This window comes from Streptomyces sp. NPDC060064, assembly GCF_042736455.1.
Lineage (GTDB): Bacteria > Actinomycetota > Actinomycetes > Streptomycetales > Streptomycetaceae > Streptomyces.
The window spans coordinates 112,383-166,934 of record NZ_JBHWWF010000014.1; the positions used below are offsets into that span (position 1 = coordinate 112,383).

A 54,552-nucleotide genomic window follows, 5' to 3' on the forward strand; every position below is an offset into this window, starting at 1 on the left:
TGGAGCGAGCCGCGGCGGCTCAGAGCAAGCCCAGTCCGGCGACCACCCCCAAGGGCAGCTGAGCAGGGGCCATCCCGCGTCGTGGTACGGTTGCAACACAACGACGCGGGGTGGAGCAGCTCGGTAGCTCGCTGGGCTCATAACCCAGAGGTCGCAGGTTCAAATCCTGTCCCCGCTACTGAAGAAGAACAGGGCCCGAATCCTTTGAGGATTCGGGCCCTGTTCGTGCGTATGTGCTGCCGGTGAGAAGTGTGTGCCGCGCGGGGCGAGTTGGGCTTGAGCGTGTTTGACTTGTCCATCTGTGGGCATGTCGACAAAACGCTGAAGTGACCTCACTGGCTGCGGTATACCAGGTGTACGCGGGTTGCGGGTGGTGCGACGATGGAATTTATGGGGGACAGGGCAACTCTGTTGAAGACAGGGCGGTTTGTGCAGCGGCATGCCGGAGACGTGGCGGACGCGATCGGCGCGGGCGACGCTGTTGACAACGTTGATACTGCCGGTGGCGGTGAAGGCGTCGACTCCGTTTCCGTGGAGACTGCGGGAAGCGAGGCGCGCCACCGGCGTGCCGCCGACGGCGGCGACACCGCGTCGATGAGCGTGCTCGGCGCGCTGCTGCTGCGCCGCGGCGACCTCGACGGCGCCGAGCCCTACCTGCGTGGCGCGACCGCCGACGGCGACCGCGCGGCCGCCAACAATCTCGGTGTCCTCCTCCACCAGCGTGGGTACGCCGACGAGGCGGCCGGGTGGTGGCGTATCGCGGCCGTCGCAGGTTCCGCGGCGGCCGCGCACGCCCTGGGGCGTCACTTCCGCGAGCGCGGCGACGAGCCCGCCGCGGAGTACTGGCTGCGCCAGTCCGCCGAACAGGGCCACGCGCTGGGCGCGTACGCCCTTGCCGATCTTCTGGAGCACCGCAGCGACGCGGGCGCCGAGCACTGGCTGCGCGCGGCGGCCGAGCAGGGGCACCGCGAGGCGGCGTACCGGCTGGCCCGCGTGCTGGAGCGGCTGGCGGCGGAGGAGGCTCGCGAGGGCGGGGACGTGAGCCTGCGGATGGGGCGTGCGGGGGAGGCCGGCTCGGTTGGTCAGGGCGTCGTGAAGCCTGTCGGTACGGGCGCGGGGCGTGCGGGGCGTGCGGGGGAGGCCGGCTCGGTTGGTCAGGGCGTCGTGAAGCCTGTCGGTACGGGCGCGGGGCGTGCAGGGCGTGCGGGGGAGGCCGGCTCGGTCGGGCAGGACGACGTGAAGGACGACGGCCTGGCCGCGGGCGGCGGCGATGACGTCGAGCTGTCCGTGCTCGACGAGGCCGTGCAGTGGTACCGGCAGGCCGCCGCTCGCGGGCACCGGCGGGCCGCGCTGCACCTCGGCGCGATCCTCGAGAAGCGTGGCGAGTTCAAGGAGGCCGGTCGCTGGTACCTCACGTCCGCCAAGGACGGAGAGGCCCGCGCAGCCTGCGCGCTCGGGTTCCTGCTCCGGGACGCGGGCGACGAGGAGAGCGCCGCCGTCTGGTGGCTGCGTGCCGCGCAGGACGGTGACGGCAACGCCGCCAACGCCCTCGGCGCGCTGCATGCCGCCCGCGGGGAGCAGCAGACCGCCGAGCGCTGGTACCGCGCCGCCATGGACGCGGGTGACGTCAACGGTGCGTACAACCTCGGGCTGCTCTGCGCCGCCCAGGACCGTACGCCGCAGGCCGAGCAGTGGTACCGCCGTGCCGCCTACGCAGGGCACCGTGAGGCCGCCAACGCGCTCGCCGTACTGCTTCTGCAGGCCGGCGACGCGACCGGTGCCGAGCCCTGGTTCTCCAAGGCAGCCGAGGCCGGCAGCGTCGACGCGGCGTTCAATCTGGGCATCCTCTACGTCGGCCGTGACGACGACCGTACGGCTCTGACCTGGTACGAGAGGGCAGCCGCAGCCGGTCACACCGAGGCCGCGCTGCAGGTGGGCATCGCGCTGCTCAGGGACGGTGACGAGCAGGCCGCCGAGCGCCATCTGCGCTGTGCGGCGGGCGGCGGCAGCGCCGAGGCCGCCTTCCGTCTCGCCACCGTGCTCGATTCCCGCCAGCCGCCGCCCGGGCCCCCCGCGCTCGGCGAGGCGACGGCGGAGAAGAGCGAGTGCGAGGAGTGGTACGAGCGGGCCGCCGAGCAGGGGCACCGCCGTGCCCAGGTGCGGGTCGGCATGCTGGCCGCCGCCCGTGGCGACATGGTGGATGCCGCGCGCTGGTACCGGGAGGCGGCCGAGGCAGGCAGCCGTAACGGTGCCTTCAACCTCGGGCTGCTTCTCGCCCGCGAGGGCAATGAGCGCGAGGCGGCCCTGTGGTGGGGCCGCGCGGCCCGTGCGGGGCACGGCCGGGCCGCGCTGCGCCTGGCGCTGCTCGCCGCCCGCAGGGGTGAGCTGACCGAGGGCCAGCGGTGGTGCGCACGAGCCGTCGAGCTGGGTCCCGCCGAGGTGGCGGAGAGGGCCGCACGGCTGCGCGAGGCGCTGCACCAGGAGCTCACGGCGTAGCGCTGCGGGCTCATGGCGTACCGACGACTATCGATTTGCGCTGGTCGGCGGGGTGACGTAATGTTGTGTTCACCGACGCGGGGTGGAGCAGCTCGGTAGCTCGCTGGGCTCATAACCCAGAGGTCGCAGGTTCAAATCCTGTCCCCGCTACTGACAGACGAAGGCCCGGATCCATCAGGATCCGGGCCTTCGTCGTAGCCGCATGCCGGTCGGGTGGCCGGGCCGGCCCCGCAGACCACGACGAAGGGCCCGGCACCTCTCGGGTGCCGGGCCCTTCGTGAAGGTATGTGTGTCAGGCGGCCGCGCAGTTCGGGCACGTGCCCCGGTACGTCACCTCGACGCCCGAGATCGTGAAGCCGAAGCGCTCCGCGTCCGGGAGGTCGGCCAGCGGGTTCCCCACGGGGTGTACGTCGCGGATGGCGCCGCACTGGGCGCAGACCAGGTGCTGGTGCGGCCGGTGCGCGTTCGGGTCGTACCGCTTGGCGCGGCGGTCGGTCGACACCTCGATGACTTCACCGAGGCTCACCAGCTCACCCAGCGTGTTGTAGACGGTCGCCCGGGAGATCTCGGGCAGCCTCGTCACGGCACGCGCGTGCACCTCGTCGGCCGTCAGGTGGACGTGGTCGCCGTCGAGGACCTCTGCCACGACACGCCGCTGTGCCGTCATGCGCCAGCCGCGTCCGCGAAGTCGTTCCAACAGGTCACTCATAAGGACAAGCCTAACAGTGAAGGGAACCAGGTTCCGAACAGGTGTGACTTTGGATGCCTCCTTGACTTAGACAAAGTCCATTGTAGGATCGGGACCGGCATACGCCAAGGGACAGGACTGTCAGGTATGACGCAGGAGGCGCACGTGACGCAGGGACCGCTCACCACGGAGGCCGGCGCACCGGTCGCCGACAATCAGAACAGCGAGACCGCGGGCGTCGGCGGACCGGTTCTGGTTCAGGACCAGGTGCTGCTCGAGAAGCTCGCGCACTTCAACCGTGAGCGCATCCCGGAGCGCATCGTGCACGCGCGCGGCGCCGGCGCGTACGGCACCTTCACACTGACCCGAGACGTCTCGCAGTGGACGCGCGCGAAGTTCCTCTCCGAGGTCGGCAAGCAGACCGAGACGTTCCTGCGCTTCTCCACGGTCGCGGGCAACCTCGGCTCCGCGGACGCGGTGCGTGACCCCCGCGGTTTCGCGCTGAAGTTCTACACCGAAGAGGGCAACTACGACCTCGTCGGCAACAACACCCCGGTGTTCTTCATCAAGGACGCCATCAAGTTCCCGGACTTCATCCACACCCAGAAGCGCGACCCGTACACCGGCTCGCAGGAAGCCGACAACGTGTGGGACTTCTGGGGCCTCAGCCCGGAGTCGACGCACCAGGTGACCTGGCTCTTCGGTGACCGAGGTATCCCGGCGACGCTGCGTCACATGAACGGCTACGGCTCGCACACATACCAGTGGAACAACGAGGTCGGCGAGGTCTTCTGGGTCAAGTACCACTTCAAGACCGACCAGGGCATCAATAACCTCACCACGGACGAGGCCAACCGCCTCTCCGGTGTGGACCCGGACTCCCACCAGCGCGACCTGCGTGAGTCCATCGAGCGCGGCGACTTCCCGTCCTGGACCGTGCAGGTGCAGATCATGCCGGCGGCCGAGGCGGCGAACTACCGCTTCAACCCGTTCGACCTGACCAAGGTCTGGCCGCACGAGGACTACCCGCCGATCGAGATCGGCAAGCTGGAGCTCAACCGCAACCCGGAGAACATCTTCGCCGAGGTCGAGCAGTCGATCTTCAGCCCCGCGCACTTCGTGCCGGGCATCGGTCCGTCCCCGGACAAGATGCTCCAGGGCCGTCTCTTCGCGTACGGCGACGCCCACCGCTACCGCGTCGGCATCAACGCCGACCACCTGCCGGTGAACCGCCCGCACGCCACCGAGGCGCGCACCAACAGCCGTGACGGCTTCCTGTACGACGGCCGCCACAAGGGCGCCAAGAACTACGAGCCGAACAGCTTCGGCGGCCCCTTCCAGACGGACAAGCCGCTGTGGCAGTCGACCGCCGTCGCCGGTGGCACCGGCACCCACGAGGCCCCCAGCCACGCCGAGGACAGCGACTTCGTGCAGGCGGGCAACCTCTACCGGCTGATGTCCGAGGACGAGAAGGGCCGTCTGATCGAGAACCTCGCGGGGTTCATCTCGAAGGTGTCGCGCGACGACATCGCCGAGCGCGCGGTCAACAACTTCCGCCAGGCGGACGGTGACTTCGGCAAGCGGCTCGAAGCCGCGGTCCAGGCCCTTCGCGGCTGACGGACGCTTGTCGTAGTGCAGAGGGCCGGATCCCTGTCCAGGGGGTCCGGCCCTCTCGTATGCGCTGATCCGTCGTGTGCCCTAACCCGTCAGGATCGCCGGGTGCCGCCTGGCCGGGGCCCAGCAGCGGATGATGTCGCGTACCGAGACGATGCCTACAGGCCCGTCCTTGTCGAGCACGATCAGATGCCGGAAGCCGCCGTGCGTCATGGCCTCAGCGGCCTCCTCCAGGGTCCAGGACGGCGCGGCGAAGACGACGTCGGTGGTGGTGTGGGTACTGGCGGTCTCCAGATCGGGGTCCTGCCCCGCGCCCACCGAGTTCAGAATGTCGCGCTCGGTCAGAATGCCCAGGCCGCCGGCGTCGGTGTCCAGGACTACGGCGGCGCCGATACGGCGCGCGGCCATCAGGCCGGCCGCCTGGCGGAGTGTGTGTGTGGGTCCGATGGTGAGGACCACCGTGCTCATGGCGTCACGGACGAGCATGGATGGAGCCACCTCCTTGGTGGATCGGTTGTTCGGGAACCGATTCACAAGTTCACAAGTGGGGGGACTCCTAGAGTCGCAGTCCTGCGGGGCGGCAGCAAGGGGGCGCGCACCGCAGCCTGGGCGGCGCGCGGAAGCTCATGGAAAAGGTGTATGTACCCGTCAGTACCGCTGGTTGAGATAGCCCAGCAGTTCCTCGTGGAGCAGGCCGTTGGACGCGGCTGCGTTGCCGCTGTGCGGGCCCGGGCGCCCGTCGAGGCCGGTGAAGGATCCGCCCGCCTCCTGCACGACGATCGCCGTCGCCGCCATGTCCCACAGTGAGAGCTCCGGCTCGGCGCAGATGTCCACCGAACCCTCGGCGACCATCATGTACGGCCAGAAGTCGCCGTAACCACGGGTGCGCCAGCAGGCCCGGGTCAGATCCATGAACCCGTCGAGCCGCCCCTGCTCCTCCCAGCCGGTGATCGAGGAGAACGCGAACGAGGCGTCCGCGATCCGGCCGACCTTGGAGACCTGCAGCCGGCTCGCGGAGGTCAGACTGCGCCCGGTGTAGGCGCCGCGGCCCTGAGCGGCCCACCAGCGGCGGCCCAGCGCCGGGGCCGACACCACGCCCACGACGGGCTGGTAGCCGCCCTCGCCCTGCACCATCAGCGAGATCAGCGTTGCCCAGACCGGCACACCGCGTACGTAGTTCTTGGTGCCGTCGATCGGGTCGATGACCCAGCGGCGCGGGCCCGTGCCCTCGATGCCGTACTCCTCGCCGAGGATCGCGTCACGCGGCCGTGCCCGCTGGAGCTGTCCGCGGATCAGCTCCTCCGCCGCCTTGTCGGCCTCGCTCACCGGCGTCATGTCCGGCTTGGTCTCCACCTTGAGGTCCATGGCCTTGAACCGGTCCATGGTGGCGGCGTCGGCGGCGTCCGCGAGGACATGGGCGAGACGCAGATCATCGTGGTAGTCGGGCATGGTCGTCACTCTATCGGGGCTTCCCAGGCCCCTCCCGGGTCCCTGTCTGCCGGGGCTATTGACAGTGGGGGGCCGCACGTCAACCCTGAGCCCAGTGCCGCTTGGCCTGGGAGGCGACGATGCCTACAGCGCGAGAGTCCCTACTGAACGCCGCTCTCGCGGCGCTCGCAGACCTGCCCTGGGCAGCGGTACGGATGGTGGACGTCGCATCCGCCGCCGGGGTCTCGCGGCAGACCCTCTACAACGAGTTCGGCAGCAAGGACGGCCTCGCCCGCGCACTGGTGCGGCGCGAGGCCGACCAGTACCTCCATGGAGTGGAACGGATGCTGGCCGAGTGGACCGGGGCTGCGGACCGGCTGGTGGCGGTCGCCGAGTGGACCGTCGGCGAGGCCCGGGCGAGACCGCTGCTGAGGGCCCTGCTCACCGGCTGCTGGGGCGAACGGCTGCCGGTGCCGAAGCCTGCCCGACGCGACGCCGCGATGTCCGGAGTGCCGGCCCAGCGGCGTGCGGACGCGGGGCTGCCGGCCCCGGCCGAGCTGGTCGCTTCGGTACGGGACCGCTCGCTCGCCGCACTGGGCAGGGGCCGGCAGGACACCCGTACGAGGGAGGAGTCGGCCCATCTGGCGCACCGCTGCGAGCTGACGGTGCGGCTCGCGCTCTCGTATGTGATCGCGCCGGTCGGTGAGGGGGTCGGTCCGCTGGTGCGTACGGCCGTCGGCGGGGCCGTCAGTGGGCCGAGCCCGAGAGCTGCAGGCCGATGACGCCGATGATCACCAGCGTGATGGAGATGATCTTGAGGGTGGAGACCACATCGTCGAGGAAGACCATTCCGTAGATCGCGGTGCCTGCCGCGCCGATGCCCGTCCACACCGCGTAGGCGGGACCCACATCGAGCTTCTTCAAGGCGAGCGTCAGCAGGCCGAAGCTGCCGAGCGCGAAACTGGCGAAGGCGACCGTCGGCCAGAGCCTGGTGAAACCGTGCGAGAGCTTGAGGCAGACCGCGAAGCCCGTTTCCAGGAATCCGGCGACCACCACCAGCAGCCACGCCATGGCTGTGCCTCCCGCGTCGGTCGGTGACTGCTTAGTCGCACTCGGTGCGATTATGCACTTACCGGCATCGACAGCTCGCAAACGTGCGCGCGTCAGTCGCCTTCGCGTCGTTCCCGCGTGGCGAGCAGCCGCCGCAGCGAGTAGAGCCGCGCCGGATCGGCGTGCCCCTCGGCCACCCACTCGTCCAGCGCGCACTCCGGCTCGTCATGACTGCAGGCGCGCGGACAGCCCTCCGTACCCGGTACGAGATCGGGGAAGGCGAGGATCACCCGGGACGGATCGACATGGTGCAGACCGAAGGAGCGCACGCCCGGGGTGTCGATCACCCAGCCGCCGTCCGCGTCCGCGAGCGGGAGGGCGAGCGCGGAGGTGGTGGTGTGCCGGCCGCGTCCGGTGACCGCGTTGACAAGGCCGGTGCTCCGTCGGCGTTCCTTCGGTACGAGGGCGTTGACCAGGGTGGTCTTGCCGACGCCGGAGTGGCCGACGAAGGCGGTGGTCCGGCCTTTGAGGTGCTCATGGACCCGCTCGGCTGCGACGCCGTCCACGAACTCGTCGCGGGTGGTGACCACATGGGGAACGCCGAGCGCTCCGTACATCTCCAGCAGCTCGTCCGGCGAGGCCAGATCCGATTTGGTCAGTACGAGCAGCGGGGTCAGCCCGCCGTCGTACGCGGCGACGAGGCAGCGGTCGATCAGCCGGGGGCGCGGCTCGGGGTCGGCCAGCGCCGTCACGATCGCCAGCTGGTCGGCGTTGGCGACGACCACGCGCTCGAAGGGATCATCGTCGTCCGCCGTGCGCCGCAGCACCGACTTGCGCGGCTCGATACGCACGATGCGCGCGAGGGTGTCCTTCTCGCCGGAGAGGTCGCCGACGATGCCGACCCGGTCGCCGACCACCGCGGCCTTGCGGCCCAGTTCGCGGGCCTTCATCGCCATGACGACCCGGTCGTCGACGAGGCAGGTGAGCCGGCCCCGGTCCACGGTGAGGACCATGCCCTCGATCGCGTCCTCGTGCTTGGGGCGGATATTGGTCCGCGGGCGATTGCCCTTGCGGTTGGGGCGGACGCGGATGTCGTCCTCGTCGGGGTTCTTGCCGTAGCGGCGCATGTCCTCAGGCCCCGAGCATTCCGGCCCACATCTGCGGGAAGTCGGGGAGTGTCTTGGCGGTTGTCGCGACGTTCTCGATCTGTACGCCGTCGACCGCGAGGCCGATGATCGCGCCGGCCGTGGCCATCCGGTGGTCCTCGTACGTATGGAAGACGCCGCCGTGCAGCGGGCGCGGGCGGATATGGAGGCCGTCCTCGGTCTCGGTGACGTCGCCGCCGAGTTCGTTGATCTCCTTGGTGAGGGCCGCGAGGCGGTCCGTCTCATGGAGGCGCAGATGGGCGACGCCGCGCAGCGTGGAGGGGGAGTCGGCGAGCGCCGCGACCGCCGCGATGCCCGGGGTCAGCTCACCGACCTCACCGAGGTCGACGTCGATGCCGTGGATACGGCCGCTGCCGGTGAAGACCAGACCGCCGTCGGTCAGCTCGCAGGAGCCGCCCATCTCGGTGAAGATCTCGCGCAGCGCGTCACCTGGCTGGGTGGTGCGCTCGGGCCAGTCGGGGATGGTGACCCGGCCGCCGGTGACCAGCGCGGCCGCCAGGAACGGCTGGGCGTTGGAGAGGTCGGGCTCGACGGTGAGATCACGGCCGAGCAGGGCGGACGGGGAGACCCGCCAGACATTGGGCTCGCCGCCGGTCTCCGGCTCGTCGACCTGGGCGCCGACGGCGCGGAGCATGTCGACGGTCATCCGGATGTGCGGCATGGAAGGGAGCTTGCCGCCGATGTGCCGTACCTCCACGCCCTGGTTGAAGCGCGGGGCGGAGAGCAGCAGTGCGGAGACGAACTGGGAGGACGAGGAGGCGTCGATCTCCACCGGGCCGCCGTCCAGCGCGCCGCCGCCGTACACGGTCATGGGGAGTGCGCCCCGGCCGTCGTCGTCGATACGGGCGCCGAGGACGCGGAGCGCGTCGATCACGCCGCCGAGCGGGCGTTCGTAGGAACGGGGGTCGCCGTCGAAGCGGACCGGGCCGTCGGCGAGCGCGGCGACGGGAGGCAGGAAGCGCATCACCGTACCGGCGTTTCCGACGTCGACCGTGGCAGGGCCGTGCAGGCCGGACGGGATGACGCGCCAGGTCTCACCCCCGCCGTCGGGGCCCACGCCCTCCTCGATGCCGACGCCGAGAGCGCGCAGTGCCTCGGCCATCAGGAAGCTGTCGCGGGAGCGGAGCGGGCGGCGCAGCCAGCCGGGTTCGGCGGCGAGCGCGGCAAGCACCATGGCCCGGTTGGTGACCGATTTCGATCCGGGCACGGTGACCGTCGCTTCGACGGCTCCGGTCGCGTAGGGGGCGGGCCAGAGGGCAGGGTGCACGGAGCTTTCGGTCATGGCCATCACTTTAGTGGCTCGGCGGAGAGTCGGATCTTGATCAAATGCTCCGAAATCGGGGCGTAATCATGGGGTGATAGAGGGCTCTCCGGGGGCTTTGGCCGACGGTCAGAGGCCCAGCAGCCAGCGGCCGCCGCCGATCAGCGAACAGATCGACACCGCGTGGAAGAGGAACAGCCACATCGCGGCCGGCACATGGGTCAGCCGGGAGAGTTGGTCGGCGTCCGAGTCCGGGGCCCCGCCGTGGCGGCGCTTGGACTGGAGCTCGAAGGCCGGCCGTACGCCACCGAGCAGCAGGAACCAGACGGCGAGATAGGCGAAGACGGACTGAACGCCGGGTTCTGTCAGCCAGGAGATGAGCAGGAAGGCGGCACCCGTGAGGATTACGGTGAGTGCGCCGTACGCATTGCGGATCATCACCAGCATCGCGATGAGCAGGGCGGTGGCCAGCCAGAGGAGCAGCGTGATGTGGTGCGCGGCGAGCAGGTAGGCACCGCCGAGGCCGAGCAGCGGCGGAGCGGTGTAGCCGGCGGCGGCGGTAAGGATCATGCCGATCCCGGTCGGCTTGCCGGCGCTGACGGTGAGGCCGCTGGTGTCGGAGTGCAGCCGGATGCCGTCGAGGCGGCGGCCGGTGAGCAGGGCGACGAGGCCGTGGCCGCCTTCGTGGGCGATGGTGATCGCGTTGCGGGAGAGCCGCCAGAGGGAGTGGGGCACGACGGCGGCGAGGGCGACCAGGCCGGTGACGATGACGAGCCACTCGGCGGGGACGGGCTGGGTGCCAAAGACGCGGTCCCAGAGGTCGCCTATCGCGGCGCTGCTGAGGCTGGTGGCGGGATCGGTGCTGGCCATTTCTCGGGCGGCTCCTCGGGAGGCGGGCGGGAGTGGCAGTGTGGCACTCATGTGCGGACGGTATGCAGCGAGTCGTAGGCCCGAGGATCTCGCAGGACTCTTCGAGGTCGAGAAGTGGGAGCCGGAGGAGACGCTGGCGCCCGATTGGAACGTGGCCCCCACGAAGGAGGTCTACGCGATTCTCGAACGCCCTGTTAAGGACGCTGAAGACCGTCGTCCGGTTCGCCAGCTGCGGGGCCTGAAGTGGGGGCTCGTGCCGTCGTGGGCGAAGTCGCCGGAGGGCGGCGCGCGGATGATCAACGCGCGGGCGGAGACGGTGCACGAGAAGCCGTCGTTCCGCAGGTCGTTCGTGTCCCGGCGCTGCATTCTGCCGGCGGACGGCTATTACGAGTGGGTGACCGGGGCGGGGGAGCGGGAGCTGGAGGTCGAGGGGAAGAAGAAGCGGCCGCGGAAGCAGCCGTACTTCGTGACGCCGTCGGACGGGTCGGTGTTCGCGATGGCCGGCCTGTACGAGTTCTGGCGTGATCGCACGCTGCCGGACGATCATCCGCAGGCGTGGTGGGTGACGTGCTCGGTGATCACGACGGAGGCGGAGACGGGACCGTTGGGGGTGGCCCCGGCGGAGGGCCCGCGGTCGCTCTCGGACATCCACCCGCGCATGCCGCTGATGCTGACGCCGGACCGGTGGGACGCGTGGCTGGACCCGTCCAGGACGGATGTGGAGGAGCTGCGTGGGCTGCTGGAGCCGCCGCCGGGTGGGTTGATGAGGGCGTATCCGGTGACGACGGCGGTCAGCAATGTCCGGAACAACGGGCCGGAGCTGCTGGAGGAGCTGTCGGGGCCGGAAGTGGGCACGCTGTTCTGACCGGGGGTGGTTCTCCCCGGCCCCGCCCCTTCCCGACACCTGAGGCAAACCCCCGGACCCCCGGACCCCCGGACCCCCGGGGCGCGGGACGGCGGGGCCCGGGACCCCGCACCTCGGCGAGCGGCAGCCGCGCGCCGCGGGGCCTGGCGGCGGGTGATGTCCTGCGGACGCCAGGGACCGGCGTCTTCGTGTCGCGAGTCCGGCGGCAGGTCGTCGACCCGGCCCCGGGCTCGTACGCCGCAGAGTTCGCGGTCGCGGCAGCAGCGCGCCCGGACGGCCGCCGGGCGGTGTCCGCTTTTGACCATGGCCGGCAGGCGTGCGGCGCGCTACGACACCACCCTCGCTCCCCCCGCAGCGCGGAGCTGCTGCCGTTCGAGGGAGCCGCAGCGGTACCCGTACCCCCACCACACAACCCTCGCGCCCCGACAGCGGCAGGATGGGGCTTGTGAGTCGGATCGAGATCATTGAGACAGCCGCCGGGGACGCCCGCATCACCTGGTACGCGGCCGAGCGGGCGCGGCTTGTGCTGGCGCTCAGTCATGGTGCCGGGGGTGGCATCGAGGCGCGGGATCTGCAGGGGATTGCCGGTGTCCTGCCCCAGGAGCGGGTCACGGTCGCGCTCGTCGAGCAGCCGTGGCGGGTGGCGGGGAAGAAGCTCGCGCCCGCGCCCAAGACGCTCGACGTCGGGTGGCGCGGGGTCTGGCCCGCGCTGCAGAAGCCCGGGCTGCCCGTCGTCGCCGGTGGGCGCAGTGCCGGGGCTCGGGTCGCCTGCCGGACCGCCCAGGAGCTCGGCGCCGTCGGCGTGCTCGCGTTGAGTTTTCCGCTGCATCCGCCCGGCAGGCCCGAGAAGTCCCGCGCCGACGAGCTCCTCGGCGCCGGGGTGCCGACCCTCGTCGTACAGGGCGGGAATGATCCCTTCGGCAAGCCCGGAGAGTTCCCCGAGGGGGCGTACGAACTTGTGGAAGTCCCGTACGGGGATCACGGGTTCGGCGTGCCCAAGCGGGCGGGGATGGCCGAGGCCGAGGTGGTGAGCATCATCACGGATGCGGTCGCCGGCTGGGCCCGCGGACTCCGGGAATGCTGAGCGTACGAGCACTGTTGTGGCGGGTGTCGGAGAAACAGAGCATGGTGCATTGAGTAGGGAGTCCGTCGCATGGGTTCGACCATCTGCCCGAGCCGCTCGCACGCCGCTGACCTGGAGTGGACGGTGCTTTCCGCGGCGAAGACCGCCCCTGTTCGGGCGGCGGACGGAGCGGATCGTCGTCTATCCTCCGATTCGAGCGGGTCGGCATTCGGCCTCGCCACATCGTTGGAGGAGGTGGGTCCGGTCACTGGGACCGACGCAGGGACCGACGACGGCCAGGCGGAGCAGTCCGAGGAGACGACCGCCGAGCGCAATTCCCGCTTCGAGCGGGACGCCCTCGGGTACCTCGACCAGATGTACTCGGCCGCGCTGCGCATGACGCGCAATCCGGCCGATGCCGAAGACCTGGTGCAGGAGACGTTTGCCAAGGCGTACGGATCCTTCCACCAGTTCCGTGAGGGCACGAACCTCAAGGCGTGGCTGTACCGGATTCTCACGAACACCTTCATCAACTCCTACCGCAAGAAGCAGCGCGAGCCCCAGCGCAGCGCCGCGGAGGAGATCGAGGACTGGCAGCTCGCGCGCGCCGAGTCGCACATGTCGACCGGGCTGCGTTCCGCCGAGTCGCAGGCCCTCGACCATCTGCCGGACTCGGACGTCAAGGCGGCTCTCCAGGCGATCCCCGAAGAGTTCCGCATGGCGGTCTATCTCGCCGACGTAGAGGGCTTTGCGTACAAGGAGATCGCGGACATCATGGGAACACCCATCGGCACAGTGATGTCCAGGCTGCACCGTGGCCGCCGTCAACTGCGCGGCATGCTGGAGGACTACGCCCGCGAGCGCGGGCTCGTCCCGGCCGGTGCAGGAGAGTCGAACGAAGCGAAAGGCTCAGGCTCATGAGCTGCGGAGAGCCGCACGAGACGGACTGCTCAGAGGTCCTGGACCATCTCTATGAGTTTCTCGACCACGAAATGCCCGACAGCGACTGCACCAAGTTCGAGGTGCACTTCGAGGAGTGCTCCCCCTGCCTGGAGAAGTACGGGCTCGAGCAGGCCGTGAAGAAGCTGGTGAAGCGTTGCTGCGGACATGACGACGTGCCCAGCGATCTGCGGGCCAAGGTCATGGGACGCATCGATCTGATCCGGTCCGGGCAGGCCGTGCCCGACCACGATGTGACGGTCTCCGGCGCCGAGCTGCCGAGCGTCGCGCAGGAGTAGGCGCACTCGTACATACGAACAGGGTGTGTCGCGGTTGTCGCGACGCACCCTGTTCGTATGTCACCCGTAGGTGCGAATCGCAGGCTTCCGGCCGCCGTACACCCCTCAACTCGCTAGCCTAGGCGCTCGATTTGAGGGGGGTGCAGGCAGTGAAGGCCATACCGACGGCGGCACGCGCGTACATTCTGTGCGCCGTACTGAGCGCTGTGGCGTGTGCGCTGCCCGTACTGCCTGCACTGCCTGCACTGCCTGTACCGCCCGTACTGCCCGCGCCGCGGCCTGGCGCCGAGGCCCCCTGGAGCGCCGTACTGATGCTCGCCGGGCTGTACGCCGTGTGCGAGCTGCCCGCCCGCTGCCGCTACCTCGGCGACTCCGTGCCGGTGGCTGCCGGATCGTTCTTCCCCGTACTCCTCGCCGCCGCCTTTCTGCTGCCGCCCGCCGCGGCCGCGCTCGTCGCCGTGCCCGGCGCGCTGCTGGGGCGGGTCGACCGGCGCCCGGCCGGAGTACGCCGGATCTGGCGCGCCGCGCAGCTCGCGCTCGCGACCTGGGGCGCGGCACATGCGTATCTGCTGCTGAACGGTGAGCGGACACTGCGGGCACCGGACTTTCCGTACGCGCTGCTGCCGGCGGCCGCCGGTGCGCTCGCCTTCTGCCTGGTGCTGACCGCGCTCGACGTCGGCATCCTGGCCACCGCGGAACGCCTGTCCGTACGGACCGCCTGGCGCGGGATGCTGGTGCGCTCGGCGGCGCCGCACTGTGCGCACGGGCTCGCCGGACTGATGATGGCGGTGCTGTGGCGCAGTCCGTACGGGCCGCTCTCCGCGCTCTTCGTCCTGCTGCCGATGTACATCTCCTGCTGGATCTTCGCCCAGTACCACCGTGAGCGCGCCGCCCATCAGGCGACCATCCGGGCGCTGGTGCAGGCCGTCGACATCAAGGACAAGTACACCCGCGGGCACAGCGAGCGGGTGGGGCGGGCGTCGGTGCTGATCGCGCGCGAACTGAGCATGGAGGAGGAGCGGCTCGAGGTGCTCCGGTTCGCCGGGATACTCCACGACGTCGGCAAGCTCGGGGTGCCGACGCGGGTGCTGCGCAAGGACGGTCCGCTGACGCCGGACGAGCGGCGGGTGATCGAGCTGCATCCGGAGTACGGGCACGAGATGGTGCGCGGCATCGGGTTCCTGGGGGAGGCGCGGGCGGCGATCCTGCACCATCACGAGCGGCTGGACGGGAGCGGTTACCCGTACGGGCTGGCCGGGGGCCAGATCCCGGAGTTCGCGCGGGTGGTGGCTGTGGCGGACGCGTTCGACGCGATGACCTCGACCCGGTCGTACCGGCGGGCCCGGCCGGTGGCGGTGGCGCTGGAGGAGCTGCGGCGGTGCGCGGGGACGCAGTTCGACCCGGAGATGGTGCGGGCGCTGGCCAAGGCGCTGGAGCGGCACGGCTGGGAGACGGCGGTGACGTCGGACGAGCCGGCGGGGGTGATGTCGGACCAGCCGGCGGCGGTGACATCGGACCAGCCGGCGGCGGTGGCGCGCGAGTCGGCGGGGGCGGCGCGCGGGCCGGACCTGCGAGGAAACGTGCCGCCTCAGCCGGAGCCGCCGCGCGTGGCAGTGCCCGGGCGTGACGACGGTGCGGCGGGTGGCCCGGGGTGAGAGCGGGCGTGGCGTGATACGGCGGCCCGGCGTCATCGTTGGCGCCCTGTACACCGCCGCCGCCCTGCTCATCGGGGCCGGGCTGGCGTGGACCGCGTGGCAGGGAGTGGACGAGCCCGGGAACGCCCTCGCCTTCGGTGCCCTCATCCTCGTCGGCGAGCTCGTCCGGTGGGGGGCCCTGCCCGGCGAGCGGGAGCCCGCGCCACTCGCGGCCGCCGGGGCGCTCGCGTATGCGCTGCTCGGCGAGTGCGCGGGGGAGCCCACCACCCATGGCGTCCTCCAGGTCGTCGCCGTCGTCGTCGCAGCCGCGCTCGTCGGCGCCGTACCGCATGTGGCGCGCGGGAGCGGGCCCGCGCTCGATCATGTGGCGCGGCGGGTGCTGACCGTCGGGTTCGCCGCCGTGTGCTTCCAGCCGCTGTACAACTCGGGCGAGTTGGGAAAAGTCATCGGGCACGGGGCATACCATGCGGTCTTCCTCCTCGTCCTGCTCGGACTGACCGCCCTGTGCGACGCGGTCATAGCCGCCGCGATGCTGCGCGCCCGCACCCTCTCCCACAGCGCCAAGCGCATGGGAGGTACCCCCGTTCCGTACGGGCCGCTGCTGCGCGACGAGCTGAGGGCCCTCCTCGGAATCGGCTCCGCCGTCTGCGCCACCGGAGCCGTGATGGCGCTCGCCGTCGCCGTCGCCGGACTGTGGGCGCTTCCTGTGTTCTGCGTACCTCTCCTGCTCACCCAGCTGTCCTTCCGGCGCTACACCGCGGTCAGGACCACCAACCGGCAGACCATCGCCTCCCTCGCCCGCTCCACCGAAATCGCCGGCTACACCCAGTCCGGCCACGCCCGCCGAGTCGCCGCGCTCAGCACCGCCGTCGGGCGCGAGCTGGGGCTCTCCGGGCCCGATCTGACCGTTCTGGAGTACGCGGCGCTGATGCACGACATCGGCCAGCTCTCTCTCGTCGACCCCGTACCGGAGGGCGCCACCGCTCTGCTGCCCGCCGCCGAGCAGCGACGTATCGCGCTCCTCGGCGGAGCGGTCGTCCGGCAGACCGGCGTGCCCGTGGCCGTCGCCGTCGTCGTGGAGCGCCAGGCAGATCCGTACCGGGAACAGCCGCTGCCCGCCAGGATCGTCCGGACCGTCAACGCATACGACGATCTCACCGGGGGAAGCGGAGGAACAGCGGGCGGGGCGCTCACGGCACTCGAACGGCTGCGGCTCGGCACCGCCCACGACTACCAGCCCGAGGTTGTCGAATCGCTTGCCAGAGTCCTCGCACGAGGCGGTCTGGCCCCGGTCCCACCTGGGTAACCCATGGGTAATGAGCGAGCCTGTGACCGGGCATGGTTGGATGCGAAGAAGAGGGTGTCCGGGGGCACTGACCCGAGCGACCGGCAGGCGGGAATCGTGAGGATCTTCGGGAAGGTACGGCATCGGCCCTCCGCCTCTTGGCGGCAGGCCACCGACCGCGCGTTCACGCTGATCGGCGACGGGCGGTACGAGGACGCGGGAGCGCTGCTGACACGGGCCGCGGACCTTGAGCCCTGGCTCTCCGAGTCCTGGTTCAACCTGGCGCTGCTGCACAAGTTCCGGCACGACTGGGAGCAGGCGCGCGCCGCGGGACTGCGTGCCGTCGCCCTGCTGGACAAGGAGACCGGCGCCCCCGACTGGTGGAACGTCGGAATCGCCGCCACCGCCCTGCAGGACTGGCCGCTGGCCCGTCGCTCCTGGCAGGCCTACGGACTCAAGGTGCCGGGTGCGGCCGCCGCGAACGGCGAGCCGGTCGGCATGGAGCTGGGAAGTGCGGCCGTCCGCCTCTCGCCCGAGGGCGAGGCCGAAGTGGTGTGGGGCCGCAGGCTCGACCCGGCACGGATAGAAGTGCTCTCCATCCCGCTGCCGTCCTCCGGGCGCCGCTGGGGCGAGGTCGTCCTGCACGACGGAGTGCCCCACGGCGAGCGGACCACCACCGCGGGACCGTCCTACCCCGTCTTCGACGAGATCGAGCTCTGGGCCCCCTCGCCCGTACCCACCTGGGTGGTCCTGCTCGAGGCCGCGACCGAGGCCGACCGGGACGCACTGGAGCAGCTCGCCGCCGACGCCGGATTCGCAGCCGAGGACTGGTCCTCGTCGGTGCGGCTGCTGTGCCGGGCCTGTTCCGAGAGCCGTATGCCCAGTGCCGAGGGCGAGGGTGAGCACCTCGACCCGCACGACCACAGCGAGCCGGGACACCCGGGGCCGCTGGGCCACCGCACGGCCGGCGATCTGTGGTCCCCGGAGCGCGAGTGCGGCATCGCGGCGCCCGCCGGGCTCGTACGCGGCCTGCTGGACAGCTGGGTCGCGGACAGCCCGGACTCCCGTGAGTGGCGGGATCTCGAGGAAGTCTGCTGACCCCTGGCCGTAGGCTGTACGGGCACAGAGTGAGCAAGCATCGGGTACTGAGAAGGGCGTACGGCTGACATGGCGTCGCAGCAGGAGACGGACCAGCAGGTCAACGATGGTTTCGTCGTGGACACGGAAGACTGCGAGGAGCGCGAGCTGGCGTACCGCGAGCGTGGCACCTCGCGCCTGATCACGGTCGTCGGCAATCCGGTGCTCCACAAGGAGTGCAAGGACGTCACCGAGTTCGACGACAAGCTCGCCGCTCTCATCGACGACATGTTCGCCAGCCAGCGGACGGCGGAGGGTGTGGGCCTGGCCGCCAACCAGATCGGCGTGGACCTGAAGGTCTTCGTCTACGACTGCATGGACGACGAAGGCGTACGTCACGTCGGCGTCGTCTGCAACCCGGTGCTCGAGGAGCTGCCGGCCGAGCGCCGTGTCCTGGACGAGGCCAACGAGGGCTGCCTGTCCGTCCCGACGGCGTACGCGGCGCTGGCGCGTCCCGACTACGCGGTGGTGCGCGGGCAGGACGCCGAGGGCAAGCCGATCAAGGTGCGTGGCACGGGGTACTTCGCCCGCTGCCTGCAGCACGAGACGGACCACCTGTACGGATACCTGTACATCGACCGGCTCTCGAAGCGGGACCGCAAGGACGCACTGCGGCAGATGGAAGAGGGCACGCCGCGCTACGAGACCGTCCCGAACGCCTGATCCTTCTGCGTTCGCCCGAGGGCCCCGCTCACAGCGAGCGGGGCCCTCGGGCGTTTACGCGACGTCGCGCACCGGGCCTCGGAAGGTCCGGCGGTACGCGTTCGGTGTGGTGCCGAGCGTACGGAGGAAGTGGTGGCGCAGCCCGGCCGCGTTCCCGAAGCCGGCGCGGCCAGCGATCGCATCCACCGTCTCGTCCGTCGACTCCAGCAACTGCTGTGACAGCAGCACCCGTTGGCGCAGCAGCCAGCGGTACGGAGTGGTCCCCGTCTCCTGCTGGAAGCGGCGGGCGAAGGTGCGCGGTGACATATGGGCGCGGGCCGCGAGCTGCTCGACGGTCATCTCGCGGTCCAGATGCCGTTCCATCCAGGACAGCACGTCGCCGACGGTGTCGCAGGGGGTGCGTGGCAGTGGGCGCTCGATGTACTGCGCCTGCCCGCCGTCGCGGTGCGGCGGGATCACCATCCGCCGGGCGACTTTGTTGGCGACCTCGGGGCCGTGCTCCTGGCGTACGACATGAAGGCAGGCGTCGATCGCTGCAGCGGTGCCGGCCGAGGTGATCACCGGCCCCTCGTCGACGTACAGCACATCGGGGTCCACGAGGGCCCGCGGATGGCGGCGGGCCAGCGCCTGCACATGCCGCCAGTGGGTGGTGCAGCGGCGGCCGTCGAGCAGTCCCGCGGCACCGAGGACGAACGCGCCGGAGCAGACGCTGAGCACACGGGCGCCACGGTCCACGGCGCGGCGCAGTGACTCGAGGAGCTCGTCGGGATAGCCGCGGGTGGGGTACGAGCCGCCGGTGGTGACGGCGATCAGGTCGGCCTCGTCCAGCCGTTCGAGGCCGTACGGAGTGCTGATGGTGAACCCGGCATGGGTGTGCAGGGTGGGGCCCTCGGCGGAGACCGCGGCGAAGTCGTAGACGGGCAGTCCTTCGTCGCTGCGGTCGAGGCCGAACACCTCGCAGAGGACGCCGAGTTCGAAGGGGTGCACCTCGTCCAGCAGGACGGCAGCCACATTTTTCAGCATGGAATCAGTGTGGCAGCAATTCGATGGTTGATGACAGTCCTGCCACTGACTTCTTCGGCGCGGAAGGACGACAGTGGACGTCATGAACACCTTCCTGAACTACCTCTTCGTACTCGTCCTGTTCGGGCTGATCACGCTTCCCGCCTTTGTCGGGCACGCCAGGGAGCGCGCCATCGACCGCCAGCTGCGCCGGGCCGAGCAGCTCGTCGAGGAAGGACCCCATCAGCTCGTCGAGCGGCAACTCGAGGTCCGGTCCCGGGTCACGCGGCGTCCGTCGGCGCGAGTGGGCTCGGTCGGTAGTCGGGCAGGGCTGCGACGCTGCTGACCTTCTCTCCCAGTTTGAGCATGCCGTTCATGAGCAGGGGCCGGGACAACAGGCTGTTGCGCACGCGTATGCCGGTCCTGGTGCCGGGGGCGAGGAACTTTCCGGTGCGGTCGCCGCCCTTCTGGCAGCCCGTGACGTACCGCCGAAGTCTGCTCTCGTAGCGGGTGAAGGCCACCCGGTGGTCGCCCTTGGCCCGCGCGAGTTCGCCGGCCAGCACGTAGGCGGCGACCACCGCGGCCCCCGTTCCCATGCCGCCGATGGTGGCCCCGAACGCGGCGTCTCCGACGAGACCGATCCGGCCCGTGGACCAGGTGTCCACGTCCGCCCGGCTGATTGAGTCGAAGTACAGGTCCGGCGCCTGCTGCAGGGATTCGAGGAGTCGCGGCACTTCCCAGCCGAGGCCGGTGAAGGCCTTGGTGATCAGCGCCTTCTGCTGATCGAGGTCGTGACGGTCGTACGACACCTGAGGCGCGGCGAAGACGAAAAAGGCCCCTGCCCGCTCGGGGTCCCGGTGGTCGGCGCCGAAGGAGGCGAGTCGGCCCGGAGCGTTGTAGCAGACCGAGCCCTTCGCCAGGCCCGGGTAGTTGGAGAGCTGCCAGGTGGCCGCGTAGTGGCCGAGGTGGCTCACATAGTCCTTCTCCGGGCCGAAGGCGATGCGGCGGACGTTGGAGTGCAGCCCGTCCGCGCCGATCACAAGGTCGAACGCGCGTGAGGCTCCGTGCCGGAAGTCGACCTGTACGCCGGACGAGGTCTCGGTGAGGTTGGTGATCGAGTCGCCGAAGATGTACTCGGCCCGGGGGAGGCTGTGCTTGTGCAGCACCCGGGCCAGGTCACCGCGAAGCACCTCTATGCCACCGCCGGCGAACTCGGCCGGCAGGTGCAGCAGTTGCCGGCCGTCGTCGTCGACGAAGCGCATCGGGCTGCCGCCGGTCTGGATCCGGCGCAGATCGTTCAGTACACCCATGCGCTCCAGGACGGTCAGGTGAGTCTCGCCGCGGAAGTCGACGGCCTGGCCGCCGTCGCGCAGGGCCGGGGCCAACTCGACGACTGTGGGCCTGAAGCCGTGGCGCCCCAGCCAGTAGGCCAACGCCGGACCGGCGATGCTCGCGCCGGAGATGAGGACGTTCTGGATCATGGTTCCCCCCATTGAAACTGTGTCCGGTGGACACTGTAGTTACTGTGTACGATAGACACAGTTCGGTGGACCCGGCAAGGCTCGGCTGATCCACAAGGCTCGACAGGAGGGGCGACGCGCATGGGTGACAAGCACGTCGAGACGATGCGGCTGCTGTGGGGCCCCCACCCCAGGCCCGCGCGAGGCCCCAAACCGACACTTGACCTGGACCGCATCGCGCGGGCCGGGATCGAGGTCGCCGACTCCGAGGGCTTGGGCGCTGTGTCCATGCAACGGGTCGCCGCGCTGCTGGACGTCACCAAGATGGCGCTGTACCGGTATGTGCCGGGCAAGGCCGAGTTGGTCGCGTTGATGGTGGACGCCGCGCTCGGCGCGTACCCGACCGAGGCTGAGCGGCCTGACGGCTGGCGGGACCGGCTCGAGGACTGGGCTCGTCGACTGATCGCTGTCTTTCGCCGGCACCCATGGGCGCTGGATGCCACCGTCGGGCCGCGGGTCATGGGTCCCGCGGAGCTGTCCTGGATGGAGCGGGCAATCTCGGCGCTGGACGGTACCGGGCTCAGCGGCGCCGAACGGATGGATGCCGCGGTCCTGTTGGCCGGACACGTACGCGCCATCGTCCAGCAGACCCGCGCGGCAGGTCCGGCAGGCAACCCCGAGGCCCAGCTGGGCGCCATCCTCGGAGAGCTGATGCAGGCACACGGTGAGCGCTTCCCCGCCCTCACTGCTGCGCTCGCCTCGGCGGCTCAGCCCGGCGAGGGTGACCAGGCATGGGAGTTCGGCCTGCAGCGCATCCTGGACGGATTGGCCGTACTCATTGACCGGCGCGCCCGCTGATTGTCAGCTCGATTTCGACGCCGGTGCACACCGCGCGCGAAAACTGAAACGGCCGGGCGGATGCGCAGAAGGCATCCGCCCGGCCGTTCAGCCCCCGTCCCCCGTATTCACATGGTCTGGAACGGTCCGGAAAGGTCTCGAAGGGTCTAGAAGTCGTCGTCGAAGCCGACCGAGCCCTCGACCGCCACCTGGTAGGCGGAAGGACGGCGCTCGAAGAAGTTCGTCAGCTCCTGGACGCCCTGCAGCTCCATGAAGGAGAACGGATTCTCCGAGCCGTACACCGGAGCGAAGCCCAGCCGCGTCAGCCGCTGGTCGGCGACGCACTGGAGGTATTCGCGCATCGACTCGGTGTTCATACCGGGCAGACCGTCGCCGCACAGATCGCGGCCGAACTGCAGCTCCGCCTCGACGGCCTCCTTCAGCATGTCGGTGACCTGCTGCTGGAGCGCATCGTCGAAGAGCTCGGGCTCCTCCTTGCGGACGGTGTCCACGACCTCGAAGGCGAAGTTCATGTGCATCGTCTCGTCCCGGAACACCCAGTTGGTGCCGGTGGCCAGACCGTGCAGCAGACCGCGGGAGCGGAACCAGTAGACGTACGCGAACGCGCCGTAGAAGAACAGGCCCTCGATGCACGCCGCGAAGCAGATCAGGTTCAGCAGGAAGCGACGGCGGTCGGCCTTCGACTCCAGCCGGTCGATCTTCTCGACCGAGTCCATCCACTTGAAACAGAACTGGGCCTTCTCGCGGATGGAGGGGATCTCCTCGACCGCGTCGAAGGCGGCCGCGCGGTCGTCCGGGTCCGGCAGATAGGTGTCGAGCAGCGTCAGATAGAACTGGACGTGCACCGCCTCCTCGAAGAGCTGACGGCTCAGATAGAGCCGCGCCTCCGGGGAGTTGATGTGCTTGTAGAGCGTCAGCACCAGGTTGTTGGAGACGATCGAGTCACCCGTCGCGAAGAACGCGACCAGCCGGCCGATCATGTGCTGCTCACCGGCGGAGAGCTTGGCGAGGTCGGCCACGTCGGAGTGGAGATCGACCTCCTCCACGGTCCAGGTGTTCTTGATCGCGTCGCGGTAGCGCTCGTAGAAGTCCGGGTAACGCATCGGACGCAGGGTCAGTTCGAAGCCCGGGTCCAGCAGGTTCTTCTCGGTGTTCGGGGTGGTCATTACTGGCAGGCCTCGCAGGACTCGGGGTTTTCGAGGGAGCAGGCGATCGCGTCCGCGTCGGGGGCCGACGACTGCTGTACGGGGATGGAGGCGGCGGTCGCCGCAGCGCCGGAGCCGGCCGCACGGGCGATCCGCGTCGCCGGCCGGGAGCGCAGGTAGTACGTCGTCTTCAGCCCCTGCTTCCAGGCGTACGCGTACATCGAGCTGAGCTTCCCGATCGTCGGCGTCTCCAGGAAGAGGTTCAGCGACTGGCTCTGGTCCAGGAACGGCGTACGGGCCGCCGCCATGTCGATCAGGCCGCGCTGCGGGATCTCCCACGCCGTGCGGTACAGCGCGCGGACGTCGGCCGGGATCCAGCTGAAGCCCTGCACCGAGCCGCTGGACTCGCGCAGCGCCTCACGGGTCTGCGCGTCCCAGACGCCCAGCTTCTTCAGCTCCGCCACCAGGTAGCCGTTGACCTGGAGGAACTCACCGCTGAGTGTCTCGCGCTTGAAGAGGTTGGAGACCTGCGGCTCGATGCACTCGTAGACACCTGCGATCGAGGCGATGGTCGCGGTCGGCGCGATGGCGAGCAGCAGGGAGTTGCGCATGCCGGTCGAGGCGACCCGGGCGCGCAGCGCGTCCCAGCGCTCCGGCCAGTTCAGCTCGACGTCGTAGTGGTCCGGGTGCAGCACGCCACGGGCCGCGCGCGTCCGGGACCAGGCGGGCAGCGGGCCGTTGCGCTCGGCGAGGTCGCAGGACGCCTCGTACGCCGCGAGCATGATCCGCTCGGCGATCCTCGTGGAGAGCGCCTTCGCCTCGGCCGAGTCGAAGGGCAGGCGGAGCTTGAAGAAGACGTCCTGGAGGCCCATCGCGCCCAGGCCCACCGGCCGCCACTTGGCGTTGGAGCGGCCGGCCTGCTCGGTCGGGTAGAAGTTGATGTCGACGACACGGTCGAGGAAGGTGACGGCGGTACGGACGGTCTCGTCGAGCCGCTCCCAGTCGATGCCGCCGTCGGCGACGAACGCACCCAGGTTGACCGAGCCGAGGTTGCAGACGGCCGTCTCACCGTCGTCCGTCACCTCGAGGATCTCGGTGCAGAGGTTCGAGGAGTGGACCGTGTGGCCCGGCTCCGCCGTCTGGTTGGCGGTGCGGTTGGAGGCGTCCTTGAAGGTCATCCAGCCCTGGCCGGTCTGGGCGAGCGTCCGCATCATCCGGCCGTAGAGGTCACGGGCCGGCATGGACTTCTGCGCGAGACCGGCGGCCTCGGCCTTGCGGTACGCCGCGTCGAACTCGTCGCCCCACAGGTCGACCAGCTCCGGCACATCCGCGGGCGAGAACAGCGACCAGTCGGCATCCGCCTCGACGCGGCGCATGAACTCGTCGGGGATCCAGTGCGCGAGGTTCAGATTGTGCGTACGCCGGGCGTCCTCGCCGGTGTTGTCGCGCAGCTCCAGGAACTCCTCGATGTCGGAGTGCCAGGTCTCCAGGTAGACGGCGGCGGCGCCCTTGCGCCTGCCGCCCTGGTTCACCGCGGCGACCGAGGCGTCGAGGGTCTTGAGGAACGGGACGATGCCGTTGGAGTGGCCGTTGGTGCCCCGGATCAGCGAACCGCGGGAGCGGATACGGGAGTAGGAGAGGCCGATGCCGCCCGCGTGCTTCGAAAGACGGGCCACCTGGTGGTAGCGGTCGTAGATCGAGTCGAGCTCGTCCAGCGGCGAGTCCAGCAGATAGCAGGAGGACATCTGCGGGTGGCGGGTGCCGGAGTTGAAGAGCGTGGGCGAGGAAGGGAGGTAGTCGAGGCGGCTCATCAGGCCGTACAGCGCGGCGACCTCGTCCAGGGCACGGACCGAAGCGTCCTCGGCGAGGCCGCAGGCGACGCGCAGCATGAAGTGCTGCGGGGTCTCGATGACCTGACGGGTGATCGGGTGCCGGAGCAGATAGCGGCTGTAGAGGGTGCGCAGACCGAAGTAGCCGAAGCGGTCGTCGGCGGTCTGGTCGACGAGGGCATCCAGCCGCGCGGCGTGCAGCGTCACGAACTCGGCCGTACGGTCCGCGATCAGGCCCTCGCGGTGCCCGACCGCGACGGATGCGGAGAAGGCCACCGAGCCCTGTCCGGCTGCCTCGTCCGCGATATGACGGGTCAGCAGGCGGGCGGCGAGCCGCGAGTAGGCAGGGTCCTCGGAGATCAGCCCCGCGGCCGCGTCGGTGGCGAGGCTCCGCAGCTCGGCCGCGTCCGACCCGGCGTGCCGGCCGCGCAGCGCGGCGGCGGCGACACGTCCGGGGTCGGTGTCGGGCAGATCGGCGGTGAGGTCCGTGAGGGTCCGCAGCAGTGCGGTCCCGGGGCCGTCGGCCACCTGCTCGGAGATGCCTGAAGCCGGATCGGCTGGCGCGATGGTCACGTGGTGCTCTCCCTCGCTCGGCTCTGGGCCGGCGGGGGAGGGGAGGCCGGTACGGGCGTACGTACCCGTCGAAGGGCAGCACACCGCACGGCGTCCACCGGCCCAACCGCGAGGCCCGGACGTCTCGGCACCCGGTTCGGTCGAGCCGGATGCACCGTCGGCAGGTCCTCGGACTGGCGGGGTACGACAAAGCGCACCGCATCACACCGTTGCGGGACAGTTCCGGATTCACACCGGATTCCCCTGCGTCGACAGCGACCATGAGCATACATGTGGGGGCCGCTTGATGCGGCACCCCCCACATGTTGTGTCATGGCGCACTGCGGCTCCAACGCGTAAGGGAGCAAGGTGATCCCGGGGACGGTCTGGATATCCGCCCCGGACCCCGCGCCTCAATCGCCGTTGTGGCTTGATGTGCGGGGCTTGATTTGCTGCCCGCCCAACAGCCAAGGGCCGTCGCGCCCCTCCCGGGAAACGCAACGGCCCTCACGCCGGCCCGACCGTCAGTGACTCACCCCTGCCGTCGCCGACGGCAGTTCCACCTGGACGCCCGCGTCGCCCGCGTCCGCCGTGTAGTCCGACGGGCTGGTCTCGTCGACGCCCTCCGGGGCCCCCAGCGCCCGCATGGCGAACGTCAGGACCACCGTCACCACCACGTTCAGGATGAACGCCGTGAGGCCGATGTAGCCGATCTCGCCGAGGCCGGGGATCTCCGCCGACGAGCCGCCGAAGTGCTTCTGTGTCGGGCTCGCGACTCCGTACGCCGCCGACGTGCCGTAGATCATGCCGACCGCCCAGCCCGCCAGCAGCGCCCAGCGGTGGAACCAGCGCGTGAACAGGCCGCCGACCAGAGCCGGGAAGGTCTGGAGGATCCAGATGCCGCCAAGGAGCTGGAAGTTGATCGCCACTGTCTTGTCCATCGTCAGAACGAAGACCAGCGCGCCCACCTTCACCAGCAGCGAGACCAGCTTGGAGACCTTCGTCTCCTGCGCGGGCGTCGCGTCCGGCTTGATGAAGTCCTTGTAGATGTTCCGGGTGAACAGATTCGCCGCCGCGATCGACATGATCGCCGCCGGCACCAGCGCGCCGATGCCGATCGCCGCGAACGCCACACCCGCGAACCAGTCCGGGAACATCGTCTCGAACAGCTGAGGGATCGCCAGCTGACCGTTCTGCACCTTGATACCGGCCGCGATCGCCATGAACCCGAGCAGCGCCAGCAGACCCAGCATCAGCGAGTACAGCGGCAGGATCGTGGTGTTGCGGCGGATCACATCACGGCTGCGCGAGGACAGCGTCGCCGTGATCGAGTGCGGATACATGAAGAGCGCGAGCGCCGAGCCCAGCGCCAGCGTCGCGTAACCCCACTGGCCCGCCTCGCCCGGCGCCAGCGCACCCCGTGGCTTCTCCGTCGCCGGGTTGATCTGCGCGAACGCGTCGCCCGCCTTCGCGAAGATGTCGTCGAAGCCGCCGAGCTTGATCGGGATGTAGATGATCGCCACCGCGATGACGATGTAGATCAGCGCATCCTTGACGAACGCGATCAGCGCCGGCGCCCGCAGGCCGGACGAGTAGGTGTACGCCGCCAGCACACCGAAGGCGATCAGCAGCGGCAGGTCCTTGACGAACCAGCTGGTCGTCTCGCCACCGCCGACGCCCATCACATCGAGTACCGCCTGGATGCCGACCAGTTGGAGCGCGATGTACGGCATCGTCGCCAGGATGCCGGTGACGGCGACCGCCAGCGAGAGGCCCTTCGAGCCCCAGCGCCCGCGCACGAAGTCCGAAGTGGTGACGTATCCGTGCTTGTGCGACACCGACCACAGCCGCGGCAGAAAGGTGAAGATCAGCGGGTAGACGAGGATCGTGTACGGCACGGCGAAGAAGCCCGCCGCGCCCGCCGCGTAGATCGCCGCCGGGACGGCGACGAAGGTGTACGCCGTGTACAGGTCGCCGCCGAGCAGGAACCAGGTGACCCAGGTGCCGAACGAACGGCCGCCCAGGCCCCATTCGTCGAGGCTGTCGCTCTCGGCCTTGCGCCAGCGCGCGGCCAGGAAGCCCATGACCGTGACGGCCAGGAAGAAGAAGATGAAGACGCCGAGCGCGACGCCGTTCACGCCGTCCTTCACTTCGACGCACCTCCCTTGCGGGCGCGCTGGTCACGCTGCCACAGCTGGTAAGCGATCATGGTGAGTGCGGTCGAGATGACCACCCAGAGCATCTGGTACCAGTAGAAGAACGGGATCCCGATGAAGGCCGGTTCGGTCTTCGCATACGAACTGACCCAGAGCATTGCCACAAACGGCGCGAAGAGGCAGAGGGCGACGATCACGCGCACCGGCGTGATGACCGGTGGTTTCGCTTCAGGAACTTCAGGCACTTCCGGCGCTTCTGGCGCCTCAGGCTCTGCTGACATACGGCGACTCCGTCCCCTCGCTGATCACCTGTACCTGTAATGCGCAGGAAATGTAGGCGAGGCTTTCGAACCGAGTCACCCCCGTCCGCATATCGGTACGGCAACGACTTCGCGTCGCGCCCGGGCACGGTGGCCGCAAACATGACATAGCGCCGCAACGGCAGTTGCGGCGCTGTGCCGATGAACCTCGGCGGGGCAGGGTGTGCGGGCCGGACCGCGGTTCAGGGACCGGTTCAGGGTCGGTTCAGGGTGCGGGGCGCTGAAGTCTCGCCACGAACTTGTACCGGTCGCCCCGGTACACCGAGCGCACCCACTCCACGGGCTCGCCCTGCGCGTCGAGCGAGTGGCGCGACAGCATCAGCATCGGCAGGCCCACGTCCGTACCGAGCAGCCCCGCCTCGCGCGGCGTGGCCAGCGAGGTCTCGATCGTCTCCTCGGCCTCGGCCAGATGGACGTCGTACACCTCCGCCAGCGCCGTGTAGAGCGAGGTGTACTTCACCAGGCTGCGCCGCAGCGCCGGGAAGCGCTTGGCCGACAGATGCGTCGTCTCGATCGCCATCGGTTCGCCGCTCGCCAGCCGCAGCCGCTCGATCCGCAGCACCCGTCCGCCGGCCGCGATGTCCAGCAGTCCGGCCAGCGTGTCGTCGGCCGTGACATACCCGATGTCCAGCAGTTGCGAGGTGGGCTCGAGGCCCTGGGCCCGCATGTCCTCGGTGTACGAGGTGAGCTGGAGGGCCTGCGAGACCTTGGGCTTGGCCACGAAGGTGCCCTTGCCCTGGATGCGCTCGAGGCGGCCCTCGACGACCAGTTCCTGGAGCGCCTGGCGCACCGTCGTACGCGAGGTGTCGAACTCCGCGGCGAGTGTGCGCTCCGGCGGCACGGGCGTGCCGGGCGGCATGGTCTCCGTCATGTCCAGCAAGTGGCGCTTCAGCCGGTAGTACTTGGGCACGCGTGCGGTACGGGTCTGTGCCCCGCCCTCGGTCTCGGTGCCGCCCCCGTCCGTGGCCATGGCCCGCCTTCCCGACTCTTGTGCTGCTGCCGTCACCGGCTCCTCCGTCTGTTGCGGCTCACATGGTGGCACGGTCCGGTCACGGGTCGTCGACCTCCCTCAGGTGTCGGTCCGATAACGGAGGTGACAGCCCTTCTTATACACCCTTGACACCCCTAAAGGTCTAGGCCAAGCTCCCGAGTACTGGTCTAAACCATTAAAGACCAGGTCCCAGCCCCACGAGCAGTACTCGTCGTATGTCTTCGCGGTGGGCAGGGGGGTTGCAGGCATCCCTGAGGAGGGTGGCGTGAAGCGCAAGCTCATCGCGGCGGTAGGCGTCGCGGGCATGATGATCGGCCTTGCGGCCTGTGGTGATTCGGACAAGGGCGGGGACAAGGCCGGCGGCGGCGACGCCAAGGAGCTGACCGTCTGGCTGACGGTGGACGCCCAGAACAACTGGCCCGATCTCGTGAAGGCCGCCGACGACGCGATCGTCAAGAAGCACCCGGGCATCAAGATCAAGCACGAGTACTACGGCTGGCCGGACAAGAACGCCAAGCTCGACGCCGTACTCGCCACGGACAAGGCTCCGGACGTGGTCGAGATGGGCAACACCGAGATGCTCGGCTACATGACCAAGGGCGCGTTCGCCGAGGTCGACCCGAAGAAGTTCGAGCAGTCGGACGCGTGGCTGGACGGCCTCAAGGAGTCCGTCACGTACGACGGCAAGACCTACGGTGTCCCGTACTACGCCGGTGGCCGTGTCGGCACCTGGCGCAAGGACATCGCCGCCGAGGCCGGCGTGAAGGCCGCCCCGAAGACGTACGCGGAGCTCACCGCCGCCCTGGACAAGATCCAGGAGAAGAAGGGCGACAAGTTCAGCGCCTGGTACCAGCCTTCGCCGGACTGGTACGCCGCGATGTCCTTCGTGTACGACGCCGGTGGCTCCATCGCCAAGAAGGACGGCGACACCTGGAAGGCCAACCTCTCCTCGCCCGAGTCCCTCAAGGGCCTCAATGAGTACAAGTCGATCCTCGACAAGTACATGCACGGCGACAAGACGAAGGACGAGTCCGACCGTCCGGTCGTCTTCGGCCAGGGCAAGTCCGCGACCATCTTCAGCGCGGCCTGGGAGGGCGGCACGGCCGCCGACCCGAAGAACGACAAGGTCGGCAAACTCGCCGACAAGCTCGAGAACTTCGTGATGCCCGGCCCGAACGGCAAGGCTCTTCCCGTCTTCCTCGGCGGCTCCGATCTGGCCGTCCCGGTCAAGTCCAAGGCGCAGGACGTCGCGGCCGAGTGGATCAACGCCTTCACCGGCGCCCAGGGCCAGAAGGGTCTGCTCGCCAAGGGCAACCTGCCCAACAACAAGACCGACCTGGCGACCCTGAAGAACGACCCGAAGACGGTGGTCCCGGCCACCGCCGCCGAGTCCAACTGGTTCGTCCCGATGGCACCGGGCTGGGGTCAGGTCGAGAAGGCCCAGACCCTCAAGACCATGCTGCAGCAGATCGGCACCGGCAAGAAGTCGGTGGCGGACGCCGCGAAGGCCGCGGACGCCGCGATCGACAAGGTCATCAACACCAAGTGACCCAAGGGCAGGGCCCCGTCACCGCGACGGGGCCCTGCCGCTCGTACCGGGAGAGGGACCGCTGAGGAGCACGGGATGAGTGCCGCAGAGACAACCACCGCCACGGTGCCGCCGACGCGGCAATCGCCACCACCGGGGACCGGCGCAGCCACCCCGGCAAAGCCCGGCAGAAAGCCGACAGCAGACGGGGCAGGAGTGCCCTGGCTGCTGCTCGCACCCTGCCTGCTCATCCTTCTGCTCGTCCTCGGCTATCCGCTGGTACGGCTGGTCACCCTCTCCTTCCAGAAGTTCGGCCAGCCCCAGCTGTGGGGCTTCAAGGACCCGGAGTCGGTCGGCTTCGACAACTTCTCCAAGATCCTCGGGGACAGCGAGTTCTGGACCGTCGTCATACGGACCGCGGTCTTCGCCTTCAGCGCCGTGGTGCTGACCATGGTCATCGGCATGCTGATCGCGCTGCTGCTGCAACGGGTCTCCGGCTGGGTGAAGACCCTGATCAACATCGCGCTCGTGGCGAGCTGGGGCATGCCCATCATCGTCGCCACCGCGATCTTCAAGTGGCTCTTCGACGCCGACTACGGCGTGCTCAACTGGCTGCTCTCCAGGCTGCCCGGAGTCGACATGGTCGGCCACAACTGGTTCGCCAGCGGCCCCCAGGGCCTCGCCGTGATCATCCTGCTGGTGGTCTGGGGCGCCGTGCCCTTCGTCGTGATCACACTCAGCGCCGGCCTCACCCAGGTGCCCAAGGAGCTCGAAGAGGCCGCCCGTCTCGACGGCGCCGGCGCCTGGGGAGTCTTCCGCTTCGTCACCCTGCCGATCCTCAAGCCCATCATCGTGATGCTGACGACGCTCTCGGTGATCTGGGACATGGGTGTCTTCCCGCAGGTCTTCGTGATGCGCAACGGCCATCCCGAGGCGGAGTTCCAGCTGCTCACCACGTACTCGTACGACAAGGCCTTCGTCGTCAACGATTACGGCACCGGCTCGGCGATCGCGCTTGTCACCGTGATCCTGCTGCTCGGTGTGGTCGCGGTCTATATGCGCCAGATGCTCAAGATCGGAGAGGTGGAGTGACTTCGACCGCCGCGGCTCCCGCCGCCACCCGCCGTCCCAGGAAGAGCCGGCTCGGCTGGAATCTGCTCGGCCTCCTTGTCTTCGTCACCGCGGGCTTCCCGGTCTACTGGATGCTGAACACGGCGTTCAAGCCGGCCAAGGACGCCATCGACCCCGACCCGCACTTCTTCCCCAACGTCTTCACGACGGAGAACTTCCGGCGGGCCCTGGACATCGCCGACTTCTGGGGACCGGTCGGACGCAGCCTGACCGTCTCGCTCGTCGTGGTCGTCATCGGCATCGCGGTCGGCATGCTCGCCGCGCTCGCGATATCCCGGTTCGCCTTCCGCGGCCGCAAGATCGTGATCGTCGGCATCCTCGCGGTCCAGATGATCCCGCTGGTCGCCATGATCATCCCGGTCTTCCTGCTGCTGAACGACCTCGGTCAGTACGACAGGCTTACGGGCTTGATCATCACGTATCTGACCTTCATCCTCCCCTTTACGGTGTGGACGCTGCGCGGATTCATCGTCAACATCCCCAAGGAGCTGGAGGAGGCGGCGATGGTCGACGGCTGCACCCGCACCGGCGCCTTCATCCGCGTGGTCTTCCCGCTGCTCGCCCCGGGCATGGTCGCCACCTCGGTCTACGGCTTCATCCAGGCCTGGAACGAGTATCTGTACGCACTGATGCTGATGAGCCAGCAGAACCAGACCGCCACCGTGTGGCTGGGCAACTTCACCACCAAGAACGGCACCGAGTACGCCCCGATGATGGCGGGCGCCACGATGATGGCCATCCCCATCGTGATCCTCTTCCTCCTCGTTCAGCGCAAGATGGCCGCGGGTCTGACGGCCGGCGCAGTGAAGGGATGACGCCGTCCACATGACAACTCTCGTACGCAGTACAGACACCCTGACCCGCGACGCGCTCGCCGTCCTGCAGCCGGGCTTCGTCGGCACCACCGCGCCGGACTGGCTGCTGCGCCGGATCGGCGAAGGCCTCTCGGCCGTCGGCCTGTTCGGCCGCAATATCGTCTCGCCCGGTCAGCTGGCCGCGCTCACCGCGCAGTTGCGGGCCGAGCGGGACGACGTACTGGTCGCGATCGACGAGGAGGGCGGGGACGTCACCCGGCTTGAGGTGCGCACCGGCTCCTCCTTCCCCGGCAACTACGCGCTGGGCACGGTGGACGACACGGACCTCACCCGGGCCGTCGCCCGAGAGCTCGGCCGCCGGCTCGCCGAGTGCGGCGTCGACCTCAACTGGGCGCCGTCCGCGGACATCAACTCCAATCCGGACAACCCGGTCATCGGCGTACGGTCCTTCGGTGCCGACACCGCGCTCGCCTCCCGCCACACCGTCGCGTACGTCGAAGGCCTCCAGTCCTCCGGAGTCGCCGCCTGCACCAAGCACTTCCCCGGACACGGCGACACCAATGTGGACTCGCACCATGCGCTGCCCCGGATAGACGTGGATCTCGACACGCTGCACGCCCGTGAGCTGGTGCCTTTCCGCGCCGCGATCGCGGCGGGTTCCAAAGCGGTGATGAGCGCGCATATCCTGCTTCCCGCGCTCGACCCGAACCGCCCGGCGACGCTGAGCCCGCAGATCCTCACCGGTCTGCTGCGCGAAGAGCTGGGCTACCAGGGCCTGATCGTCACCGACGGCATGGAGATGCAGGCCATTTCGGCGGCGTACGGCATCGAGCGCGGCTCCGTCCTCGCGATCGCCGCGGGCGCCGACGCGATCTGCGTCGGCGGCGGCCTGGCCGACGAGGAGACCGTACTGCGGCTGCGCGACGCGCTGGTCGCGGCAGTACGGGACGGCGAACTGCCCGAGGAGCGGCTGGCCGACGCGGCGGCGCGGGTACGCGCCCTCGCCGACTGGACGCGCCGGGCCAGGGGGGCTGCAGCGGAGCCGGGTGCGGCTGCACAGGAGGGGACCGCGCCCGGCACCGACATCGGCCTTGTCGCGGCGCGCCGGGCGGTGCGGGTGACAGCGGGGGAGGTGCCGTACGAACCGCTGACGAGCCCTCCGTACGTAGCCGCTTTCACGCCGGTCGCGAACATCGCCGTGGGGGACGAGACTCCGTGGGGAGTGGCGGCGGAGCTGGCCGCGATACTGCCGGGCACGACGACCGACACCTATGGCAGCGCTGCTGACGGTACGACCGATACACCCTCTCTGGTCGGAAATGTGCTGGGTCTTGCGGGGGACCGTAGGATCGTCGCTGTAGTACGCGACGTCCACCGCCACCCCTGGATGGCGGACGCTCTGGACGCCCTGATCGAGGCCCGTCCCGACACGGTCGTGGTCGAGATGGGTGTGGACCGGGCGGAGCCGAGGGGGGTCCTGCACATCGCGACCCATGGCGCCGCCCGCGTCTGCGGACGGGCCGCCGCGGAGGTCATCACCGGCAAGGGCGCCGGGGGCTGACCGACGCGGGCCGTGCTGTACCGGGAGACCCTTCCGTCCCCGGCACAAGGAATGCCACATGGAGGCAGCCAGCATGTCCGCCACGAGTTCGGCCGAACAGAGCGAGCGTCCGGGCCGGATCATGTCCGGCGAGATGGCGGAGCAGCCGGCGGTGCTGCGGCGCATCCTCGAGGAGGGCGCGCCGAAGATCCGCGAGGCGGCGGCGGCGATCTCGGCGCGGGGCCCGCGCTTCGTGCTGCTGACCGCGCGCGGCACGTCCGACAACGCCGCGCTGTACGCGAAGTACCTGCTCGAGATCCAGCTGGGTCTGCCGTGCGGGCTGACCTCCATGTCGACGACGACGGCGTACGGAGCACGACCCGATCTGACCGACGTCCTGGTCATCACGGTCAGTCAGTCCGGCGGCTCACCGGATCTGGTGGCGTCGACGAAGGCGGCGCGGGAGGCGGGCGCGATCACGCTGGCGGTGACCAACAACGCGGATTCCCCGCTGGCGGCGGTCTCCGAATTCCACATCGACATCCTGGCCGGCCCGGAGAATGCGCTCCCGGCGACGAAGACGTACACCGCGTCGCTGCTCGCGCTCTATCTGTTCGTGGAGGGTCTGCGCGGCGGCGACGGCGCGGCGGCGAAGCTCCTCCCGGAGCTCGCCGCGCAGATCCTGTCCCGCCAGGACGAGGTGCGGCAGCTGGCCTCCCGCTACCGCTTCGCCGAGCGGATGGTGATCACGTCGCGGGGTTACGGCTACCCCACGGCGAAGGAGGCCGCGCTGAAGCTGATGGAGACGAGCTACATCCCGGCCCTCGCGTACTCCGGCGCGGATCTGCTGCACGGCCCGCTGGCCATGGTCGACAACATCTCCCCGGTCATCGCGGTGGTCACCGACGGCAAGGGCGGCGAGGCCCTCCAGCCGGTCCTCGACCGCCTCCGCGGCCGCGGCGCGGACCTGGTGGTGATCGGTCCCAAGCTCCAGGTCGACGCGGCCTCGGCGGGCTTTGTCCTCCCGGTGGACGGCGTCCCGGAGGAACTCCAGCCGATCCTGGAGATCCTGCCGCTGCAGCTGCTGGCGTACGAGGTGACGATCGCGCGCGGCCAGGACCCGGACGCGCCGCGTGCTCTGGCGAAGGTGACGGAGACGCACTGAACGGTGACGAGACCCGCTGACAGGGGCTGAGGGGGCTGAAGGGGGCGCAGGCACCCGCGGGCCGCGGCGCCGTGACGGGACCCTCAACCCGTACGGCACCGCAGCCCGGAGCTGCTCCGGCCGGCAGGTGTGCGGTCCCGCTCGGCCGTGTGAGAGGTATCGACGCAGTCAGGGCAGAGAGCGCCGGGTACCTCGTTCCACTCTCCTGTGCGGGGAGGGTGGAGGCTTTACTCAAACATTCTGGACTAGACCATTCTCCACTGTCCATCCATCTGCAGAGCTTAGTTCCGGTCCATCCTCCGGCACGGGCGGACGGCTCAACCGGTTCACCCCGAAGGTACGCTCGCAGATGTGCCCTCCATGAACGACCTCGTACGCCAGCACACAGCCCTCAGTGAATCCGACCTCGAGTGGCTCCATCTGCTGGTCTCGGAGTGGCAGCTGCTCTCCGACCTCTCCTTCGCCGACCTCGTCCTCTGGGTCCCCACCCTCGACGGCACCCGCTATGTCTCGGTGGCCCAGATGCGGCCCAACACGGGCCCCACCTCCTACCAGGACGACATGGTCGGCCATCTCGTCCCCCGCGGCCGCCGGCCGCTGCTGGACGCCGCGCTCGACGAGGGGCGGATCGTGCGCGAGGGCGACCCGGAGTGGCGCGAGGAGGTGCCGGTGCGGGTCGAGTCCATCCCCGTACGCCGCGAGGGCCGAGTCCTCGGCGTCATCGCGCGCAATACGAACCTGCTGACCGTACGGACGCCTTCCCGGCTGGAGCTCACCTACCTCCAGTCCGCCTCCGACCTCGCCCAGATGATCGCCGCAGGATCGTTTCCCTTCCCCGGGCAGCAGGTCGACATGGATGCGTCGCCGCGCGTCGGCGACGGGCTGATCAGGCTCGACGCCGACGGCGTCGTCCAGTACGCGAGCCCCAACGGCCTCTCCGCGTACCACCGCCTCGGCCTTGCCTCCGACCTCGTCGGACATCACCTCGGCCAGACCACCGCCGAACTCGCCCCGTCCCGCGGTCCGGTCGACGAGGCCCTGGTCAAACTTGCCAGCGGCTACGCGCCGCGCGAGACCGAGGTCGAGGGCAATGGCGGCGTCATCCAGCTGCGCGCCATCCCGCTCAAGCCCAAGGGCGTCCGGATCGGCTCTCTCGTACTTCTCCGTGACGTCACCGAACTCCGCCGCCGCGAGCGCGAGTTGATAACCAAGGACGCCACCATCCGGGAGATCCACCACCGGGTGAAGAACAACCTCCAGACGGTCGCCGCCCTGCTCCGTCTCCAGGCCCGCCGGATGGATTCCGAAGGCGGCCGGGAGGCGCTCAACGAGGCGGTACGGCGCGTCGGTTCGATCGCGATCGTCCATGAGACGCTTTCCCAGAATCTGGACGAGCGCGTCGAGTTCGACGAAATCGCGGACCGGGTCATCGCGATGGTCGCCGAGATCTCGCCGGGCAAGGTCGACTGCCGCCGTACGGGACGGTTCGGGATCCTCGACGCCGAAGTCGCCACACCGCTCTCCATGGTCCTGACCGAGGTGCTGCAGAACGCCCTCGAGCACGCCTTCGCGCAGGGGGAGCGCGGCTCGGTCGAGGTCGCGGCGGTGCGGGCCGATCAGCGCGCGGAGACCAGCCGGCTGCTGATCACCGTCCAGGACGATGGCCGCGGTCTGCCGGAGGGCTTCGATCCGCAGCGCGCCGGCAATCTGGGTCTGCAGATCGTACGGACCCTGGTGGAAGGGGAGTTGGGCGGAACCTTCGACATGGTTCCGGTCCCGGCGCCAGGTCGTGGCACCCGCGTCGTTCTCGACATCCCTGTCCAGGGCGAGAAGTAGAGAAGCAGAAGTAGGCGAGAAGCGGGAAGCAAGAGAGCCGGAACAGCAATGAGCCCCGGACCGTGTGGAACGGTCCGGGGCTCGAAGCTCACGTTGCTATGCGCATCGGGGGTACTGCGCGCTGCGGCTCGAAGGCGGTGAATGCGTACTCTCTGTACGCGGCGCCGGGCTCAGGCTCGTAGCAGGGGGGCGTCAGGCGCTGGCGTTACGCGCCCGGTTGCGAGCGGCGCGACGCTTCATCGCACGACGCTCGTCCTCGCTGAGGCCACCCCAGACGCCGGAGTCCTGGCCGGACTCGAGCGCCCACTGCAGGCACTGCTCCATGACGGGGCAGCGACGGCAGACGGCCTTGGCTTCCTCGATCTGCAGCAGCGCAGGACCAGTGTTGCCGATGGGGAAGAAGAGCTCGGGGTCTTCCTCGCGGCAAACGGCGTTGTGACGCCAGTCCATGGCTGCTACCTCTCCTTGGTATTACATTCAGGTTGCTTGTGAATGTGAACGCTTTCACGAATCCCCCCACGAGGGAAGGGCCGACTGCCAGTTACCCGGCGTGGTCCTGGGTTCTAAGGGGGGGTTCTGGCGGTCTGTGGGGCCGATGTTGCGGGCCGTCCCGATCGCCATGTAGAGATTCGCAAACCTCGGCGGCGGATACAACCCCTTCCGGAAACTTTTTTTTGATTCCTCGGTGTCGACTAGGTCACAGCCGTACTTCTATGGGGTGGAGCCCAGCCCATACGTTCGAGATAAAGGACTTTCGGTCCTTCCGCTCACACAATCACACGCAGTGCACGGCGTACGCCTGTGAACGTCACGCTCGTACGGAGCCCCAGATGGTCACCGTCCATCTGGAACGGCAGCGGAACCTTTGAATTCAAGGTGAAGTCCGTCAGGTCATGGAGAGTGACGGCGTGCTTGCCGCGCGGTCCGCGCTCGGGGGTCGAGGTGAGCAGCTGGGTGGCGTACCGGGCCACGGCGGGGGCAGACAGCTTGGACAGTGCGACGAGGTCCAGGGCGGTGTCGAACGAGGCCGCCGGGGAGGCGTACACCGGGCGATTGCCCAGGTAGGTCCAGGGGGCGGTGTTGCAGACTATGGACAGCACGAGATCGGTGACCGGGTCCTTGCCGGGGCGGTCGAGGGTGATCGGGCCGTGCCGGCGGTGGGGCTCGTCCAGATACTGCCGTACCACTTGGCGCATATAGAGGGCGTGAGTGGAGCGCTTGCCGCGCTCCCGCTGCTGTTCGACCCGGCCGATGACGCTCGCGTCGAAACCGAGTCCGGCGCAGAAGGTGAACCAGCGGGGCGGGGCCGACTCGTCCTTCGTGCCCGGGGTGCCGGCCGCGCGACCGAGGCCGATCGTCCGCTCGGTCCGGTCGCGGAGCGCGTCAAGGATCGCGCCGGTCGCCTCCACGGCGTCGTTCGGGAGCCCGAGGGCCCGGGCGAAGACATTCGTCGAGCCGCCGGGGACGACGGCGAGGCGGGGGAGGCGGTCGGGGTCGGGACCGTTGTGGAGCAGACCGTTGACGACCTCGTTCACGGTGCCGTCGCCGCCGAGGGCGACGACCAGCTCCGTGTCGTCGGAATCTGCGGCCTGACGGCCGAGGTCGCGGGCGTGTCCCCGGTACTCCGTCGTGACGACTTCCAGCTTCATCTCGCTGGCGAGGGCGTGGATGAGTACGTCACGGGTGCGAGCACTGGTGGTGGTTGCTGCCGGATTGACCACAAGAAGTGCGCGCATGCGCAGCAGCGTACCCAGTGGTGGGTACCGGGCCCAGACCCGGGCTTCCCACGCGGGCTACCCTGCAGAGGTGAGCGATGACCAGACCCCCCGACCTGCCCGTCTGACCGCCGCGGCCGCGGTATCCGGTCTGGAGGGCCTGGCACTGGCCGCGGGCGGCGTCTACATGCTCGTGCTGGGGCTGCTCGGCCGGCCTGACAGTCCCTCGCAGGCGGAGATGGGCGGAGTGACACTTATCGCACTCGGCGCGATCCCGCTGATCGCGGCGAGGGGGCTTCTGCTGCGGCGCAGCTGGAGCCGGGGTCCGGCGATCATCACGCACCTGATGGCGCTGATCCCGTCGTGGACGCTGCTGCGTTCGTCGGCCGGGCTGATCCCGCTCGGCATCGTGCTGGCGATGGTCGCTTTGACCGGCCTGGTGCTGCTGGTCAACCCGACGACGACAGAGGCGCTGGGCATCCGGGGCGGCGCGGCGCGGGACGCGTAGCGGGTGCGGGTTCTTTCCCACCCGCCCGCCCTTGATGTGGTGAGGGGGCACGGTCCCCCACGCCCCCCGCGAGGCGGCGCCGGCTTCGCGGCGCTGGTTGTTGTCGGGGACGGGGCCACGCCCTGGGAATCGCCGGCTTGTCGGCGCGCGCCGGAGCGTCCGACCGTGGGCGGTCCTGAGTCGGCCTGTGCCGGACCGGGCGTTTCGGGCGGGAGCGTCGTGCTTCGCGGCGTGGATGCTCCGCCGCCGGGGCGTTGGGCCGGACCGGGCGCTTCGGCGCGCGCCCCGCGCCGGGCGGCCCCGGCCGTCCCTACTCCTCCACCAGCAGCTTCTCGCGCAGCTGGGCCAGGGTGCGGGCCAGCAGGCGGGAGACGTGCATCTGGGAGATGCCCACCTCCTGCGCGATCTGCGACTGCGTCATGTTGCCGAAGAACCTCAGCAGCAGGATCCGCTTCTCGCGCGGCGGCAGGTCCTCCAGCAGCGGCTTCAGTGACTCGCGGTATTCGACGCCCTCAAGGGCCTCGTCCTCCGCGCCCAGCGTGTCCGCCACCGCCGGGGACTCGTCGTCCGTGTCGGGGACGTCCAGGGACAGCGTGGAGTACGCGTTCGCGGACTCCAGGCCCTCCAGGACCTCCTCCTCCGAGATGCCCAGGCGTTCCGCCAGCTCGTGCACCGTCGGGGAGCGGCCGTGCTGCTGGGAGAGCTCCGCCGTCGCCGTGGTCAGGGCGAGCCGCAGCTCCTGCAGGCGGCGCGGTACCCGTACCGCCCAGCCCTTGTCGCGGAAGTGGCGCTTGATCTCGCCGACGACCGTGGGCGTCGCATACGTCGAGAACTCGACGCCCCGCTCCGGATCGAACCGGTCCACCGACTTGATCAGACCGATCGTTGCGACCTGCGTCAGATCGTCCAGCGGCTCGCCGCGATTACGGAAGCGGCGCGCCAGGTGCTCGACGAGCGGCAGGTGCATCCGCACCAGCTGGTTGCGCAGCTCCGCCCGCTCCGGCGAGCCGTCGGGCAGCTTGCGCAGCTCGATGAACATCACCCGCGCAGCGCTGCGGTCATGTGGATCGTGCTGCTTCTCGTGCACGTGCTCGCTCATACGGTCCGCCCGCTCTGCCTGCGCCTGCTCCGCCGCGGCCGTCTGGCCGTCAAGTCCGTCCTCCGGGTGCGGCCGCGCCTCCTGCTCCGGGATGTCAGTCGGCGCGCTCAGCATCCGGGGTCCGCGCTCCTCGTCCTGCACCGGACCGCCCCCGTCCCTCACGCCGGCCCGGGTCCCGCGCCGCGCTGTTTGTACAGGCTGATGGAGACCGTACGGTCGTCCGCGACCGTGGAGTCGACCTTGCCCGCCAGTGCCGACAGCACCGTCCAGGCAAAGGTGTCACGCTCCGGCGCGCGACCGTCGGTCGTCGGCGCCGAGACCGTGACCTCGAGCGAGTCGTCGACGAGCCGGAACACGCAGCTGAGAACGGAGCCGGGCACAGCCTGCTGCAGCAGAATCGCGCACGCTTCGTCAACCGCGATCCGCAGATCCTCGATCTCGTCGAGGGTGAAGTCCAAGCGCGCTGCGAGGCCGGCCGTGGCCGTACGCAGCACGGACAGGTAGGCACCCGCAGCGGGCAGCCGGACTTCCACGAAGTCCTGGGTCCCGGGCTCGCCTGCGATCTGGGACACCCTCACCTCCAAGGTGGCACAAGCTCTTTCGGGGCTACGGGAGGGGAGATCCCGAAGCCGTCGCTACGCATTTGTACGTAGCCGGTACTGGCCCGGCGACGCTATCGCGATCCATGGTGCCCTGTCGCCGGGACCCCCAGTCGATGACTGTCACTCATGGTAAGCATATGAGTACACACAGTGGCTAGAGGTTTGCGGCGCCCAATTGCGAGGACCCAGCGGAGGATTGACGTACCCACGCGTCAGACGATCGAACCGTCGACGAAGCACCAGCGCCAGACGGCTCCCGGCTCGAAGCTCCGCATCACCGCGTGCCCGGTCTCCCGGAAATGCGCTTCGGCGTGCTGGTGGGGGGAGGAGTTGCAGCAGCCCACGTGGCCGCAGACCAGGCAGAGCCGCAGCTGTACGGGGTGGCTGCCGATCGCCAGACACCCCGGGCACGTCTCGCTCAACGGAGCAGGTTCCGGGTGCGGCAGTTTTCGTACATGCGGGCACTCGCTCATGATTGCCAGACTACGACGCGGCCCTCGGGCGTCGTACGGACGTGAGGAGGGCGAAAATGGACGTACTGCCGCTGGTGGCGCTGATCGCGGCCAGCGCCGCGATCGCCGGGGCGGCCCGCCGGACTCCGGTCCCGGCACCGCTGCTGCTGGTGACGGCGGGGCTGATCGCCGCGTACGTGCCGGGGGTGCCCGACTACACGCTCGACCCGAACATCGTGCTGCCGCTGGTGCTGCCGCCGCTGCTGTACAAGGCCGCGGTCGACAGTTCGTACCTCGACCTCCGGGCGAATCTGCGGCCCGTCGCGCTGCTCTCGGTCGGCTATGTCCTCTTCGCGACCGTCGCGGTCGGTTACCTCGCCTTTCTGCTGGTGCCGGACCTGCCACTGACCGCGGCGCTGGTGCTCGGCGCGGTGATCGCGCCGCCGGACGCGGTCGCCGCGACCGCGATCGCCCGCCGGCTGGGCCTGCCGAGCCGGATCACCACGATTCTGCAGGGCGAGTCCCTGGTGAACGACGCGACCGCGATCACCGCGTTCAGGGTGGCGCTGGCCGCGGCGGTCGGCGAAGGCGCGAGCTGGGCCGGCGGCATCGAGGAGTTCGTGCTGGCTTCGGTCGGCGGAGTCGTCGTCGGCCTGGTGCTGATGGTGCCGATCCACTGGCTGCGTACGCATCTCAAGGAAGCGCTCCTGCAGAACACGCTCTCGCTGCTCATCCCGTTCGTCGCGTACGCGGCGGCCGAGCAGGTCGGGGCGTCCGGAGTGCTCGCCGTGGTCGTCGTCGCGCTCTATCTCGGGCACCGCTCCTGGCAGGTCGACTTCGCGACCCGGCTGCAGGAGGAGGCGGTCTGGAAGATGGTCGCGTTCATCCTCGAGTCCTCGGTCTTCGCGCTGATCGGGCTGCAACTGCCCTACGTACTCAAGGGTCTCGGCGGGTACGGCGTCGGCGAATCGCTCTGGTACGCCTTCGGGGTCTTCGTCGCCGTGGTCGTGGTGCGGTTCGTCTGGGTCTTCCCGGCGACATTCCTGCCGCGCTGCCTGTCGAAACGGATCAGGGAGCGCGAGTCGGACACCAACTGGACCGCGCCGGTGGTGGTGGGCTGGGCCGGGATGCGAGGCGTCGTCTCGCTGGCGATCGCCTTCTCCATCCCGTTGACGACGGCGGACGGCGAGCCCTTCCCGGCGCGGAACCTGGTCCTCTTCCTGACCTTCACGACGGTGATCTCGACGCTGGTGGTGCAGGGGCTCACGCTGCCGGCGCTGATCCGGGCGCTGAAGCTGCCCGGCCGCGACCGGTACGCCGAGACGCTGGCCGAGGCACAGGCCCAGAGCGAGGCCTCGCAGGCGGCGGAGGTGCGGTTGAACGAGCTGCTGGAGGACGAACAGGGCGCGCTGCCGCCGCCGCTCGTCGACCGGCTGCGGACCGTGATGGAGCGGCGGCGGAACTCGGTCTGGGAGCGGCTCGGGACGGTGAACGAGGTGACCGGCGAGTCGGCGGACGACACCTACCGGCGGTTCGCGCGGGAGATGATCGACGCCGAGCGCGAGGTCTTCGTACAGCTGCGGGACCAGCGGCGGATCGATGACGAGATGATGCGTACGCTGCTGCGCCGGCTGGATCTGGAGGAGGCGGCCGCCTACCGCGAGGAATCGTCCTGACCGGTGATGACGGCGGCGACGGTGGTGCCGGGCGGGAAGGCGCCCTCGGCGGCGAGCGCGGTGAGGCCGTACAGCATCTTGGCGACGTAGACGCGCTCGACGGGCAGCCCGTGGCGGGCCTCGAAGTCCGCGGCGAAGGCGTCCAGCCCGGGGGTGGTACGGGCGTATCCACCGAAGTGGAAGCGCTCGTCGAGGGACCAGTTCCCGGCGGGGCCGCCGAACGCCTCCCGCTGGAGGGCGCGTATGGAGTCGCCGAGGAAGCCGCCCCTGAGGACCGGGAACCCGATGGCGCGCCGGCCCGGCCCGAGGCCGGCCGCGAGTCCGGCGAGGGTCCCACCGGTCCCGCAGGCGACGGCGATGACGTCCGCGACGTCGCGGAGTTCGTGGCCGAGGGCGGTGCAGCCCTGGGCGGCGAGGGCGTTGCTGCCGCCTTCCGGGACGACGTAGATGTCCCCGGCCCCGCCCCGTCCCGAACCGGCGGCCCCTCCTCCTGCGCAACGCTGCTCCATCGATTCCGCCGCAGCCGTCAGGATGCGCTCCCGCACCTCCGGGGCGTCCTTCCCGCGGTACGCCGCGCGGTCCACGAAATGCAGGTGCATACCGTCCGCCGCGCACCGGGACAGCGAGGGGTTCAAGGGGCGCGAGGCCAGTTCGTCGCCGCGGACTATGCCGATCGTCGCGAAGCCCAGCAGCCGGCCCGCGGCCGCCGTGGCACGCAGGTGGTTGGAGTACGCGCCGCCGAACGTCAAGAGCGGCCGGCCGGCCGCCGCGTGCAGGTTCGGGGCGAGTTTGCGCCACTTGTTGCCCGGGAGGTCCGGGTGGATCAAGTCCTCGCGCTTGAGCAGCAGACGTACGCCGTGGCGGGCGAAGCGCTCATCCTCGACCGGCTGCAGCGGCGACGGCAGCCGCGGCCGCAGCGCGGCGGTGAGGTCGAACGCTTCCCAGGTCACCTGCCCATTGTCACTTCAGACGCTCGTCGATGCGTGCGCGCATCGAGTTCATCGTGAAGCCCCGCGGGTCGACCTTCCCCGGCTGCCATTCCAGGTGGCCGATCACCGACCGCGCGGTCCAGCCGTGGCGCCGGCAGATCGCCGCCGCGGCCTTCTCGATCGCCTCCAGCTGGACCGCCGGCCATGGATCCTCGCCGTCGCCGAGGTTCTCGCACTCGAAGCCGTAAAAATGGCGGTTTCCATCGGTGTTCGCCTCGTTGTCCGGCGGGAGAGCTTTCTCCGCGATGACCGCGCGCAGCACGTCGTCGTCGCCCAGACCCGCATGGTTGGCGCGCCCGTAGCCGACGAGATGGACTCTGCCGTCCTTGGTGATGACGCCGTGACAGAGCGGACCCGGCAGGCTCGCGTAACCGTCCCGGCAGATACGGACGGTGCTCGCGGAGCCCTTGGTGACGGTGTGATGGATCATCACGCCGTGGACGGGGCCCCAGGGGCCCTTGTGGTTGCGGTTGTGCGTACGCCATTCGCCGACTTCGACGACCGTCAGCCCCTCGTCGCGCAGGGCGTCGAGGAAGCTGTTCGCGGACATGGGTGGTGACATGGCCGTCTCCTTGTGGGGGTGAGGGGATCGGAGCGGAATGTTCCGGGCGGAATGCTCCGTATCGTGCTTGTACCCGAACTCCCGTGGATGGACCATCCGTTCACACGGTGAGCGAGCCGATCCGGACAGTGCCCCGGGCCCACCCGATCCAGTCCCACTCATTTGTGTAATGGCGCCGGAACTCGCTGTGCTGGAAGGCTTCCCTTCGCAGGTCAGACCCCATGATCGAGAGGGAGTCCCATGTCGGTTGGTTCGGTTGGTCCGGTCGGCGACGAGATCCGCGGGCAGCAGACGGCGCAGCAGCAGAGTCTCGGTACGGCAGCCGCGCGGAACCTTGCGACCACCACCAAGTCGGTCCCGCAGATGCAGGAGATCACCTCACGGTGGCTGCTGCGCATGCTGCCGTGGGTGCAAGTACAGGGCGGTACCTACCGGGTGAACCGCCGCCTGAGCTACTCGGTCGGCGACGGACGCGTGACGTTCGTGCAGACCGGCGACCGGGTGGCGGTCATCCCCGCCGAGCTCGGCGAACTGCCCGCACTGCGGGAGTTCGGCGACGAGGCGGTGCTTGCCGAGCTGGCGAACCGCTGTGAGCAACGGGAGTTCGCGCCCGGCGAGGTGCTGGCCGCATCCGGCTCGGAAGCGGGTCGCGTCTTCCTCCTGGCGCACGGCCGGGTGGAGCAGCTCGGCAGCGGCCCGTACGGCGACGAGGCGGTGCTCGGCGTCCTCGCCGACGGTGCGTACTTCGGCGACCGGACGCTCACGGACCGGGAAGCCGTCTGGGAGTACACCGCACGCGCGGCGACCGCATGCACCGTGCTCGTCCTGACCAGGGACGATGTGCTGAACCTCGCGGAGCGTGAGGAGTCGCTGCGTACGCATCTGGCCGGGCTCTCCGAACTGCCGCAGCAGCGGACCAACAAGTACGGCGAGGCGGAGATCGATCTGTCCGCCGGCCATGTCGGCGAAGCCGTCGTACCGCACACCTATGTCGACTACGAAGCGGCGCCGCGCGAGTACGAACTGAGCGTCGCCCAGACCGTACTGAAGGTCCACAGCCGCGTCGCCGACCTCTACAACCAGCCGATGAACCAGACCGAGCAGCAGTTGCGGCTCACGATCGAGGCGCTGCGGGAGCGCCAGGAGCACGAGCTCGTCAACAACCGGGAGTTCGGCCTGCTGAACAACTGCGACTACGGTCAGCGGCTGCAGCCGCACGACGGAGTGCCGAGCCCCGACGACATGGACGAACTGCTGTCGCGGCGGCGCGGGTCGAAGCTGTTCCTCGCCCACCCGCGGGCCGTCGCCGCCTTCGGGCGCGAGTGCAACAAGCGCGGGCTGGTCCCCGAGACTGTGGAGGTCGCCGGGCATCATGTGCCGGCTTGGCGCGGCGTGCCGATCTTCCCGTGCAACAAGATCCCGGTGAGCGACGCCCGTACGACGTCGATCATCTGTATGCGTACGGGCGAGGCCGATCAGGGCGTCATCGGACTGCAGCAGAGCGGAATCCCGGACGAGATCGAGCCGAGCCTGTCCGCGCGCTTCATGGGCATCGACGAGCAGGCGATCATCTCCTACCTGGTCACGGCCTACTACTCGGCGGCGGTGCTCGTGCCCGACGCGCTCGGCGTCCTGGAGAACGTCGAGGTCAGCCGCTGGCGGTGAACCGACGCGGCCGGGGGCCCGGTGCCACGCGGCGCCCCCGGCGCGACAGCTCGGCCCAACACCTCGAAAGGAACGCTGAGTTGACCATGCAGGACACCGTCGAGGGCAGCGAGGCCGTCGCGCTTCTCGGACGCACCAGAAGCACCGTCGATCCGCAACTGCGCGCGACCGTCGAGTCGTTGCCGGCATCCATACGCCCCGTCGCGATGTACCACTTCGGCTGGGAGCATGCCGACGGGGCGCCGGCCGCGGGAGCGGCGGGCAAGGCCATCAGGCCCGCGCTCGTACTGGCCGCCGCCCGGGCGCTGGGCGGAGACCCGCAGCCGGCCGTACGGGCGGCTGCCGCTGTGGAGCTGGCGCACAATTTCACGCTCCTCCACGACGACGTCATCGACGAGGACACCACCCGCAGGCACCGCCCCACCGCCTGGACGGTCTTCGGCACCCCGGCCGCCATCATCGCGGGCGACGCGCTGCTCGCTCTCGCGCTGCAGCTGCTCGCCGAGGACCGGCACCCCGCGTCGGCCGCCGCGTCGAAGCGGCTCACGGCCTGCGTCGTCGAGCTGTGCGCCGGACAGCAGGCGGACTGCGCCTTCGAGGAGCGTGCGCCGCACGAGGTCTCCCTGGAGGAGTGTCTCGACATGGCGACGGCCAAGACCGGGGCGCTGCTCGGCTGTGCGTGCGCGCTCGGCGCGCTGTACGCGGGCGCGGGTGAGGAGGAGGTGGCTGCCATGGACGCTTTCGGGCGGGAGGCGGGGCTCGCCTTCCAGCTCATCGACGATCTGGTCGGGATCTGGGGAGACCCCGACCGGACAGGCAAACCGGCAGGCGCCGATCTGGCGGCCCACAAGAAGTCCCTGCCGGTGGTCGCGGCGCTGGCATCGGGCACCCCGGCGGGCGCCGAGCTGGCGCAGCTCTACCGCGGGCCTATGGACGCCTCGGCAGTCCGCCGTGCCGCCGAGGCGGTCGACCGTGCGGGCGGCCGCGACTGGGCGCAGCTGCAGGCGGCCGACCGGATGGCGGGTGCCGTCCATGAGCTCTCGCGCGCGGTGCCGGACCTGTCGGCGGCGGGCGATCTGCTGTCCCTGGCCGAATTCGTCACTCGCCGCACACGCTGAGGCCCATGTGGCGTGAGCCGAACAGGAGTTGAGGCATCCGGTTCCCTCCCCGGGAAATGCCTTGCGCAACCACTACAAGTGGAGCACTATGGGCGGAGTGGTTCCGGCAGGGAAGACCCCACGCCTTGCGGCCACTCCCATCACCCCATGACAAAGAGGACCGGCTTGCGCAAGCTCAGCTACTTCATCGCCGCGTCGATCGACGGCTTCATCGGAGCCCCGGACGGCAAGGGTGACTGCTTCATGCCGTTCGTGACCGGCGACTTCCTCGAGTACCTCAGGACGGAATGCCCGGATACCCTGCCGACCATGGGGCGCCAGGCGCTCGGTGTGGACGACGCGCCGAACAGCGAGTTCGACGTGATCATCCAGGGTCGGGCCAGCTATGACCTCGCCCTGGACCTCCAGGTCACCAGCCCGTACGCACATCTGCGGGAGTACGTGGCGTCCCGGAGTATCAAGGAGTCGCCCGACCCGCATGTGGAGATCGTCTCCGGCGATGTGGTGGCCAAGATCCGGGAGCTCAAGCAGGAGGACGGGCTCGGCATCTACCTCTGCGGCGGTGCGAACCTGGCGGGACAGCTGATGGGCGAGGTCGACGAGCTCGTCATCAAGACCTACCCGGTGATCCTCGGCGCGGGCATGCCCATGTTCGCCGCAGAGTTCGGCATCGGTGAGTTCGCGCTCGACTCCGTGCGCACCTTCGACAATGGCGTGATCGTCAGGAAGTACCGCAGGGAGCTGTGACCGCAGGGCTGTCCGGTCTGCCCATACCGCCATATCCTGGAGGTATGGGCAGCGAAGGGCGCCGGATCGTCCGCCGCCCGCAGGCCGAGGAGAAGGTGTGCCCCGCCTGCGGACAGCCTGTCGGCACGGCCATCAGACGACACAAGACGCTAGGGGCGTTCGTCCCCGTGTGGGGCCCCGGCCCCTGCCGTAATCCGGAGTGTGCCGAGCACGCCGAGGAAGTGGTCGAGAAGCCGTACAGGTGGCCGAACAGGAAGGCGGCCCATCGGTCGGCCGAGAAGCCGGCCGAGAAGCCGGCCGAGAAGCCGGCCGAGAAGCCGGTGGCGAACTCGGCCGGGAAGGCGAACAAGAACGTGGCCGGGAAGCCGGTCGGCCGACCGGGTGACTGAGGCCGACGCGGGGCCCGGCAAGGAGCCCGGCGCAGGGGTCGGGACCACCTGAGGCATCCCTGCTGTTCGGCGGAAGCAGTCGTACCGCTACAGTCCGCGCCATGTCATCGGAGTCGACGGAAATCTGGGCGGGCTGGTACCGCGACCGGCTGGGCGCGGAAGCGGTCACGATAGCGGCGCACGGGCAGCAACTGCGCACGCACATCAGGGGAATCGAGTACGGAGGGGCGACTTTCGCCACCCTCGAGCCGGTGGGCCTGAGTGGGGTGCTGTCCTCCTGCGTACTGGAGTGGGACATGCCACTGCCCGTCCACTCGGACGGCACGGTCCAACGGGCCACGCTCAGCTGCTTGTTGACGCTCGGCGAGGCACAGCCGGACGGGCAGCTCGACCGCGCCGACCTCAATCTGACCCTGCACTACGGCGGAGCCGCGTACGAATCCGGCGTCGCCGGTGGTGACTTCGACGACGCCCTCAGCCGTATCCGAGGCCAGCTGCCGCCCGGTGCGGAGCTCGGGCAGTCGGCGCCGGTGGGTGCTTGACGGAGGCCCTCAGCGCACTCCGTTCCGGCCCCAGCGCGGCGTCGGGCCCGGTTCACCGAGATCCGTGCCCACCGCGTCGGCCGAGACCCCACGGGCGATCTTCGTACCCCAGTCGAAGTACTCCACCACCCGGCGGCGCAGCAGCTCGTCGTCCGGGAGCTCCTTCGCCACCGCGTCCGTCATCAGCTCCATCCAGCGCAGCCGCTGCTCCTCGGTGATCGAGAGCCCGAGGTGGGCGCGGAGCAGGGCCTGGTGGCCACCGAGCTCGGCGGTGAAGCGGGCAGGTCCGTCGAAGACCTCGGCCAGCCACACGGCGACATGCTCGATGTGGGTGGGGGTGAAGTCGGCGAAGACGGGGGCGAGCAGCGGGTCGGCGAGGACCGCGTCGTAGAAGGTGTTGCTCAGCCGCCGCAGCGCGTCCGCGCCGCCCACGGCCTCGTACAGCGTCGCGGGACGCTCGTCCGGCCTGTCCGTCTCTTCGGTCACGGGTCCTCCTGGCTCCGGCGTGTGGGTCCCAGGATTCACGGCCCTGTCCGCAGGCCCAAGCGTTTCCGACTACTTCCGCCGAGAGCGGAAGGCGCCCCGCCGTGGGCCGGCGGGGCGCCTCTCGTGCTCAGGGACCGGTCAGGAGACGCGGGCGATCGCCGCCGCCAGGCCGTTGGCCCACAGGGTGTCCACCCGGGCACGCTCCTGCGCATCCGGGTTGGCGTTCTGGCAGGACGTGCCGGGGCCGCCGCCCGACATCAGCTCGCTGCACGGGCCCGAGTAGTGGTCCGGCAGGCCGAGCACGTGCCCGGTCTCATGGGCGGTGACCCGGGTGGAGTTGTACTGCTGGTTCTGTGCGTAGTCGAGGAAGATGTAGCCGCGGCCGTGCCCGTCGGTGCTGGCGTACGAGCCGCGGGAGTCATTGCCCTCGCGGTAGGAGAAGTCCGCACCCGAACCTTCCTGCAGTTTCACATTGCTGACGGAGCTGTTCCAGATCTGGGTGCTCTGGGATATCTGGCTGCGGAAGCTGGGTGCGCCGCTGGTGCTGTAGACGACCGTCACGGCCTGCGCGCCGGGGTTCGCGGCGCGCTTCTCGGCGACCGACTTCACGACGGCGTCGAAGAAGGCCTTGGTCGCCTTCGCATTCGCCGACGAGCCGGCGTAGGCGGAGTACGACGAAGAGGCGGCGGCCGTAGGGGAGTTGGCCGTCGTCGTGGCTGCGGTCGCGGGCACCGCGCTCAGCGCGGCGGCGAGGCCGATGCCGAGGGCGGCGGAGAGTACGGTTCTGGAGTGACGCATGTGGGGGGCTCCTGCTCATCCAATGAACGGGTTTGCTTGGGGAGAGTGTTGAGGAGCCTGATGCGTTCCGGATGATGCCAACTGCCGATAGCACGAACGCATCACCCTGTCCAGTTCTGCCCTGTGTGCCCCAACTCGTGTGTCTGGTGTGACAGTTGAGGCGGCTCTACGCTCGGGTCATGGAGCTCGAGGTGAGGCACCTCCGTGCGCTGTGCGCCATAGCGGACAGCGGCAGCCTGCACAAAGCCGCCCGACAACTGGGCATGAGCCAGCCGTCCTTGACGACGCAGCTGCGGCGTATCGAGAACTCCCTCGGCGCGGAGCTTTTCTCGCGTGAACGCACCGGCTGTCGGCCGACCCCGCTGGGCCGCTCCGTGCTGAGCCGGGCCCGCCCGCTGGTGGCCGAAATGGCCGCGCTCGTCGTGGAGGCCAAGGCGGCCGCGGCGCGGGCCGGCGGCCCCCGGCTGCGCATCGGCTCCACCGCCAGCCGCGCGCTGGCAGGCTGGCTGCGCCGGCTGCGCGAGCGGCTGTCCGGAACCGAGATCTCGCTGCACATGGACGTCTCCGCCAACGCGCTGCTGCGGATGGTCGCCGCGGGTCAGCTCGATGTCGCCTTCGTGCACGAGGTGGAGGGCTGTCCGCTCCTGGTGCCCGACGGACTCGCCGTACGCGTACTGGTGGAGCGCGAGCCGCAGTTCATCTCGATGGCCCGCGACCATCCGGCGGCCGCCGCAGCCGTCGTGGAGCTGACCGACCTGGCCGGGGACCGCTGGATGGTCGACCCGACGGTGGACGGCGAATGGGACGGGCTGCGCCGAGTGCTCGGCGCAGCGGGCCTCAATCCACCTGTTCTGCACGGGGATTACCTCACCGCCGCGTCCCTGATCGCGGTCGGCGAGGCGGTCGCGCCGTGCCAGCCGACCTCGGGACCGCGCGAGGACATGGCGATCCGTCCGCTGCGTGGCGACCCGCTCGCCGTGCGGCTGCTGCTGTTCTCCAGACCCGGAGCGTGCGTGGAGCTGTACGCGGCGGTGTACGAGGAGCTGGAGGCGGCGTACCGGGAGGCGGCCCTGCGCGCGGCCGCGTACCGGCAGTGGCTGCTGCGGCACAAGAGCCCGTTACTGCACGCGCCCGCGCCCGCGGCCTGAGGGCGGCTCGGCGGACTGATGGCGCCTCGATCGGTCACGTCGCCGACGGTGCCGCCGTGGGTATCCTTCCGCGCGTGGCCGACCGGACCGAGTGGTGGGCTCCAGAGGGGGAGAGGCCATGGCGACAGGTAGAGAGCGTTCCCGGATGATTGCCACCGAGGGCAGTCACCGGGTGACGCCGGCCGAGCTGTTCTTCGACTTGGTGTTCGTCTACGCGATCACTCAGGTCACCGCCCTGATGGCGGCCGACCCGAGCCTGCTGCGGATGCTCGGCGCGGCCGTGGTGCTGGCACTGCTGTGGTGGTGCTGGTGTTGTTTCGCCTGGCTGGGCAATGTGGTGCGAGCCGACACCGGGGGGATGTTCGCCGTGCTGGTCGCGGTGATGGCGGTGGTGCTCGTCGTCTCACTGGCCGTCCCGCAGGTCTACACCGACGCGCCCGGCGGCCTGTCCGCACCACTGGTGTTCGTGCTCTGCTACGGCGCGGTCCGCATCCTGCACCTGGTCTCCTACTGGATCTCCAGCCCCGGTGACGAGGCGCTCCATGTGACGCTGCGCCGGACGGCGCTGCTGTCGGTGGCGCCGCCGTTCGTGCTGCTGCTGATCGGCAGCGCGTTCACCGGCGTCACGCAGGTGCTGTTGTGGCTCGGCGCGGTCGTGATCGACTACTTCGGGGTCTATGTCACGGGGGCATCGGGCTGGCGTGTCACCTCGCCGGGGCACTTCGCCGAGCGGCACGGCCTGATCGTGATCATCGCCTTGGGCGAGTCCATCGTTGCGATCGGGGTGGGGGTGTCCGGACTTCCCCTCACCATGCCGGTGCTGGCAGCTGCCGCCGCGGGCCTGTTGGTCGTCGCCGGGCTGTGGCGCGTGTACTTCCGGCAGATCAGCGAACCGGCCGAACACCGGCTGACCACTCTGGACGGTGATGCCCGCACCCGGCTGGCCCGCGACGCCTACACGTTCCTGCACCTGCCGCTCGTCGCGGGAGTCGTACTCACCGCCCTGGGCATGAAGACGGTGCTCCACCAGGTCGCCGACACCGAGCACTACGACCTGTCCGAACCGCTGCACGGGGTGGTGGCCTGGGCGCTCGCCGGAGGCGTGGGTGTCTTCCTGCTGGCGGCAGCCGCGATCCTGCTGCGCACCGGCGGCCGGAGGTCTGTGATCCTCATCGCCGGAGGGCTCGGCTGCCTGTGCGCGGGAGCGGTCGTCGTCCTGATGCCGGCACTCGTCGCGCTGGGGCTGCTGGCCACGGCGGTGACGGGAATGGTGGTCCTGCGCAGCCGGAAGGACCGGGCCGCCGAGACGGGCGGGGCGTGAGCCTGGCGAAGAAGACCGCACCCGCTCCGTCATGGACGCCGTGCTCGGCGGACTGCCTGCGGACGGCGAGGTACGGCGGACTCTCCGAACTAAGCGAAAAAACAGGTCAGTTGGCCCACTGCATGCGTGTCTGTTTTCGGAGCCCTGCCAGGTATAGGCTCGGCTGATGACCTTGGAATGGGAACAGGTAATTGTTCACTCGGTAGATCCGGTGGCCTTGGGGCAGTGGTGGGCTACGGCTCTTGGCTGGGTTGTGGTCCACTCCTCTGATGAGGAGTTCGAGATCCGCCCGGAGCCGGATCGCCTGCCGGGGTTGGACTTCGTCCGGCTTGATGAGAGCAAGAAGGTCAAGAGCCGACTGCATCTCGACTTCAGGCCTGATGACCAGGACGCCGAGGTGGCTCGTCTGGTGGCTCATGGCGCACAGCGTGTTGATATTGGCCAGGGTGATCAATCGTGGGTTGTATTGGCAGACCCCGAAGGTAACGAGTTCTGTGTCCTTGGCCAGCGGCGTCAGTAGCTGATCTCGACGAGGCGCCTTCGCTCGCCTGGGTCGGGCCGGAGCATCGGGCAGCGGATGCATGGTTCTCTGAACCAGCGATAGCCCGGGCGAACGGGCGGGAGGGAAGATCGTGATTCTCTCGGCTCGCCTCGGGGCCAGGAACTACTGTCGCGAGCATGGTCCAACACGATGCCCTCAGTGCCACCCGCGAGGGTTACGACGCTGCTGCCCCCACCTATGCGCAGCTGTTCCGCGACACGCTGCGTGACAGCCCCCTGGACCGCGCGATCTTGGGTGCCTTCGCCGAGGTCGTCAGTGCGAGTGGGGACGGTCAGGTCGCGGACCTGGGGTGTGGGCCTGGCCATGTCACTGCGTATCTGGACGAGTTGGGGCTGGCGGCGTTTGGTGTCGATGCCTCTCCTGCGATGATCGAGTTGGCTCGACAGGCCTATCCGGGCCTGCGGTTCGACGTGGGCTCGATGGCCGCGTTGAACATCGCCGACGGCGTGCTGGGCGGCGCACTCTCACGTTGGTCCATCATCCACACTCCGCCGCAGGAACTCCCCGTCATCCTGGCGGAGTTCCACCGCGTGCTGGCACCTGGCGGCCACCTTCTGGTCGGCTTTTCGGCCAGCGACGATCCGTCTCACCTGACGCAGGTCTTCGATCACACAGTCGCCCCGGCCTATCGGTGGTCGCCTGATCACCTCGCCGCGATGCTGCGCAAGTCCGGGTTGGCCGAGGTGGCCCGGATGGTTCGCGAGCCTCAGCCCACCGACCGACGGCAGTTCCAGGAGATTCACCTGCTCGCCCGTAAAGCCTGGGCAGGGGCTGTTCGATCGAATGCATGAGCGCGTCCAGCCTGCCGGATGGGGATCCCGTCAGGCTCCAGGCGGCCGAGGCGTTCATCGCCGACGGAGCGAGAGTCAGGCAGGTCCAGCTCGTCCTCGGCCACGCGTCCGCCGTCATCGCGCTGCGGATCCACGCGCACCTCCGGCCGGGCGAAGAAGACCGCACCCGCTCCGTCATGGACGCCGTGCTCGGCGGACTGCGGACCGGGTGCGGACTCGGAGACACTGCAACCAAGGAAATTGCAGGTCAGAGGGCATGATCGAAGATCAAGCCTTCTTCGTCTCCCAGAAGATCTTGTCGATCTGGGCGATGTAGTCCAGCGCCTTCTGGCCCGTCGCCGGGTCCGTCGAGGCCTTCGCGGTCGACAGCGCCTTGAGGGCGTCGTTGACCAGCTGGTGCAGCTCCGGGTACTTCTCGAAGTGCGGGGGCTTGAAGTAGTCGCTCCACAGCACCGAGACGTGGTGCTTGGCGAGCTCCGCGCGCTGCTCCTTGATGACCGTGGCGCGGGCCCGGAAGTGCGGGTCCTCGTTGGCCTGGTACTTCTCCTGGACGGCCTTGACCGACTCGGCCTCGA

Annotated in this window: 55 protein-coding genes, 2 tRNA genes, 1 pseudogene and 1 riboswitch (2 of these 59 running past the window's edge); of the genes and pseudogenes, 34 read left to right on the top strand and 24 right to left on the bottom strand. The window is 69.5% G+C overall.

Annotated elements, in window-relative coordinates; all coding sequences use genetic code 11:
- From ACFWDI_RS18500 to ACFWDI_RS18515, 4 genes are all read left to right on the top strand, one after another.
- Positions 1-62, top strand: the final stretch of a protein-coding gene (locus ACFWDI_RS18500) for a UPF0182 family protein (protein ID WP_385305308.1). It extends 2,845 nt beyond the left edge of the window; 62 of the gene's 2,907 nt are visible here — the last part of the coding sequence; the start codon falls outside the window, past its left edge; the stop codon is at positions 60-62.
- A 42-nt stretch (positions 63-104) separates the two neighbouring features.
- Positions 105-178 (top strand) — tRNA-Met (locus ACFWDI_RS18505).
- Positions 179-381: 203 nt separating this feature from the next.
- On the top strand, positions 382-2,496 hold the full coding sequence (locus ACFWDI_RS18510) for a tetratricopeptide repeat protein (protein ID WP_385305204.1): 2,115 nt from the start codon (positions 382-384) through the stop codon (positions 2,494-2,496).
- 76 nt (positions 2,497-2,572) lie between these two features.
- Positions 2,573-2,646: transfer RNA gene (locus ACFWDI_RS18515), tRNA-Met, on the top strand.
- Positions 2,647-2,788: 142 nt separating this feature from the next.
- Here ACFWDI_RS18515 and ACFWDI_RS18520 read toward each other — a convergent pair.
- The gene (locus tag ACFWDI_RS18520; protein WP_327325958.1) at positions 2,789-3,205 is read right to left on the bottom strand and encodes a Fur family transcriptional regulator; all 417 of its coding nucleotides are present in this window, start codon (positions 3,203-3,205) and stop codon (positions 2,789-2,791) included.
- Between the two features lie 126 nt (positions 3,206-3,331).
- Between ACFWDI_RS18520 and ACFWDI_RS18525 the strand changes: the two genes are divergently transcribed.
- Positions 3,332-4,801: a catalase gene (locus ACFWDI_RS18525; protein ID WP_385305206.1), complete on the top strand. Its 1,470-nt coding sequence runs from the start codon at positions 3,332-3,334 to the stop codon at positions 4,799-4,801.
- An 81-nt stretch (positions 4,802-4,882) separates the two neighbouring features.
- Here ACFWDI_RS18525 and ACFWDI_RS18530 read toward each other — a convergent pair whose 3' ends face one another.
- Together ACFWDI_RS18530 and hisN are read right to left on the bottom strand one after the other, a co-directional pair.
- Entirely contained in the window at positions 4,883-5,284 is a 402-nt protein-coding gene (locus tag ACFWDI_RS18530; RefSeq protein ID WP_385305208.1) for a cyclic nucleotide-binding/CBS domain-containing protein, read from the bottom strand.
- A gap of 162 nt (positions 5,285-5,446) precedes the next feature.
- Complete coding sequence (hisN, locus tag ACFWDI_RS18535) at positions 5,447-6,247, bottom strand: histidinol-phosphatase (protein ID WP_327325961.1); 801 nt, start codon at positions 6,245-6,247, stop codon at positions 5,447-5,449.
- A 119-nt stretch (positions 6,248-6,366) separates the two neighbouring features.
- On the opposite strand from hisN, the gene ACFWDI_RS18540 reads away from it, so the two are divergent.
- Complete coding sequence (locus tag ACFWDI_RS18540; protein ID WP_385305211.1) at positions 6,367-7,008, top strand: TetR/AcrR family transcriptional regulator; 642 nt, start codon at positions 6,367-6,369, stop codon at positions 7,006-7,008.
- On the opposite strand, the gene ACFWDI_RS18545 is transcribed toward ACFWDI_RS18540, so the two are convergent.
- The 4 genes from ACFWDI_RS18545 to ACFWDI_RS18560 all read right to left on the bottom strand — a co-directional run bounded on the left by ACFWDI_RS18545 (position 6,974) and on the right by ACFWDI_RS18560 (position 10,573).
- Complete coding sequence (locus ACFWDI_RS18545; RefSeq protein ID WP_385305213.1) at positions 6,974-7,297, bottom strand: DMT family transporter; 324 nt, start codon at positions 7,295-7,297, stop codon at positions 6,974-6,976. The genes ACFWDI_RS18540 and ACFWDI_RS18545 overlap by 35 nt on opposite strands.
- Positions 7,298-7,389: 92 nt before the next feature.
- Positions 7,390-8,403 carry a ribosome small subunit-dependent GTPase A gene (gene rsgA / locus ACFWDI_RS18550; RefSeq protein ID WP_327325964.1) on the bottom strand — a complete coding sequence of 338 codons (1,014 nt, stop codon included), beginning with the start codon at positions 8,401-8,403 and terminating at the stop codon, positions 7,390-7,392.
- 4 nt (positions 8,404-8,407) lie between these two features.
- Positions 8,408-9,724, bottom strand: coding sequence for a 3-phosphoshikimate 1-carboxyvinyltransferase (gene aroA, locus ACFWDI_RS18555; RefSeq protein ID WP_385305216.1), 1,317 nt, complete (start codon positions 9,722-9,724; stop codon positions 8,408-8,410).
- A gap of 108 nt (positions 9,725-9,832) precedes the next feature.
- Positions 9,833-10,573 (bottom strand): M50 family metallopeptidase, encoded by a 741-nt coding sequence (locus ACFWDI_RS18560; RefSeq protein WP_327325966.1) that lies wholly within the window; start codon positions 10,571-10,573, stop codon positions 9,833-9,835.
- Between the two features lie 49 nt (positions 10,574-10,622).
- Here ACFWDI_RS18560 and ACFWDI_RS18565 point away from each other — a divergent pair, with 49 nt between their 5' ends.
- The 8 genes from ACFWDI_RS18565 (at position 10,623) to def (ending at position 18,479) form a co-directional block, all read left to right on the top strand.
- A complete protein-coding gene (locus ACFWDI_RS18565; RefSeq protein WP_385305217.1) occupies positions 10,623-11,438 on the top strand; it encodes an SOS response-associated peptidase in 816 nt (271 codons plus the stop codon).
- 436 nt (positions 11,439-11,874) lie between these two features.
- Positions 11,875-12,522: an alpha/beta family hydrolase gene (locus ACFWDI_RS18570; RefSeq protein WP_385305219.1), complete on the top strand. Its 648-nt coding sequence runs from the start codon at positions 11,875-11,877 to the stop codon at positions 12,520-12,522.
- Between the two features lie 234 nt (positions 12,523-12,756).
- The gene (locus tag ACFWDI_RS18575) at positions 12,757-13,422 is read left to right on the top strand and encodes a sigma-70 family RNA polymerase sigma factor (RefSeq protein WP_327325969.1); all 666 of its coding nucleotides are present in this window, start codon (positions 12,757-12,759) and stop codon (positions 13,420-13,422) included.
- On the top strand, positions 13,419-13,739 hold the full coding sequence (gene rsrA, locus ACFWDI_RS18580; protein WP_326652476.1) for a mycothiol system anti-sigma-R factor: 321 nt from the start codon (positions 13,419-13,421) through the stop codon (positions 13,737-13,739). The genes ACFWDI_RS18575 and rsrA overlap by 4 nt, the downstream gene beginning before the upstream one ends.
- 149 nt (positions 13,740-13,888) lie before the next feature.
- Complete coding sequence (locus ACFWDI_RS18585) at positions 13,889-15,394, top strand: HD-GYP domain-containing protein (protein ID WP_385305221.1); 1,506 nt, start codon at positions 13,889-13,891, stop codon at positions 15,392-15,394.
- Between the two features lie 13 nt (positions 15,395-15,407).
- Positions 15,408-16,700: an HD-GYP domain-containing protein gene (locus ACFWDI_RS18590; RefSeq protein WP_385305310.1), complete on the top strand. Its 1,293-nt coding sequence runs from the start codon at positions 15,408-15,410 to the stop codon at positions 16,698-16,700.
- Positions 16,701-16,796: 96 nt separating this feature from the next.
- Entirely contained in the window at positions 16,797-17,777 is a 981-nt protein-coding gene (locus ACFWDI_RS18595; RefSeq protein ID WP_327325972.1) for a hypothetical protein, read from the top strand.
- Positions 17,778-17,846: 69 nt separating this feature from the next.
- A complete protein-coding gene (def, locus tag ACFWDI_RS18600) occupies positions 17,847-18,479 on the top strand; it encodes a peptide deformylase (protein WP_327325973.1) in 633 nt (210 codons plus the stop codon).
- Between the two features lie 54 nt (positions 18,480-18,533).
- Here def and ACFWDI_RS18605 read toward each other — a convergent pair whose 3' ends face one another.
- Positions 18,534-19,502: a helix-turn-helix domain-containing protein gene (locus tag ACFWDI_RS18605; RefSeq protein WP_385305224.1), complete on the bottom strand. Its 969-nt coding sequence runs from the start codon at positions 19,500-19,502 to the stop codon at positions 18,534-18,536.
- Positions 19,503-19,584: 82 nt separating this feature from the next.
- Here ACFWDI_RS18605 and ACFWDI_RS18610 point away from each other — a divergent pair, with 82 nt between their 5' ends.
- Positions 19,585-19,827, top strand: a complete 243-nt coding sequence (locus ACFWDI_RS18610; protein ID WP_385305225.1) for a hypothetical protein — start codon at positions 19,585-19,587, stop codon at positions 19,825-19,827.
- Here the strand turns inward: ACFWDI_RS18610 and ACFWDI_RS18615 are convergent.
- Positions 19,763-20,962: an FAD-dependent monooxygenase gene (locus ACFWDI_RS18615; RefSeq protein WP_385305227.1), complete on the bottom strand. Its 1,200-nt coding sequence runs from the start codon at positions 20,960-20,962 to the stop codon at positions 19,763-19,765. The two genes, ACFWDI_RS18610 and ACFWDI_RS18615, sit on opposite strands and share 65 nt — an antisense overlap.
- 120 nt (positions 20,963-21,082) lie before the next feature.
- Here ACFWDI_RS18615 and ACFWDI_RS18620 point away from each other — a divergent pair, with 120 nt between their 5' ends.
- Positions 21,083-21,799 (top strand): TetR/AcrR family transcriptional regulator C-terminal domain-containing protein, encoded by a 717-nt coding sequence (locus ACFWDI_RS18620; RefSeq protein ID WP_385305229.1) that lies wholly within the window; start codon positions 21,083-21,085, stop codon positions 21,797-21,799.
- A gap of 146 nt (positions 21,800-21,945) precedes the next feature.
- Here ACFWDI_RS18620 and ACFWDI_RS18625 read toward each other — a convergent pair whose 3' ends face one another.
- From ACFWDI_RS18625 to ACFWDI_RS18645, 5 genes are all read right to left on the bottom strand, one after another.
- Positions 21,946-22,965 (bottom strand): ribonucleotide-diphosphate reductase subunit beta, encoded by a 1,020-nt coding sequence (locus tag ACFWDI_RS18625; protein WP_327325978.1) that lies wholly within the window; start codon positions 22,963-22,965, stop codon positions 21,946-21,948.
- On the bottom strand, positions 22,965-25,346 hold the full coding sequence (locus ACFWDI_RS18630; protein WP_385305231.1) for a ribonucleoside-diphosphate reductase subunit alpha: 2,382 nt from the start codon (positions 25,344-25,346) through the stop codon (positions 22,965-22,967). Before ACFWDI_RS18630 ends, ACFWDI_RS18625 begins: the two co-directional genes overlap by 1 nt.
- Before the next feature lie 141 nt (positions 25,347-25,487).
- A riboswitch (cobalamin riboswitch) is annotated at positions 25,488-25,624 on the bottom strand.
- A 225-nt stretch (positions 25,625-25,849) separates the two neighbouring features.
- Positions 25,850-27,475: a monocarboxylate uptake permease MctP gene (mctP, locus tag ACFWDI_RS18635; protein WP_385305232.1), complete on the bottom strand. Its 1,626-nt coding sequence runs from the start codon at positions 27,473-27,475 to the stop codon at positions 25,850-25,852.
- Positions 27,472-27,762, bottom strand: a complete 291-nt coding sequence (locus ACFWDI_RS18640) for a DUF3311 domain-containing protein (protein WP_385305233.1) — start codon at positions 27,760-27,762, stop codon at positions 27,472-27,474. The genes mctP and ACFWDI_RS18640 overlap by 4 nt, the downstream gene beginning before the upstream one ends.
- A gap of 244 nt (positions 27,763-28,006) precedes the next feature.
- Positions 28,007-28,771 carry a GntR family transcriptional regulator gene (locus ACFWDI_RS18645; protein WP_385305235.1) on the bottom strand — a complete coding sequence of 255 codons (765 nt, stop codon included), beginning with the start codon at positions 28,769-28,771 and terminating at the stop codon, positions 28,007-28,009.
- A gap of 286 nt (positions 28,772-29,057) precedes the next feature.
- On the opposite strand from ACFWDI_RS18645, the gene ACFWDI_RS18650 reads away from it, so the two are divergent.
- The 6 genes from ACFWDI_RS18650 to ACFWDI_RS18675 all read left to right on the top strand — a co-directional run bounded on the left by ACFWDI_RS18650 (position 29,058) and on the right by ACFWDI_RS18675 (position 36,807).
- Positions 29,058-30,341, top strand: coding sequence for an extracellular solute-binding protein (locus ACFWDI_RS18650; protein ID WP_385305237.1), 1,284 nt, complete (start codon positions 29,058-29,060; stop codon positions 30,339-30,341).
- A 75-nt stretch (positions 30,342-30,416) separates the two neighbouring features.
- Entirely contained in the window at positions 30,417-31,412 is a 996-nt protein-coding gene (locus ACFWDI_RS18655; protein WP_385305239.1) for a carbohydrate ABC transporter permease, read from the top strand.
- Entirely contained in the window at positions 31,409-32,266 is an 858-nt protein-coding gene (locus ACFWDI_RS18660; RefSeq protein WP_385305241.1) for a carbohydrate ABC transporter permease, read from the top strand. Before ACFWDI_RS18655 ends, ACFWDI_RS18660 begins: the two co-directional genes overlap by 4 nt.
- Before the next feature lie 10 nt (positions 32,267-32,276).
- The gene (locus ACFWDI_RS18665) at positions 32,277-33,827 is read left to right on the top strand and encodes a glycoside hydrolase family 3 protein (protein WP_385305242.1); all 1,551 of its coding nucleotides are present in this window, start codon (positions 32,277-32,279) and stop codon (positions 33,825-33,827) included.
- Between the two features lie 73 nt (positions 33,828-33,900).
- Complete coding sequence (locus tag ACFWDI_RS18670) at positions 33,901-34,971, top strand: SIS domain-containing protein (RefSeq protein ID WP_385305311.1); 1,071 nt, start codon at positions 33,901-33,903, stop codon at positions 34,969-34,971.
- A 360-nt stretch (positions 34,972-35,331) separates the two neighbouring features.
- A complete protein-coding gene (locus tag ACFWDI_RS18675) occupies positions 35,332-36,807 on the top strand; it encodes a sensor histidine kinase (protein ID WP_385305313.1) in 1,476 nt (491 codons plus the stop codon).
- Between the two features lie 192 nt (positions 36,808-36,999).
- Here the strand turns inward: ACFWDI_RS18675 and ACFWDI_RS18680 are convergent, their stop codons facing one another.
- Together ACFWDI_RS18680 and ACFWDI_RS18685 are read right to left on the bottom strand one after the other, a co-directional pair.
- Positions 37,000-37,257 (bottom strand): WhiB family transcriptional regulator, encoded by a 258-nt coding sequence (locus ACFWDI_RS18680; RefSeq protein ID WP_003953983.1) that lies wholly within the window; start codon positions 37,255-37,257, stop codon positions 37,000-37,002.
- A gap of 317 nt (positions 37,258-37,574) precedes the next feature.
- A complete protein-coding gene (locus ACFWDI_RS18685; RefSeq protein ID WP_385305244.1) occupies positions 37,575-38,543 on the bottom strand; it encodes a diacylglycerol/lipid kinase family protein in 969 nt (322 codons plus the stop codon).
- A 70-nt stretch (positions 38,544-38,613) separates the two neighbouring features.
- Between ACFWDI_RS18685 and ACFWDI_RS18690 the strand changes: the two genes are divergently transcribed.
- Positions 38,614-39,030 (top strand): hypothetical protein, encoded by a 417-nt coding sequence (locus ACFWDI_RS18690; RefSeq protein ID WP_362686835.1) that lies wholly within the window; start codon positions 38,614-38,616, stop codon positions 39,028-39,030.
- 310 nt (positions 39,031-39,340) lie between these two features.
- On the opposite strand, the gene ACFWDI_RS18695 is transcribed toward ACFWDI_RS18690, so the two are convergent.
- The 3 genes from ACFWDI_RS18695 to ACFWDI_RS18705 form a co-directional block, all read right to left on the bottom strand.
- On the bottom strand, positions 39,341-40,243 hold the full coding sequence (locus ACFWDI_RS18695; protein WP_385305246.1) for an RNA polymerase sigma factor SigF: 903 nt from the start codon (positions 40,241-40,243) through the stop codon (positions 39,341-39,343).
- 44 nt (positions 40,244-40,287) lie between these two features.
- Positions 40,288-40,701 (bottom strand): anti-sigma regulatory factor, encoded by a 414-nt coding sequence (locus tag ACFWDI_RS18700; RefSeq protein WP_254375657.1) that lies wholly within the window; start codon positions 40,699-40,701, stop codon positions 40,288-40,290.
- 242 nt (positions 40,702-40,943) lie between these two features.
- Positions 40,944-41,204, bottom strand: coding sequence for a UBP-type zinc finger domain-containing protein (locus ACFWDI_RS18705; protein ID WP_385305248.1), 261 nt, complete (start codon positions 41,202-41,204; stop codon positions 40,944-40,946).
- Between the two features lie 56 nt (positions 41,205-41,260).
- Between ACFWDI_RS18705 and ACFWDI_RS18710 the strand changes: the two genes are divergently transcribed.
- Positions 41,261-42,859 carry a Na+/H+ antiporter gene (locus ACFWDI_RS18710; protein ID WP_385305250.1) on the top strand — a complete coding sequence of 533 codons (1,599 nt, stop codon included), beginning with the start codon at positions 41,261-41,263 and terminating at the stop codon, positions 42,857-42,859.
- On the opposite strand, the gene ACFWDI_RS18715 is transcribed toward ACFWDI_RS18710, so the two are convergent.
- Positions 42,838-43,809, bottom strand: a complete 972-nt coding sequence (locus tag ACFWDI_RS18715; RefSeq protein ID WP_385305252.1) for a 1-aminocyclopropane-1-carboxylate deaminase/D-cysteine desulfhydrase — start codon at positions 43,807-43,809, stop codon at positions 42,838-42,840. The two genes, ACFWDI_RS18710 and ACFWDI_RS18715, sit on opposite strands and share 22 nt — an antisense overlap.
- A gap of 10 nt (positions 43,810-43,819) precedes the next feature.
- A complete protein-coding gene (locus ACFWDI_RS18720; RefSeq protein ID WP_385305254.1) occupies positions 43,820-44,410 on the bottom strand; it encodes an N-acetylmuramoyl-L-alanine amidase in 591 nt (196 codons plus the stop codon).
- 240 nt (positions 44,411-44,650) lie between these two features.
- Here ACFWDI_RS18720 and ACFWDI_RS18725 point away from each other — a divergent pair, with 240 nt between their 5' ends.
- The 5 genes from ACFWDI_RS18725 (at position 44,651) to ACFWDI_RS18745 (ending at position 48,871) form a co-directional block, all read left to right on the top strand.
- The gene (locus ACFWDI_RS18725; RefSeq protein WP_385305256.1) at positions 44,651-46,075 is read left to right on the top strand and encodes a family 2B encapsulin nanocompartment shell protein; all 1,425 of its coding nucleotides are present in this window, start codon (positions 44,651-44,653) and stop codon (positions 46,073-46,075) included.
- Positions 46,076-46,161: 86 nt separating this feature from the next.
- Positions 46,162-47,193 carry a family 2 encapsulin nanocompartment cargo protein polyprenyl transferase gene (locus ACFWDI_RS18730; RefSeq protein WP_385305315.1) on the top strand — a complete coding sequence of 344 codons (1,032 nt, stop codon included), beginning with the start codon at positions 46,162-46,164 and terminating at the stop codon, positions 47,191-47,193.
- 165 nt (positions 47,194-47,358) lie between these two features.
- Positions 47,359-47,940: a dihydrofolate reductase family protein gene (locus ACFWDI_RS18735; RefSeq protein WP_385305317.1), complete on the top strand. Its 582-nt coding sequence runs from the start codon at positions 47,359-47,361 to the stop codon at positions 47,938-47,940.
- A 44-nt stretch (positions 47,941-47,984) separates the two neighbouring features.
- A complete protein-coding gene (locus ACFWDI_RS18740) occupies positions 47,985-48,329 on the top strand; it encodes a hypothetical protein (protein WP_385305258.1) in 345 nt (114 codons plus the stop codon).
- Positions 48,330-48,430: 101 nt separating this feature from the next.
- Complete coding sequence (locus ACFWDI_RS18745) at positions 48,431-48,871, top strand: DUF6304 family protein (protein WP_385305260.1); 441 nt, start codon at positions 48,431-48,433, stop codon at positions 48,869-48,871.
- A 9-nt stretch (positions 48,872-48,880) separates the two neighbouring features.
- Here the strand turns inward: ACFWDI_RS18745 and ACFWDI_RS18750 are convergent, their stop codons facing one another.
- Both ACFWDI_RS18750 and snpA read right to left on the bottom strand, forming a co-directional pair.
- Positions 48,881-49,357, bottom strand: coding sequence for a group II truncated hemoglobin (locus ACFWDI_RS18750; RefSeq protein ID WP_385305262.1), 477 nt, complete (start codon positions 49,355-49,357; stop codon positions 48,881-48,883).
- A 138-nt stretch (positions 49,358-49,495) separates the two neighbouring features.
- On the bottom strand, positions 49,496-50,155 hold the full coding sequence (snpA, locus tag ACFWDI_RS18755; RefSeq protein ID WP_385305264.1) for a snapalysin: 660 nt from the start codon (positions 50,153-50,155) through the stop codon (positions 49,496-49,498).
- A gap of 179 nt (positions 50,156-50,334) precedes the next feature.
- On the opposite strand from snpA, the gene ACFWDI_RS18760 reads away from it, so the two are divergent.
- The 5 genes and pseudogenes from ACFWDI_RS18760 to ACFWDI_RS18780 all read left to right on the top strand — a co-directional run.
- Complete coding sequence (locus tag ACFWDI_RS18760; protein ID WP_385305266.1) at positions 50,335-51,303, top strand: LysR family transcriptional regulator; 969 nt, start codon at positions 50,335-50,337, stop codon at positions 51,301-51,303.
- A gap of 118 nt (positions 51,304-51,421) precedes the next feature.
- Positions 51,422-52,624, top strand: a complete 1,203-nt coding sequence (locus ACFWDI_RS18765) for a low temperature requirement protein A (RefSeq protein ID WP_385305267.1) — start codon at positions 51,422-51,424, stop codon at positions 52,622-52,624.
- 166 nt (positions 52,625-52,790) lie between these two features.
- Positions 52,791-53,144: a VOC family protein gene (locus tag ACFWDI_RS18770; RefSeq protein ID WP_215016539.1), complete on the top strand. Its 354-nt coding sequence runs from the start codon at positions 52,791-52,793 to the stop codon at positions 53,142-53,144.
- A gap of 158 nt (positions 53,145-53,302) precedes the next feature.
- Positions 53,303-53,977, top strand: a complete 675-nt coding sequence (locus tag ACFWDI_RS18775) for a methyltransferase domain-containing protein (RefSeq protein ID WP_385305269.1) — start codon at positions 53,303-53,305, stop codon at positions 53,975-53,977.
- Between the two features lie 44 nt (positions 53,978-54,021).
- Positions 54,022-54,237: pseudogene (locus ACFWDI_RS18780) on the top strand (site-specific integrase); the annotation flags it as partial.
- 7 nt (positions 54,238-54,244) lie between these two features.
- On the opposite strand, the gene sodN reads toward ACFWDI_RS18780, so the two are convergent.
- Positions 54,245-54,552, bottom strand: partial view of a superoxide dismutase, Ni gene (gene sodN, locus ACFWDI_RS18785; protein ID WP_108152448.1) — the 3' portion only. Its footprint extends 88 nt past the window's final position; 308 of the gene's 396 nt are visible here — the last part of the coding sequence; its start codon lies off the right edge, out of view; it ends in the stop codon at positions 54,245-54,247.

Excerpts from the sequence above, each read along its gene's own strand:
- ACFWDI_RS18510 (WP_385305204.1), top strand. The coding sequence starts at position 382 with ATGGAATTTATGGGGGACAGGGCAACTCTGTTGAAGACAGGGCGGTTT.
- ACFWDI_RS18520 (WP_327325958.1), bottom strand. The coding sequence starts at position 3,205 with ATGAGTGACCTGTTGGAACGACTTCGCGGACGCGGCTGGCGCATGACG.
- ACFWDI_RS18525 (WP_385305206.1), top strand. The coding sequence starts at position 3,332 with ATGACGCAGGAGGCGCACGTGACGCAGGGACCGCTCACCACGGAGGCC.
- ACFWDI_RS18530 (WP_385305208.1), bottom strand. The coding sequence starts at position 5,284 with ATGCTCGTCCGTGACGCCATGAGCACGGTGGTCCTCACCATCGGACCC.
- hisN (WP_327325961.1), bottom strand. The coding sequence starts at position 6,247 with ATGCCCGACTACCACGATGATCTGCGTCTCGCCCATGTCCTCGCGGAC.
- ACFWDI_RS18540 (WP_385305211.1), top strand. The coding sequence starts at position 6,367 with ATGCCTACAGCGCGAGAGTCCCTACTGAACGCCGCTCTCGCGGCGCTC.
- ACFWDI_RS18545 (WP_385305213.1), bottom strand. The coding sequence starts at position 7,297 with ATGGCGTGGCTGCTGGTGGTGGTCGCCGGATTCCTGGAAACGGGCTTC.
- rsgA (WP_327325964.1), bottom strand. The coding sequence starts at position 8,403 with ATGCGCCGCTACGGCAAGAACCCCGACGAGGACGACATCCGCGTCCGC.
- aroA (WP_385305216.1), bottom strand. The coding sequence starts at position 9,724 with ATGACCGAAAGCTCCGTGCACCCTGCCCTCTGGCCCGCCCCCTACGCG.
- ACFWDI_RS18560 (WP_327325966.1), bottom strand. The coding sequence starts at position 10,573 with ATGGCCAGCACCGATCCCGCCACCAGCCTCAGCAGCGCCGCGATAGGC.
- ACFWDI_RS18565 (WP_385305217.1), top strand. The coding sequence starts at position 10,623 with ATGTGCGGACGGTATGCAGCGAGTCGTAGGCCCGAGGATCTCGCAGGA.
- ACFWDI_RS18570 (WP_385305219.1), top strand. The coding sequence starts at position 11,875 with ATGGGGCTTGTGAGTCGGATCGAGATCATTGAGACAGCCGCCGGGGAC.
- rsrA (WP_326652476.1), top strand. The coding sequence starts at position 13,419 with ATGAGCTGCGGAGAGCCGCACGAGACGGACTGCTCAGAGGTCCTGGAC.
- def (WP_327325973.1), top strand. The coding sequence starts at position 17,847 with ATGGCGTCGCAGCAGGAGACGGACCAGCAGGTCAACGATGGTTTCGTC.
- ACFWDI_RS18605 (WP_385305224.1), bottom strand. The coding sequence starts at position 19,502 with ATGCTGAAAAATGTGGCTGCCGTCCTGCTGGACGAGGTGCACCCCTTC.
- ACFWDI_RS18610 (WP_385305225.1), top strand. The coding sequence starts at position 19,585 with ATGAACACCTTCCTGAACTACCTCTTCGTACTCGTCCTGTTCGGGCTG.
- ACFWDI_RS18615 (WP_385305227.1), bottom strand. The coding sequence starts at position 20,962 with ATGATCCAGAACGTCCTCATCTCCGGCGCGAGCATCGCCGGTCCGGCG.
- ACFWDI_RS18620 (WP_385305229.1), top strand. The coding sequence starts at position 21,083 with ATGGGTGACAAGCACGTCGAGACGATGCGGCTGCTGTGGGGCCCCCAC.
- ACFWDI_RS18625 (WP_327325978.1), bottom strand. The coding sequence starts at position 22,965 with ATGACCACCCCGAACACCGAGAAGAACCTGCTGGACCCGGGCTTCGAA.
- ACFWDI_RS18640 (WP_385305233.1), bottom strand. The coding sequence starts at position 27,762 with ATGTCAGCAGAGCCTGAGGCGCCAGAAGCGCCGGAAGTGCCTGAAGTT.
- ACFWDI_RS18645 (WP_385305235.1), bottom strand. The coding sequence starts at position 28,771 with ATGGCCACGGACGGGGGCGGCACCGAGACCGAGGGCGGGGCACAGACC.
- ACFWDI_RS18655 (WP_385305239.1), top strand. The coding sequence starts at position 30,417 with ATGAGTGCCGCAGAGACAACCACCGCCACGGTGCCGCCGACGCGGCAA.
- ACFWDI_RS18665 (WP_385305242.1), top strand. The coding sequence starts at position 32,277 with ATGACAACTCTCGTACGCAGTACAGACACCCTGACCCGCGACGCGCTC.
- ACFWDI_RS18670 (WP_385305311.1), top strand. The coding sequence starts at position 33,901 with ATGTCCGCCACGAGTTCGGCCGAACAGAGCGAGCGTCCGGGCCGGATC.
- ACFWDI_RS18675 (WP_385305313.1), top strand. The coding sequence starts at position 35,332 with ATGAACGACCTCGTACGCCAGCACACAGCCCTCAGTGAATCCGACCTC.
- ACFWDI_RS18680 (WP_003953983.1), bottom strand. The coding sequence starts at position 37,257 with ATGGACTGGCGTCACAACGCCGTTTGCCGCGAGGAAGACCCCGAGCTC.
- ACFWDI_RS18685 (WP_385305244.1), bottom strand. The coding sequence starts at position 38,543 with ATGCGCGCACTTCTTGTGGTCAATCCGGCAGCAACCACCACCAGTGCT.
- ACFWDI_RS18695 (WP_385305246.1), bottom strand. The coding sequence starts at position 40,243 with ATGCTGAGCGCGCCGACTGACATCCCGGAGCAGGAGGCGCGGCCGCAC.
- ACFWDI_RS18705 (WP_385305248.1), bottom strand. The coding sequence starts at position 41,204 with ATGAGCGAGTGCCCGCATGTACGAAAACTGCCGCACCCGGAACCTGCT.
- ACFWDI_RS18710 (WP_385305250.1), top strand. The coding sequence starts at position 41,261 with ATGGACGTACTGCCGCTGGTGGCGCTGATCGCGGCCAGCGCCGCGATC.
- ACFWDI_RS18720 (WP_385305254.1), bottom strand. The coding sequence starts at position 44,410 with ATGTCACCACCCATGTCCGCGAACAGCTTCCTCGACGCCCTGCGCGAC.
- ACFWDI_RS18725 (WP_385305256.1), top strand. The coding sequence starts at position 44,651 with ATGTCGGTTGGTTCGGTTGGTCCGGTCGGCGACGAGATCCGCGGGCAG.
- ACFWDI_RS18730 (WP_385305315.1), top strand. The coding sequence starts at position 46,162 with ATGCAGGACACCGTCGAGGGCAGCGAGGCCGTCGCGCTTCTCGGACGC.
- ACFWDI_RS18740 (WP_385305258.1), top strand. The coding sequence starts at position 47,985 with ATGGGCAGCGAAGGGCGCCGGATCGTCCGCCGCCCGCAGGCCGAGGAG.
- ACFWDI_RS18745 (WP_385305260.1), top strand. The coding sequence starts at position 48,431 with ATGTCATCGGAGTCGACGGAAATCTGGGCGGGCTGGTACCGCGACCGG.
- snpA (WP_385305264.1), bottom strand. The coding sequence starts at position 50,155 with ATGCGTCACTCCAGAACCGTACTCTCCGCCGCCCTCGGCATCGGCCTC.
- ACFWDI_RS18760 (WP_385305266.1), top strand. The coding sequence starts at position 50,335 with ATGGAGCTCGAGGTGAGGCACCTCCGTGCGCTGTGCGCCATAGCGGAC.
- ACFWDI_RS18765 (WP_385305267.1), top strand. The coding sequence starts at position 51,422 with ATGGCGACAGGTAGAGAGCGTTCCCGGATGATTGCCACCGAGGGCAGT.
- ACFWDI_RS18770 (WP_215016539.1), top strand. The coding sequence starts at position 52,791 with ATGACCTTGGAATGGGAACAGGTAATTGTTCACTCGGTAGATCCGGTG.
- ACFWDI_RS18775 (WP_385305269.1), top strand. The coding sequence starts at position 53,303 with ATGGTCCAACACGATGCCCTCAGTGCCACCCGCGAGGGTTACGACGCT.